Origin of the sequence: Thalassolituus pacificus (assembly GCF_025318105.1) — a bacterium.
GTDB lineage: Bacteria > Pseudomonadota > Gammaproteobacteria > Pseudomonadales > Oceanobacteraceae > Venatoribacter > Venatoribacter pacificus.
The window spans coordinates 70,532-128,202 of sequence record NZ_JAOANI010000029.1 but is presented as its reverse complement, the minus strand read 5'-3'; the positions used below and the strand labels follow the sequence as shown (position 1 = coordinate 128,202).

Annotated in this window: 51 protein-coding genes (1 of these 51 cut by a window edge); 30 read left to right on the top strand and 21 right to left on the bottom strand. The window is 53.1% G+C overall.

Features of this window, described 5'->3' with window-relative positions; all coding sequences use genetic code 11:
• The 7 genes from NYR02_RS18305 to NYR02_RS18275 all read left to right on the top strand — a co-directional run.
• A protein-coding gene (locus NYR02_RS18305; RefSeq protein ID WP_260977811.1) for an efflux RND transporter permease subunit crosses the window boundary here: on the top strand, positions 1–559 show its 3' portion. Its footprint begins 1,814 nt before the window's first position; only the last 559 of its 2,373 coding nucleotides appear in the window; its start codon lies beyond the left edge, outside the window; the stop codon is at positions 557–559.
• Complete coding sequence (locus NYR02_RS18300; RefSeq protein ID WP_260977810.1) at positions 556–1,377, top strand: outer membrane lipoprotein-sorting protein; 822 nt, start codon at positions 556–558, stop codon at positions 1,375–1,377. Before NYR02_RS18305 ends, NYR02_RS18300 begins: the two co-directional genes overlap by 4 nt.
• Before the next feature lie 18 nt (positions 1,378–1,395).
• On the top strand, positions 1,396–2,688 hold the full coding sequence (locus NYR02_RS18295) for a hypothetical protein (protein ID WP_260977809.1): 1,293 nt from the start codon (positions 1,396–1,398) through the stop codon (positions 2,686–2,688).
• A gap of 113 nt (positions 2,689–2,801) precedes the next feature.
• Positions 2,802–4,247, top strand: coding sequence for an efflux transporter outer membrane subunit (locus NYR02_RS18290; protein ID WP_260977822.1), 1,446 nt, complete (start codon positions 2,802–2,804; stop codon positions 4,245–4,247).
• Complete coding sequence (locus NYR02_RS18285) at positions 4,244–5,419, top strand: efflux RND transporter periplasmic adaptor subunit (protein ID WP_260977808.1); 1,176 nt, start codon at positions 4,244–4,246, stop codon at positions 5,417–5,419. The genes NYR02_RS18290 and NYR02_RS18285 overlap by 4 nt, the downstream gene beginning before the upstream one ends.
• Positions 5,416–8,547 (top strand): efflux RND transporter permease subunit, encoded by a 3,132-nt coding sequence (locus NYR02_RS18280; protein ID WP_260977807.1) that lies wholly within the window; start codon positions 5,416–5,418, stop codon positions 8,545–8,547. The genes NYR02_RS18285 and NYR02_RS18280 overlap by 4 nt, the downstream gene beginning before the upstream one ends.
• 152 nt (positions 8,548–8,699) lie before the next feature.
• Positions 8,700–10,277 carry a SulP family inorganic anion transporter gene (locus tag NYR02_RS18275; RefSeq protein WP_260977806.1) on the top strand — a complete coding sequence of 526 codons (1,578 nt, stop codon included), beginning with the start codon at positions 8,700–8,702 and terminating at the stop codon, positions 10,275–10,277.
• An 83-nt stretch (positions 10,278–10,360) separates the two neighbouring features.
• On the opposite strand, the gene NYR02_RS18270 is transcribed toward NYR02_RS18275, so the two are convergent.
• The 6 genes from NYR02_RS18270 to NYR02_RS18245 form a co-directional block, all read right to left on the bottom strand.
• A complete protein-coding gene (locus tag NYR02_RS18270; protein ID WP_260977805.1) occupies positions 10,361–11,953 on the bottom strand; it encodes a sensor histidine kinase in 1,593 nt (530 codons plus the stop codon).
• A gap of 167 nt (positions 11,954–12,120) precedes the next feature.
• On the bottom strand, positions 12,121–15,312 hold the full coding sequence (locus NYR02_RS18265; RefSeq protein ID WP_260977804.1) for an efflux RND transporter permease subunit: 3,192 nt from the start codon (positions 15,310–15,312) through the stop codon (positions 12,121–12,123).
• 2 nt (positions 15,313–15,314) lie between these two features.
• The gene (locus tag NYR02_RS18260; protein ID WP_260977803.1) at positions 15,315–16,403 is read right to left on the bottom strand and encodes an efflux RND transporter periplasmic adaptor subunit; all 1,089 of its coding nucleotides are present in this window, start codon (positions 16,401–16,403) and stop codon (positions 15,315–15,317) included.
• A 239-nt stretch (positions 16,404–16,642) separates the two neighbouring features.
• A complete protein-coding gene (locus NYR02_RS18255) occupies positions 16,643–17,326 on the bottom strand; it encodes a TIGR01621 family pseudouridine synthase (RefSeq protein ID WP_260977802.1) in 684 nt (227 codons plus the stop codon).
• A gap of 34 nt (positions 17,327–17,360) precedes the next feature.
• Positions 17,361–17,513, bottom strand: coding sequence for a cell developmental protein SirA (locus NYR02_RS18250; RefSeq protein ID WP_260977801.1), 153 nt, complete (start codon positions 17,511–17,513; stop codon positions 17,361–17,363).
• A gap of 11 nt (positions 17,514–17,524) precedes the next feature.
• A complete protein-coding gene (locus tag NYR02_RS18245; protein WP_260977800.1) occupies positions 17,525–18,085 on the bottom strand; it encodes a hypothetical protein in 561 nt (186 codons plus the stop codon).
• A 180-nt stretch (positions 18,086–18,265) separates the two neighbouring features.
• On the opposite strand from NYR02_RS18245, the gene NYR02_RS18240 reads away from it, so the two are divergent.
• Both NYR02_RS18240 and NYR02_RS18235 read left to right on the top strand, forming a co-directional pair.
• Positions 18,266–18,661, top strand: coding sequence for a hypothetical protein (locus NYR02_RS18240; protein ID WP_260977799.1), 396 nt, complete (start codon positions 18,266–18,268; stop codon positions 18,659–18,661).
• Between the two features lie 43 nt (positions 18,662–18,704).
• On the top strand, positions 18,705–18,974 hold the full coding sequence (locus NYR02_RS18235) for a YkgJ family cysteine cluster protein (protein WP_260977798.1): 270 nt from the start codon (positions 18,705–18,707) through the stop codon (positions 18,972–18,974).
• A gap of 65 nt (positions 18,975–19,039) precedes the next feature.
• On the opposite strand, the gene NYR02_RS18230 is transcribed toward NYR02_RS18235, so the two are convergent.
• Positions 19,040–20,650, bottom strand: coding sequence for a methyl-accepting chemotaxis protein (locus tag NYR02_RS18230; protein ID WP_260977797.1), 1,611 nt, complete (start codon positions 20,648–20,650; stop codon positions 19,040–19,042).
• Positions 20,651–20,744: 94 nt separating this feature from the next.
• Here NYR02_RS18230 and NYR02_RS18225 point away from each other — a divergent pair, with 94 nt between their 5' ends.
• Complete coding sequence (locus NYR02_RS18225) at positions 20,745–21,056, top strand: YqfO family protein (protein ID WP_260977796.1); 312 nt, start codon at positions 20,745–20,747, stop codon at positions 21,054–21,056.
• 30 nt (positions 21,057–21,086) lie between these two features.
• On the opposite strand, the gene NYR02_RS18220 is transcribed toward NYR02_RS18225, so the two are convergent.
• Positions 21,087–21,638: an NUDIX hydrolase gene (locus tag NYR02_RS18220; protein ID WP_260977795.1), complete on the bottom strand. Its 552-nt coding sequence runs from the start codon at positions 21,636–21,638 to the stop codon at positions 21,087–21,089.
• Between the two features lie 44 nt (positions 21,639–21,682).
• Positions 21,683–22,036 carry a DUF3135 domain-containing protein gene (locus tag NYR02_RS18215; RefSeq protein ID WP_260977794.1) on the bottom strand — a complete coding sequence of 118 codons (354 nt, stop codon included), beginning with the start codon at positions 22,034–22,036 and terminating at the stop codon, positions 21,683–21,685.
• Positions 22,037–22,370: 334 nt separating this feature from the next.
• Here NYR02_RS18215 and NYR02_RS18210 point away from each other — a divergent pair, with 334 nt between their 5' ends.
• The 4 genes from NYR02_RS18210 to purT are packed head-to-tail and all read left to right on the top strand — an operon-like array spanning position 22,371 to position 24,900.
• Complete coding sequence (locus NYR02_RS18210) at positions 22,371–22,943, top strand: CoA pyrophosphatase (RefSeq protein ID WP_260977793.1); 573 nt, start codon at positions 22,371–22,373, stop codon at positions 22,941–22,943.
• 8 nt (positions 22,944–22,951) lie between these two features.
• Entirely contained in the window at positions 22,952–23,476 is a 525-nt protein-coding gene (locus NYR02_RS18205) for a gamma carbonic anhydrase family protein (RefSeq protein WP_260977792.1), read from the top strand.
• Positions 23,473–23,670, top strand: a complete 198-nt coding sequence (locus NYR02_RS18200; protein WP_260977791.1) for a DUF1289 domain-containing protein — start codon at positions 23,473–23,475, stop codon at positions 23,668–23,670. Before NYR02_RS18205 ends, NYR02_RS18200 begins: the two co-directional genes overlap by 4 nt.
• 33 nt (positions 23,671–23,703) lie before the next feature.
• The gene (gene purT, locus NYR02_RS18195) at positions 23,704–24,900 is read left to right on the top strand and encodes a formate-dependent phosphoribosylglycinamide formyltransferase (protein ID WP_260977790.1); all 1,197 of its coding nucleotides are present in this window, start codon (positions 23,704–23,706) and stop codon (positions 24,898–24,900) included.
• Here purT and NYR02_RS18190 read toward each other — a convergent pair.
• Positions 24,863–26,440 carry a sensor domain-containing diguanylate cyclase gene (locus NYR02_RS18190; protein ID WP_260977789.1) on the bottom strand — a complete coding sequence of 526 codons (1,578 nt, stop codon included), beginning with the start codon at positions 26,438–26,440 and terminating at the stop codon, positions 24,863–24,865. The genes purT and NYR02_RS18190 overlap by 38 nt on opposite strands.
• A gap of 314 nt (positions 26,441–26,754) precedes the next feature.
• Here NYR02_RS18190 and NYR02_RS18185 point away from each other — a divergent pair, with 314 nt between their 5' ends.
• Positions 26,755–27,201, top strand: coding sequence for a MerR family transcriptional regulator (locus NYR02_RS18185; RefSeq protein WP_260977788.1), 447 nt, complete (start codon positions 26,755–26,757; stop codon positions 27,199–27,201).
• Between the two features lie 337 nt (positions 27,202–27,538).
• The gene (locus tag NYR02_RS18180) at positions 27,539–28,513 is read left to right on the top strand and encodes a permease (protein WP_260977787.1); all 975 of its coding nucleotides are present in this window, start codon (positions 27,539–27,541) and stop codon (positions 28,511–28,513) included.
• 70 nt (positions 28,514–28,583) lie between these two features.
• Here the strand turns inward: NYR02_RS18180 and NYR02_RS18175 are convergent, their stop codons facing one another.
• Positions 28,584–29,225 (bottom strand): class I SAM-dependent methyltransferase, encoded by a 642-nt coding sequence (locus NYR02_RS18175; protein ID WP_260977786.1) that lies wholly within the window; start codon positions 29,223–29,225, stop codon positions 28,584–28,586.
• A 139-nt stretch (positions 29,226–29,364) separates the two neighbouring features.
• On the opposite strand from NYR02_RS18175, the gene NYR02_RS18170 reads away from it, so the two are divergent.
• On the top strand, positions 29,365–29,997 hold the full coding sequence (locus NYR02_RS18170; RefSeq protein ID WP_260977785.1) for a DUF3833 domain-containing protein: 633 nt from the start codon (positions 29,365–29,367) through the stop codon (positions 29,995–29,997).
• Between the two features lie 113 nt (positions 29,998–30,110).
• Positions 30,111–32,399 (top strand): 5-methyltetrahydropteroyltriglutamate--homocysteine S-methyltransferase, encoded by a 2,289-nt coding sequence (metE, locus tag NYR02_RS18165; RefSeq protein WP_260977784.1) that lies wholly within the window; start codon positions 30,111–30,113, stop codon positions 32,397–32,399.
• A 238-nt stretch (positions 32,400–32,637) separates the two neighbouring features.
• Here metE and NYR02_RS18160 read toward each other — a convergent pair whose 3' ends face one another.
• Together NYR02_RS18160 and trhO are read right to left on the bottom strand one after the other, a co-directional pair.
• Positions 32,638–33,177 (bottom strand): hypothetical protein, encoded by a 540-nt coding sequence (locus NYR02_RS18160; protein ID WP_260977783.1) that lies wholly within the window; start codon positions 33,175–33,177, stop codon positions 32,638–32,640.
• A gap of 245 nt (positions 33,178–33,422) precedes the next feature.
• A complete protein-coding gene (gene trhO, locus NYR02_RS18155) occupies positions 33,423–34,418 on the bottom strand; it encodes an oxygen-dependent tRNA uridine(34) hydroxylase TrhO (RefSeq protein WP_260977782.1) in 996 nt (331 codons plus the stop codon).
• 311 nt (positions 34,419–34,729) lie between these two features.
• Between trhO and NYR02_RS18150 the strand changes: the two genes are divergently transcribed.
• On the top strand, positions 34,730–35,551 hold the full coding sequence (locus NYR02_RS18150; protein ID WP_260977781.1) for a hypothetical protein: 822 nt from the start codon (positions 34,730–34,732) through the stop codon (positions 35,549–35,551).
• Between the two features lie 463 nt (positions 35,552–36,014).
• Here NYR02_RS18150 and NYR02_RS18145 read toward each other — a convergent pair whose 3' ends face one another.
• The 6 genes from NYR02_RS18145 to rsxA are packed head-to-tail and all read right to left on the bottom strand — an operon-like array spanning position 36,015 to position 41,947.
• Entirely contained in the window at positions 36,015–36,728 is a 714-nt protein-coding gene (locus tag NYR02_RS18145; protein ID WP_260977780.1) for an electron transport complex subunit E, read from the bottom strand.
• A gap of 2 nt (positions 36,729–36,730) precedes the next feature.
• Complete coding sequence (gene rsxG / locus NYR02_RS18140; protein WP_260977779.1) at positions 36,731–37,399, bottom strand: electron transport complex subunit RsxG; 669 nt, start codon at positions 37,397–37,399, stop codon at positions 36,731–36,733.
• A 9-nt stretch (positions 37,400–37,408) separates the two neighbouring features.
• Positions 37,409–38,461: an electron transport complex subunit RsxD gene (gene rsxD, locus NYR02_RS18135; protein ID WP_225691896.1), complete on the bottom strand. Its 1,053-nt coding sequence runs from the start codon at positions 38,459–38,461 to the stop codon at positions 37,409–37,411.
• Positions 38,462–38,463: 2 nt separating this feature from the next.
• Positions 38,464–40,752 (bottom strand): electron transport complex subunit RsxC, encoded by a 2,289-nt coding sequence (rsxC, locus tag NYR02_RS18130; RefSeq protein ID WP_260977778.1) that lies wholly within the window; start codon positions 40,750–40,752, stop codon positions 38,464–38,466.
• Entirely contained in the window at positions 40,749–41,357 is a 609-nt protein-coding gene (rsxB, locus tag NYR02_RS18125; protein ID WP_260977777.1) for an electron transport complex subunit RsxB, read from the bottom strand. The genes rsxC and rsxB overlap by 4 nt, the downstream gene beginning before the upstream one ends.
• An 8-nt stretch (positions 41,358–41,365) precedes the next feature.
• Entirely contained in the window at positions 41,366–41,947 is a 582-nt protein-coding gene (gene rsxA, locus NYR02_RS18120; protein WP_145468997.1) for an electron transport complex subunit RsxA, read from the bottom strand.
• Positions 41,948–42,846: 899 nt separating this feature from the next.
• On the opposite strand from rsxA, the gene NYR02_RS18115 reads away from it, so the two are divergent.
• From NYR02_RS18115 to NYR02_RS18065, 11 genes are all read left to right on the top strand, one after another.
• Positions 42,847–43,194, top strand: a complete 348-nt coding sequence (locus tag NYR02_RS18115; protein WP_260977776.1) for a hypothetical protein — start codon at positions 42,847–42,849, stop codon at positions 43,192–43,194.
• A 240-nt stretch (positions 43,195–43,434) separates the two neighbouring features.
• On the top strand, positions 43,435–43,860 hold the full coding sequence (locus NYR02_RS18110) for a hypothetical protein (RefSeq protein ID WP_260977775.1): 426 nt from the start codon (positions 43,435–43,437) through the stop codon (positions 43,858–43,860).
• A 429-nt stretch (positions 43,861–44,289) separates the two neighbouring features.
• Positions 44,290–46,587: an ABC transporter substrate-binding protein gene (locus tag NYR02_RS18105; RefSeq protein WP_260977774.1), complete on the top strand. Its 2,298-nt coding sequence runs from the start codon at positions 44,290–44,292 to the stop codon at positions 46,585–46,587.
• Between the two features lies 1 nt (position 46,588).
• Positions 46,589–47,566 (top strand): ABC transporter permease, encoded by a 978-nt coding sequence (locus NYR02_RS18100; protein WP_260977773.1) that lies wholly within the window; start codon positions 46,589–46,591, stop codon positions 47,564–47,566.
• Positions 47,567–47,581: 15 nt separating this feature from the next.
• Positions 47,582–49,006 (top strand): ABC transporter permease, encoded by a 1,425-nt coding sequence (locus NYR02_RS18095; protein ID WP_260977772.1) that lies wholly within the window; start codon positions 47,582–47,584, stop codon positions 49,004–49,006.
• Between the two features lie 10 nt (positions 49,007–49,016).
• Positions 49,017–50,627 (top strand): ABC transporter ATP-binding protein, encoded by a 1,611-nt coding sequence (locus NYR02_RS18090; protein ID WP_260977771.1) that lies wholly within the window; start codon positions 49,017–49,019, stop codon positions 50,625–50,627.
• Positions 50,628–50,737: 110 nt separating this feature from the next.
• Positions 50,738–51,832, top strand: coding sequence for an iron-sulfur cluster carrier protein ApbC (gene apbC, locus NYR02_RS18085; RefSeq protein WP_260977770.1), 1,095 nt, complete (start codon positions 50,738–50,740; stop codon positions 51,830–51,832).
• Between the two features lie 427 nt (positions 51,833–52,259).
• Positions 52,260–52,640: a hypothetical protein gene (locus NYR02_RS18080; protein ID WP_260977769.1), complete on the top strand. Its 381-nt coding sequence runs from the start codon at positions 52,260–52,262 to the stop codon at positions 52,638–52,640.
• A 94-nt stretch (positions 52,641–52,734) separates the two neighbouring features.
• Positions 52,735–54,777 (top strand): NADPH-dependent 2,4-dienoyl-CoA reductase, encoded by a 2,043-nt coding sequence (locus tag NYR02_RS18075; protein WP_260977768.1) that lies wholly within the window; start codon positions 52,735–52,737, stop codon positions 54,775–54,777.
• Between the two features lie 599 nt (positions 54,778–55,376).
• Positions 55,377–55,871, top strand: coding sequence for a hypothetical protein (locus NYR02_RS18070; protein ID WP_260977767.1), 495 nt, complete (start codon positions 55,377–55,379; stop codon positions 55,869–55,871).
• 165 nt (positions 55,872–56,036) lie between these two features.
• On the top strand, positions 56,037–56,669 hold the full coding sequence (locus NYR02_RS18065) for a hypothetical protein (RefSeq protein WP_260977766.1): 633 nt from the start codon (positions 56,037–56,039) through the stop codon (positions 56,667–56,669).
• A gap of 147 nt (positions 56,670–56,816) precedes the next feature.
• Here the strand turns inward: NYR02_RS18065 and NYR02_RS18060 are convergent, their stop codons facing one another.
• Entirely contained in the window at positions 56,817–57,338 is a 522-nt protein-coding gene (locus NYR02_RS18060) for a discoidin domain-containing protein (protein WP_260977765.1), read from the bottom strand.
• A 145-nt stretch (positions 57,339–57,483) separates the two neighbouring features.
• The coding region (locus NYR02_RS18055; RefSeq protein WP_260977764.1) for a hypothetical protein at positions 57,484–57,671 on the bottom strand (188 nt) is incomplete at its 5' end.

The following is a 57,671-nucleotide window of genomic DNA, read 5'->3' as shown; positions in this document are numbered from 1 at the left end:
CATGATTGTCAGTATGATTGCGGCATTAATCTTAATTTCTGCACTGCTGGTTGTGGCATTACGTTCAGTGCGTCTGGGCGCCATCAGCCTGATTCCGAACCTTGGACCGGCGCTGGTCGGCTTTGGTATCTGGGGATTGATTTCCGGTGAGATTAATCTGGGGCTGTCGATTGTGGCATCCATGACACTGGGCATTATTGTTGATGATACCGTGCATTTTCTGGCCAAATACAAGCGCGCCCGTGATGACGGTAAAGACGCGGAAGCCGCAGTACGGTATGCCTTCTCCAGTGTTGGCCGGGCATTGCTGATCACCACGGTGGTTCTGGTGGCCGGATTCTCTATGCTGGCGTTCTCCGCGTTCCGTTTGAATTCGGATATGGGGCTGGCCACTGCGCTGATTATCTTTATTGCGCTGCTGGTGGATTTTTTCTTCCTGCCGGCCTTTTTACTGCGCCTCGACAAAAATAATCAGGCACACTGCAACACCCCACACAAACAACAAGAACTAAAAACTGAAACGCATCCTGCATCCACTCTCACAGGAGAAACATTATGAACATTTTTCTGAGCCTTATTACGGCATTGACTCTGGCCACGCCACTGGTGGCGCAGGCCGATACTGCACAACCTGCAGCAGGCAGCACAGGGCAGCAGAATGCTGCAGAAAAAGGTCTGGCCATTGCTAAAGACCGTAAGCAACGTGATCTTGGCTGGGGCAACAGTGAAGCCAGGATGACCATGACACTGCGTAACTCTCAGGGTGAAGAAAGTGTGCGAGAGATACGTCTTAAGTCACTTGAAGTCGTCGATGACGGCGATAAAGGCCTGACCATTTTCGACGAACCACGTGATGTTAAAGGCACCGCCTTTCTGAATTTCTCGCATACCGGTAAGCCGGACGAGCAGTGGTTGTATTTGCCGGCGTTGAAACGGGTTAAGCGTATTGCCTCACGTAATAAATCCGGCCCGTTTATGGGCAGTGAATTTGCCTATGAAGATATGAGTTCGTTTGAGCTGGAAAAATACAGCTTTACCTACCTGCGTGAAGAAACCCTGAACGGTGTGGTCTGTCATGTGGTTGAGCAGATACCTACGGATGAATTCTCCGGTTACACCAAACAGATCGTTTGGCTGGATACCGAACACCTGCGTGCGCAACAGGTTGAATTTTATGACCGTAAAAAAAGCCTGCTGAAAACCCTGAGTTTTTCAGACTATAAACTGTATAAAGATAAATTCTGGCGCGCCGATGTGCTGACCATGGTGAATCATCAGAACGGCAAAAGCACCGTACTGAATACGTCCGAACTGCGGTTTGATACCGGCCTGACGGATGCCGATTTCAACGACGCTACGCTTTCCCGCGTACGCTGAGCCGGAGGCCGAATCCGTATGAAACGGCTGATAACAACCACGTTGCAGTGCAGCGCCCTGATTGCGCTGAGTGTTCATTCCAACAGCAGTGCCAGTGCCGGGTTGATGCCCGACCTGGCTTTACAGGGCGCCTTTGAGGGGCGTCAGTTTTTGCAGGAAGCGCAATTCCCGCAGCAAAAAGACAGTGTGCTGTCGGTCTGGGCTGAGCCTGAACTGGTGTGGGAATGGGGGGAAACCCAGCGCCTGACCTTCAAACCTTTTTACCGTTACGACAGCGCTGACGATGAGCGCAGCCACGGCGATATCCGCGAACTGATGTGGCTGACCTACGGTTACAGCTGGGAAGTCCGCGCGGGTATTGGCAAAGTGTTCTGGGGCGTCACCGAGTCATTGCATCTGGTGGATGTGATTAACCAGACCGATCTGGTAGAAGCGCCGGATGGTGAAGAAAAACTCGGCCAGCCGATGGTGCACGCCACCTGGCTGCATGACGTCGGCACATTGGAGGCCTTTATTCTGCCAGGCTTCCGCGAACGTACGTTTGCCGGAGAAAACGGTCGTTTGCGATCCGCACTGCGGGTCAGTGCTGATGGCGAATATCAGTCAGCGGAAGAAAAAGAACACCTCGACTGGGCGTTGCGCTGGAGCCGCTCGTTTGAGTTGGGTGAATCTCCGCTGGATTTAAGTGCCGCCTGGTTTCAGGGCACCGCCCGTGATCCTTTCCTGACACCGCAGATCACGCTCACCGGCAGTGGTCCGCAGATAACCGGATTAACGCCGTATTATCCTTTGCAGCGTCAGCTCGGAATAACCGCGCAGGCAACCGTGGATGCCTGGCTGTGGAAGCTGGAAGTATTGCGCCGTGATTACGATGAACACATGGTGGATAACCTGAAAGCGCTGGGTGTTGCTGGTGTTCAGGATCACAGCGCGGCGGTCGGTGGTTTTGAATACACCCTGGTCGGCCCTTTTGCTGAGCGCTGGGACAGTGCGCTGGATGTCGGACTGTTGCTGGAATATCAGTACGATCAGCGCGGTAACGATGCGGCCATGGCTCAGAACGATGTGTTTGCTGCAACCCGTCTGGCCTTTAACGATGCCGACTCCAGTGAAATTCTGGCCGGTATTACTCAGGATCTGGATTACAGCGGCAGCCGTGGGATTATGCTCGAGGCCAGTACGCGCCTGACCGATTTCACGACACTGAAAGTCAATGGCTGGATATTTATGGCCGATGATAACGACGATGCGCTGGCTTATAGCCTGCGTCAGGATGATTATATTGAACTTAGCCTGAATATTTTTTACTGAGTCCGTACGAATGTGCCGGCGGGGCGGGTAAAGATGGGTAAACGCCATTTTCATCTTTCCCGCCGCACGCCTATTATGCGTATTTTTACTGCGGAGAAGTCTCTGTGCGCTTGATGATCAGGGTTCCGTGGCGCGGTACGGCGGCGGTGGCGGTTTTGGCACTTGCCGGCTGCGCCAGCGTGACACCGGTTGAACCTCCCGAGACAACACTGCCTCCCGTTTTTACGAACGCGAATAACGACAGCAACAGCAACAGCATTGAAGCAAACAGCAACGCTGACCGCAGCAATGCAATCAGCGCCAATCGTTGGTGGCAATCGTTTAACGACACTCAACTCGATCAGTTTATCGCGCAGGGGCTGGAGCAGAATTACAGCCTGCAGGCGGCCTGGGCACGGCTTGCTCAAAGCCGGGCTCTCTGGCGTCAGAATGCCAGTGGTCAGTACCCCGATGTTAATCTTTCCCTGAGTAAATCCCGCGCCTGGCGTGAGAACACCACCAACGATCTGTGGTCGGCGGGTGTTTCTACGGAATACGAACTTGATTTCTGGGGCCGGGTGTCCGCGCTGGATGACGCCGGACGCTTAAGCGCACTGGCGACCCACTCGGCGACGCGCACCCAGGCCAATACCGTGGCCGGACAAATTGCCCTGAACTGGTTTGGTCTGATTAAAGAAGGGCAGAACCTGGCGCTGCTGCAACAGCAACAGGCACGGGTCAGTGCGGCGCTGCAGGTTACTCAGGGTCGTTTTCAGCGTGGTCAGGCGGATGTCTCCGATGTCTGGCAGCAGCAACAGTTACTGGAATCCATTAACGCCGATCTGATCAGCGCTCAGGGGCAGCGCGACAGTTACCAGCAGCAGCTGGCGGTCTGGATGGGACGCAGTGAATGGCTGTCGGCGGCGGCGCTGGAAAACAGCGAATTACGCACTTATCAGACGCAATCGTTACCGCAGCTGGACATCACACCGTTAACCGTACCGGTCAGCGCCTTACAGCAGCGTCCGGACGTGCAGCAGGCGTTCTTTAAACTGCAAAGCGCCAATGCCAGTCTGGCGGCGGCGGCGGCGAACCGCTACCCGCGCTTTACCCTGAGCGCGTCCTATTCCGGCAGCGATGAAGACCTCAGTAAAGTATTCGATAACTGGTTGGCGAATCTGGCCGGTGGTTTGGTGCTTCCATTAATTGATGGTGGCAACCGCCGTGCCGCCGTGGCGCAACAGCGCGCCGTGGTGGATGAAAATCTGGCGGCTTATCAGCAGACGTTGCTGGATGCCGCGCAGGAAGTACAGCAGGCGCTGACCGATGAACGTCAGAGTCAGGCGCTGGTTGTCAGCCTGGAGCGGCAGCTGGCGTTGGCCAGCAAGACCGAAGCCTTCCAGAACAACCGTTACCGCAAAGGCGTGGGCGATTTTCTTGCATTGCTCAATGCCCAGCAGGATGTGATCGGTCTGGAAAAACAGTTGCTGAATGCCCGCTGGAGTCAGCTGCAAAACCGTATTCAGTTATATAAAGCCGTCAGTCATGGCGACTTCAGTGAAGAGGAAGCATCGTCATGATGGATGTACACAGTCATCGTCATTCGGTTGCAGGCAATATCCTGCTGATTGCGTTGGTTTTACTGCTGGGCGGAGGCCTGGCCTGGTATGTGTTCACCTCAGCACCGAAACCGCAGCGGATAAAACCGGAAGTGCAGGCACGGCTGGTGGAAGCGGCAGCGCTGAACAGCGAATCGTCGCGACCATTCTGGCCTGCCGGTGGCAAGGTGATGGCGGCTGACAGCGTAACCCTGACGGCACAGGTCAGTGCGCGCGTGGCACAGATCAGCAGCGCTGCCGTACCCGGTGCGCGGCTGAGCAAAGGCAGCGTGCTGGCGACGCTGGAAAAAACCGATTTTGAGTTACAGGTGCGGCAGATGCAGGCTGCGCTGACTCAGGCACAGGCCGATCTGGATATCGAGCAAGGACAGGCGGCGCTGGCGCGGGAAGAATACGCCCTGGCCGCCGCCAAGCTCAGTGACGAAGAGCGGGCGCTGGTGATGCGCGAACCGCAACTGGCCAAAGCCAAGGCGGCGCTGCGCACAGCCCGCGCCAACCTTGATCAGGCACAGCTGAATCTGGCACGTACGTCGGTGCGCATGCCATTTGCTGGTCAGATCATGGCGCGTCATGTCAGCACGGGCAGTCAGGTTGGCAGCAGCACCGTACTGTTTGATCTGGTCAGCACCGAACGCTTCTGGATTGAAGTTAAAGTGCCCCGAGCCTTTCTGGCCATGCTGGACACACAGGCTGAGGCAACGCTGAGCATGAGCGGCTGGCATGGCCAGACCCGTCGTGCCCGCATTCTTAATGTGCTGCCGGATGTCGACAGTACCGATCGTCAGGCCAAGGTCGTGCTGGAGCTGGATCAGCCCTTAGCGGAAGGGCAGCCGGTGGTTCTGGTGAATGATTTTATTGATGTGCAGTTGCCCGGAAAATTACTGGATAAAACCGTGGTGATTGATGTGCGCCACCTGAATGATGACGACACGGTGTGGGTGGTGAACAACAATGCGCTGTATCAGCGTAAGGTTGTGGTGTTGTATCGCGGACGTGAGCAAGCCTGGCTGGCGGTTAACGAGGGTGGGCAGGGCGACGGTCTGCAGAGTGGTGACCAGCTGCTGCTTAACCGTATCGACAGCGCTACCGATGGTATGCGGGTGCGTATTCAGACGGCTGGAGCACGCCCATGAGTCTGCGTTATACCGGCCCGGTGGCGTGGATGGCACGCCACGGCGTGGCTCCCAATTTATTGATGGCGTTTTTGATCATCGGCGGCTTTTTGATGTCGCTGAATATCCGTAAAGAATTTATTCCCAGCTATGAAGCCGACATGGTGATTGTGTCGGTCGGCTATGCCGGTGCGACGCCCTCGGAGATGGAGCAGGGCGTGATTCTGCCGATTGAAAATGAGCTGTCGGCGATTGATGGTCTGAAAGAAGTGGTCTCTACGGCCAGCCAGGGTTCGGCACAGATCAGCGCCGAACTGGAAAATGGCGTTGACCGCCAGCAGGCGTATCAGGATATCCAGCAGGCGGTTAACCGCATTTCAACCTTCCCGGCGCAGATGGAACGGCCGTTGGTGAGAATCGCCAGCCGCTCTATTGATGTGATCGAACTGGCGCTGTTTGGCCCGCTTGATCAGTTTGGGTTAAAGCGCCTGGGAGAGCAGATTAAAGATCAGCTGCTGGAATCTCCGGACATCACAAAAGTTGAGCTGCGCGGCATTAACGATGAAGAAATTCACGTAGAAATCAGCCAGAACGACCTACAGCGTTACGGTCTGAAACTGAGCGATGTGGCGGCCATTATCGGCAATAATGCCATTGAACAAAGTGCTGGCAGTGTGAAAACCGAAGGCGGCGATATTCTGGTAACGCTGGATGACCGCCTCTACTGGGCCGAAGAATTCCGCCAGCTGCCGCTGATCAGCGATGCCTCGGGCGTGCAATTGCGTCTGGGGGATGTGGCGAAGGTCCGCGATGGTTTCAGCGACAGTAACCGCGAAATTACCTACAACGGCAAAACGTCGATGAGTTTTAAAATTTACCGCGCCGAAAGTCAGACGCCCCTGACGGTGGTGGAAGCGGTGTATGAAAAACTCGATGAAATCCGTCCGCAATTGCCGCCGGGCATGTCGCTGATCATTACCGATGATGATGGCGAAACCTACAAACAGCGGGTGGGGCTGCTGCTGAAAAACGCGGTGGTGGGGCTGGTGCTGGTAATGGTGCTGCTCAGTCTGTTCCTCGAATATCGTTTGGCATTCTGGGTCACCATGGGCATTCCGACCGCTTTTATGGGCGCGATGCTGCTGCTGCCCGGTTGGGATATGTCGATCAATATGATCTCCATGTTCGCCTTTATCGTGGCGCTCGGTATCGTCGTTGATGATGCGATTATTGCCGGTGAAAATATCTACGAGCACATGCAGAAAGGCATGCCGTTAATGGATGCGGCGATCTTCGGCGCCAAAGAAGTCGCCATGCCGCTGGCCTTCGCCATTCTGACCAACGTGGTGGCTTTCCTGCCGTTACTGGCGCTGCCGGGCATGATGGGCAAACTCTTTATTGCCATTCCGATCGTGGTGATCAGCTGCTTTATGATTTCCTGGCTGGAAGCGTTGTTTATTTTACCGGCGCATCTGGGGCGCATGAAAAAGCGCGACATTCAGCATAATCCGAACTGGTTGGATCGCCTGCAGCAGCGTGTGGATAAAGGCCTGCATCACTTTATTCAAAAGCGCTATCTGCCGCTGCTGGACAGCAGTTTGCGCTCGCCCGGATTCACGCTGGCGGTTGCCGTAGCCATTGCCATGATTGTATTGGCCTGGCCGCTGAGTGGACGCATGGGCTTCAGTATGTTCCCGCGTCTTGAAGGCGAGTTCGCGGTGGCTAAGGTGGAAATGCCGCCGAATGCACCGCTCAGTCAGGCGCAACAGGTGCGTGATCTGCTTGAAGCCCGACTGAAAGAGGTGGTCGACCCTATAGAAGCGCAGGGCAAACCCTTGCTGGTCAGCGTGGAAGGCGATATTGAAAACGCCACCATCGAAATTCAGGCCAAGCTGGTAGACAGCGAGGTACGTCCGGTGTCGTCCAACGAAGTGGTGAAGCGCTGGCGTGAAGCGATTGGTGAAATTCCGGGCATCCGCAGCCTGACCTTTGATGCTGAGCGTGGCGGCGGCCCCTCCGGCGGTGCCGGTCTGACGGTTGAATTACGCGGCAGTAATACCGAATTACTGGCAGCCGCCAGTGCCGAGCTCGGGGACTTTATGCAGCAGCTCGGTGGCGTTAAAGATGTGGCCTCCAGTTTTACCAACGGTAAACCGCAGTGGGATATTGAACTGAATGAGCGCGGCCGCAGCCTGGGGCTGGAAGCCGATGCCGTCGCGCAGCAGATCCGGGCGGCATTGTACGGTGCCCGTGCTTTACGCCAGCAGCGTGAGCGCAACGAAGTGACGGTGTTGGTGCGTCTGCCAAAAGAAGAGCGGGCCTTCAGTGCCGATATTGAGCGGTTGATGATTCTGACGCCGCAGGGTGGATATGTGCCATTGGCAGACATCGCCATTTTGCACAAAGCATTATCGCCCTCCAGTATTTCGCGCCGCGATGGCCGCCAGGTGGTCACTGTTACCGCCGAAGTGGAGCCGCGTGAGCAGGTTCCGGCGGTGATGGGGGTGCTGCGTGAAGAGGCCTTTGCCGATTTACGCGCTAAGTACCCGACGCTGGATTTCGACTTCCGTGGCCGTCAGGCGGATACCCAGGACAGCATGAGTTCGCTGCAGTTGTATGGTTTCTTTTCCATGCTGCTGATTTACGTGTTGCTGGCCATTCCATTCCGCAGTTACAGCCAGCCATTGCTGATTATGGTGGTGATTCCCTTTGGTGCCGTGGGGGCCGTCATCGGCCATCTGCTGCTGGGCTACAGCATGTCGATTATGTCGATTATGGGCATCGTGGCGCTGGCCGGGGTGGTGGTGAACGACAGCCTGATTCTGATCGATTACGCCAACCGTCGCCGTTTAGAAGCCGGTTTGTCGGCACTGGATGCGGTACGTGAAGCCGGTATCCGCCGTTTCCGGCCGATTCTGCTGACGACACTCACCACCTTTGGCGGTCTTTCACCCATGGTGTTTGAAACGTCCCGACAGGCGCAGTTTATTACCCCAATGGCGGTGTCGCTGGGCTTCGGTATTCTGTTTACGACCTTTATTTGTCTGTTGATTCTGCCAGCGCTGTACGTTTCTCTGGATCGTATTCTGACGCTGTTGGGAATCACGCCGGCACACAGCACGGCGACTGTCTCTGCTCCTGCCGCCTGACGGTGCGGTTGTTATCTTGCCCGGTGGAATATTTGCGCCGGACAGGATAACAAGCGCGACAATTGGGCAATTACTAAGCAAAATCCTGAAAATGTCTTCTCAGGCTGGTATAGTGCGCGGCTTTCTGAACCCAGCCCGGAGAAACCCGCATTATGTTGTTGCTGCGCGAGTTTATGCAGACCTTTTCCCCCAATATCAAAAATGACACCTTATCAGGCCTGACCGTTGCTCTGGCACTGGTGCCGGAAGCGGTGGCTTTTGCTTTCGTGGCGGGTGTTCATCCTCTGACCGGTCTGTACGCAGCCTTTATGGTGGGTTTGATTACCGCATTAATCGGTGGCCGTCCGGGCATGATCTCCGGTGCTACCGGTGCATTGGCTGTGGTCATGGTATCGCTGGTGGCCGAAGCTGAACGCGATTTTGGTTCGGGCATGGGGCCGCAGTATCTGTTTGCCGCCGTGGTATTGATGGGGGCTATCCAGATGGCCGCCGGGGCGCTGAAACTGGGCAAATTTATCCGCATCGTGCCGTATCCGGTGATGCTGGGCTTTGTGAATGGTCTGGCGCTGGTGATCTTTCTGGCGCAGTTACCGCAGCTGCAATCCTTCACCCCGGAAGGTAAGTGGGGCTGGACTGAAGGGGTATGGCTGCAAGGTTCTGAGTTGTATGTGATGCTCGGACTGATTCTGGCCACCATGTTTATTACCCACTATCTGCCGAAAATGACCAAAGCCATACCGTCGGCGCTGGCCGGTATTCTGGTGGTGAGTCTGGCGGCCTGGGGCCTGCAGCTGGATACCAAAACCGTGGGTGACCTGGCCAGTATTGCCGGTGGATTACCGGAGTTTGCTGCACCGGCAGTGCCGATGACGCTGGAGACTCTGTGGTTTATTCTGCCGTACTCGATCATTTTTGCCGCCATCGGTCTGATTGAATCACTGCTGACCATCACCGTGATTGATGAAATGACCAACACCCGCGGCCGTGGCAATAAAGAATGTGTGGCGCAGGGAACCGCTAACGTGGTGACCGGTTTCTTTGGTGGGATGGGCGGTTGCGCCATGATTGGCCAAAGCATGATTAACGTCAGTTCCGGTGGCCGTGGCCGTTTATCCGGTATTGCTGCGGCGCTGTTTCTGCTCAGCTTTATTCTGTTTGCCAGCCCGTTGATTGAACAGATTCCGATTGCGGCGTTAATTGGTGTGATGTTTATGGTCGTGATCGGCACCTTCGAGTGGTCGAGCTTCCGCATTCTGCGCAAAGTGCCGAAGCACGATGCGTTCGTTTTGATTCTGGTATCGGCTGTGACGGTGGTGACCGATCTCGCCATTGCCGTGGTGGTGGGTGTGATTGTGGCTGCGCTGGTATTTGCCTGGGAACACGCCAAACACATCAGTGCCCGTACCCGCATTCAGGAAAATGGTGCCAAAGTGTACGAATTGTTTGGCCCGTTATTTTTTGGTTCTGTGGCGAATTTCAAAGAATTATTCGAGCCGGAAAATGACCCGGACGTAGTGATTATTGAATTCCGTAATTCCCGTGTAGCCGACCACTCAGCATTGGAAGCCATCGACAGTATCGCTGAACGTTATCTGGCTCTTGGCAAAGAATTGCATCTGCGTCATTTAAGCGAAGACTGCCGTGGCATGCTGAAAAAAGCCGGTAATTTATGTGACGTAAACGTGATTGAAGATCCGAATTACCGCGTAGCGGTGGATGAACTGGCCTGATATCAGGCTGGTTCAAAACCATAAAAAAGCCCGCTGATGCGGGCTTTTTTATGTCTTTTATAAGGACGTTTATACAGGAAGCTTTATATCTGCGTACTGTGCTCTTCCGTTACCTTCGGAATGACCAGCCGGAACGCTGCACCTTGCTCGCTGTCTTCAACCTGAATATCACCTTTTAAACGCTGGTTAACGATGTTGTATACCAGGTGCATACCGAGACCTGTGCCACCGTGGCCCCGTTTAGTGGTATAGAAGGGATCAAATATTTTGGTTTTGGCTTCGGCCGTCAGGCCAATACCATCGTCGCTGTAGCGGATGACAATATTACCGCGCTCTTCGGCGGCCTGAATGCGGATGTGACCGTCTTTTTTATGCTCAAAGCCATGCAGCAGGGAGTTCATAATTAAGTTGGTTAACACCTGGCTGATGGAGCCGGCATAGGTCTGCATCCACAGTTGTTCTGAACAGTCGATTTCGACCTTATGCTGATTCTGTTTGAATTTTGGTGACAGGGTTTCAAGAATTTCGTGCAGATAATCATGCAGCGAAAATTTACGGATATGCTCACCGGTCTGATCTTCAGATACTTGCTTAAAGCTTTTAATTAAGTGCGCTGCCCGCTGCAGGTTTTTATCAAGAATGGTCAGGCTTTCATCCATCATGCCAACAAATTCGACAAAATTCTGTTTGCGCATTTCGCCTTGCTCGAAGGCTTCTTTCATTTTCAGGTAATGATCTGAAATATAAGAGTGAATGGTGATGCAAAGACCGAGTGGGGTATTAATTTCGTGGGCGATGCCCGCCACCATGCCGCCAAGGGATGACAGTTTTTCGGACTCGATCAGTTTGCTCTGTGTGGTATGCAGTTCTGCCAGTGTTTGATTCAGTTCATCGACGGTGCATTGCAGGTTATTTGTCCGTTCTTTTACCCGGTCTTCGAGTTCCAGGTTAATGGTTTTCAGTTGTTGCTGTGCCTGAGTTTTTTGTTTCAGCTCATCGTTCATTTGTTCGCTTAAGGCATTAAACGCAAGAATCAGTACATCAATTTCGTCGAGGTTGTTGCCGGGGCGGGTGGATAAGGGTTCAAAGCTGTTTTTATTCAGGCGTTCGTTAACTTCTTCGGCCATCAGGCTGATGCGGCGATTGATCAGACTGTGAACCACAAAGCCCAGCAGACTGGCAAGCAGCAGCAGGCTGACCAACTGAGCGACCATGTTGGAAATCGCCGCGCGCGAGGCCTGAGCAAAAACCGCGTCACGGTCAAAGGCGATCTCAAGAAAACCAATATCTTTGCCATTGAAGGCAATGGGCAGTTTTTCGACATCGGTATGATGCGGACGGCGACCTTCTTCAATGTTCATATTCAGGTTGTCGGTTACCCGCACGTAGCTGATGGCATCCAGGTTCATAATGCCTTTCACCTGACTGCGGATCTGAATCTCATCATAAAACCACAGACTGGAGCCGAGGGATTCTGAATAACCGACGCGGATGTCTTCCAGTTTGCGCTTAAAAGCGTCGGTCTGTTGCTGGTAATTCCAGACAACGATGGCAGCCGACACGCAAATAGACAGTGCAATGGATGCAACGGCAAAGTAGAGGATGACGCGCCATAAAATAGAATGCCGACGATGCTCGGTGGTGCTTGTGATTGGTCTGATAGTGCTGGTTTCCATGCTCATTCCGAAATAAGACCTGAGTGTCTGGAGTGTCGCTGCGGTTCGGATCTTAAGAATAACGTCAGTTTAGCAGAAGGTTATACCGGCGACGGGGGGCTGCAGGCAATAAAAAAGCCTGCGCGAAGCAGGCTTTTCAGTTTCAGGGCAGCCGCAGTGCTAACGGCTTAAGGTTTGGCGCTGTAAGTTTTGCGGAACGCCGCGAAGTATAACAGCGGGATGATCACCAGAGTCAGCAGGGTGGAAACCAGTATGCCGAAGATCAGTGAGATCGCCAGACCGTTGAAGATCGGATCGTCGAGGATAAAGAAGGCGCCAATCATGGCCGCCACCGCCGTCAGGACAATCGGGCGTGAACGCACCGCAGCCGAGACGATAACCGCATCTTCAAAGCGCATACCCTCGGCGGTTTTCTGATTAATAAAGTCGACCAACAAAATCGAGTTGCGCACGATGATACCGGCCAGCGCGATCATGCCGATCATGGAGGTGGCGGTAAATTGTGCACCGAACAGCGCGTGTCCCGGCATGACGCCGATAATGGTCAGCGGAATCGGCGCCATAATAATCAGCGGCACCAGATACGAACGGAACTGACCAACGACCAGCAGGTAAATCAGGATCATGCCGACGCCGTAAGCGATGCCCATATCGCGGAAGGTTTCATAGGTGATCTGCCATTCGCCATCCCATTTTACGCTGATGTCGTCGGTCAGTGGCGGCTGCTGAATGTACATTTGCTGCCAGTTCATTCCGGCGTCAGCCATGCCAAAGGCCATGCTGAATAAACCATAGAGTGGGCTGTCGAGATCTCCGGCCATATCGGCGGTAACAAACACCACCGGCTGCAGATTTTTATGGTAAATGGTTTTTTCAGTAATGGCTTTACGTATCTGCACCAGATCAGACAGGGCGATAAAGCGGCCATCGGCTGCACGGACTTTCATCACCAGCAGCTGGTTCAGATCGACCTTATCGCCTTCACTCAGCTCCAGACGGATGGGCAGCGGGTATTTGTTTTGTTCGGTATGCAGATAGCTGACGTCTTCACCACCCAACGCAGTATTAATCGCCTGCACAATGCTGCTCTGGGCAACGCCCAGCATCGTGGCGCGCTGGCGGTCGATATCGAGCAGCCACTGCTCCTGATCGGCTTCCACCCAGTCGTCGGTGTCGACGATGTCCGGCGTGCTTTCAAACAGTACGCGCAGTTGTTTGGCCGCCGCAATCTGGCGCTCGTAATCCGGGCCGTAAACCTCCGCCACAATCGGCGCCATCACCGGCGGGCCGGGTGGGACTTCGACAATTTTGACGTTGGCGTTCAGTGTTTTGCCAATTGCTTGCAACGGTTCGCGTACTGACAGGGCAATGTCGTGGCTCTGGCGGTCGCGTTGGTGTTTATCAACCAGGTTGACCTGAATGTCGCCCTGATGCGGTAACGCGCGCAGATAATACTGACGCACCAGACCGTTGAAGTTAATGGGTGCTGCAGTACCGGCGTAGAGTTGTACATCTTTGATTTCCGGAACCGTCATCAGCTCGTCGGACAGCTCTTCCAGTACACGCAGGGTCTGCTCGACCGGCGTGCCTTCCGGCATATCGACGATGATCTGGAATTCCGACTTGTTATCAAACGGCAGCATTTTCAGCACCACCAGTTTGAACACCGGCAGTGCTACGGCGAGCATGATCAGCGCGCTGACACCGGCAAATAACAACAGACGCTTACGCCCGGCGGTGGCCCCTTCGATAAAAGGACGCATCAGGCGGTTAAAGGCATCGTACAGTTTGCCTTGCTTCGGATCGGCTTCATCATCGCCATGAGCCGCATCCGGAATATTGTTTTTCAGCAGCTTGTACGACAGCCATGGCGTAACGACAAAGGCCACGACCAGCGAGATCAGCATACCGGTGGAGGCATTGATCGGAATCGGGCTCATGTAAGGGCCCATCAGACCGGTAACAAAGGCCATCGGCATCAGGGCGGCGATCACGGTAAAGGTCGCAAGAATGGTTGGGCCACCGACTTCATCAACCGCAGCCGGAATGACTTCCAGCAGTTTTTTACCGCCCATGTGCAGATGACGGTGGATGTTTTCTACCACCACGATGGCGTCATCGACCAGAATGCCGATGGAAAAAATCAGTGCAAACAGTGATACGCGGTTCAGGGTAAAACCCCACACCCAGCTGGCAAACAGGGTAATCGCCAGGGTGATGAAAATGGCGCCACCGACAATGATGGCTTCGCGCCAGCTCATGGCAGCCAGCACCAGCACTACAACTGCGGCGGTGGCAAACAGCAACTTGGCGATCAGTTTGTCGGATTTATCTTTGGCGGTAACGCCGTAATCACGGGTGACTTCGGCTTTGATGTTGGCCGGAATCAGGCGGTTATGCAGATCGTCGAGGCGCTGTTCAATGGCCTGGGTGATATCAATAGCGTTCATGCCCGGTTGTTTGGCAATGGCCAGCGTAACCGCCGGGCGGGAAGCTTTTTGGCCGAGTTTGCGGGTAAAGACCGCCTGGTCGGGGATGTCCGGTTGCTGCTGAATATTGGCCACATCGGCCAGATACACCAGCCCGCTTTTATCTTTGCCGACAATCAGCTGGCCGAGTTCTTCGCGGGTTTTCAGGAAGCTGCCGGCCTGAATCTGGATCACCTGATTATTCTGCACCAGCGGCTGGTGATAGCCCCCGGCATTGGCACTGAGCAGCGCATTGCGTACATCATCGAAAGCCAGACCGTGGCCGTTCATGCGCGCCGGGTCGAGCTCAACTTTGACCACGCTGTTGTGACCACCCAGGGTGTAAATATCACGGGTGCCGGGAATGCGTTTTAGCTCGGTTTCCAGTGCGTGGGCCACCTGGGTCAGCTGCGCGGCGGTTACCTGATCGGATTCCGACCAGAGCGTTACGCCCATTATCGGGACGTCGTCAATGCCCATCGGTTTGATCACCGGCGGCATCACGCCCAGATTTTGCGGGAACCAGTCGTTGTTGCTGTAGACCTGGTTGTACAGGTTAAGGATGGCTTCTTCGCGCGGAATACCGACTTCAAAGGCCACGGTCAGAATGGCCTGACCCGGCTGGCTAATGGAGAATATATCGTCCACGCCTTTGATTTCAGACAGCACCTGTTCAGCCGGGATGGACACCAGCTGCTCGACTTCACGGGCGCTGGCACCGGGAAAGCCAATGAACACGTTGGCGAATGTCACATCAATCTGCGGCTCTTCTTCTTTCGGCGTCACCATAATGGCGAAGAATCCGAGCAGCAGGCCCAATAAGGCTAGCAGCGGAGTGATCGCCGAGTTCTGGAAAGCCTGAGCGGTTTTTCCGGAAATACCGAGCGCCATGGTTATTCTCCCTGTGAGCCGATTGCGGCCAGCTGGGCCAGAGCGTCGCTGACGATTTCATCACCGGCGCTCAGACCGGACAAAATTTCTACCAGGCCGTCATCACGGTTGCCGGTACGCACCTGGCGTAACTCTGGCTGGCCGTTATCGAGCACGTAGACCGACGTCAGTTCAGAGCGTTGCAGCAGGGCGCTGGCTGGAATTAAAAGTGCACTGCGTTCACCGGTTTGGACGCGGATGATGCTCCACTGGCCCGGGTACAGATCACGACCCGTGGCACTCTGACTGCCGGCCGGTAAGTTGGCACGCAGGCGCACACTGTGGTGGCTGGCATCGGCATATGGAAAGAGCACGACGTTGTCGGGGGTAATGCTTTGCTCACCAACGCGAACCTGAATCTGACTGGCGTCCTGATATTGGCTGGCGATGCGTTGCGGTGCATCGGCGACCGCGCGCAATTGCTCGAGGGATATGCCGGTCATCAGCGGCTGGCCTGGGCTGACCAGTTCGCCCATTTCTACATGACGGGCTTTTACCAGACCGGCATAAGGCGCTTTTACCTTGGTATAAGTCAGTTGTTCTTCCGCCTGTTTTAACGCGGCAGCGGCGGCTTTAACGCTTGCGGCGGCGCTTTTGGCGCGGGCATTACTGCTGTCGTACTCACCCTGAGACAGGGTGCCTTGCTTAAACAGACGGGCGTTACGGGTCAGTAATACCTGGGCATCTTCATTCTGTGCTTTGGCCTGGGCCAGATTGGCGCGGGCTTGTTCCAGTTGAGCCTGTTGCTGAGTGTCAACGATTTCCAGCAGCAGAGCGCCTTGCTCCACCCGGTCGTTTACATCGTAGTGTACGGCTTTAATGGCACCGCTGGTCTGCGCTGAAATCGTACTTTCATGGACGGCTTCCAGGGTGGCTTCCAGATCAAAAAATACCGGTACGGTTGTCGGTTGCAGGGTTTGGGTTGCCAGAGTCTGTCGGGTGGTCTGGCTCTCTGCTGCCTGGGCGTTGGTGTTCAATAAAGGTAAGGCCAGCAAAGCCAGGCTCAGGGTGCGCAGCAGCAAACGATGCGACGAAGGCTGTGTGGTCGGCATGAAAAATTCCTCTCTGAATTAGACGGCAGCAGGTAATAATCAATATTACTACATTAGAATATACTAATATTATAATTGCAACCTTGTCCTGACAGCCGGTGACGGGCTGGTCATCAGTATAGGGGATGCCGGGAAGTCTGATTTCTTTGGGTCTGTCTGAAGGCTTGAGAGGAGTGGACAGTGCGCCATTTTGCGGGAAGGGCTGTGGCGCTTCACGAATTGAGGAAGGTGCCCGAGGTTTACAGTATCTGCCAGGGCGCTTGCCAGGTTTCGGGCAGGCTGGCCCAGTGGCCATGATCCGGCAGGCAGCTCAGCACAATGTCCTGCGCGGCACAGCCGTCGCTTTCATCACGAAAGCAGAGCATAAACGCATGCAGATAGGTACGGTCAGCATTATCTCCGCCGTAGCGGCTGTCGCCATCAATGGCGGCCCCCAGGCTTTTCAGGGCAACGCGCAGCTGATGCGTACGGCCGGTCAGGGGTTTAAGTAAGAACAAACGTTTTTGCGCCTGTTCATCAAAGTGGCTGATAAAGCGGGTGATGGCCGGATTGTTGCTGCTGCGTTGCAGTAACCAGCTGCCGTTGCGGCCTTTGCTCATATCGCCTTTGACCCAGCCCTGTTTCTTTTTCGGCTTCTGCGCGCTTTGAGCCAGATAATACTTCTGGATCTTATGCTCCGCGAACAGACTGCTCAGCCGCGCTGCTGCGCTGGCATTTTTGGCCAGCAGAATAATCCCTGAGGTAACTTTATCGAGGCGGTGAACCGGCCATAACGGGTAATCAAATTGCTGTTCGGCCAGTACCACCAGACCCGCTTCGCCGTCTTCGCTGTGCATGCCAATGCCTGCTGGTTTATGGATGGCCAGCCAGTCGGCGGTTTGTCCGATAACAGCGAATGGCTGCAGGTTTTGAGGGTGAGTCATGAATGGGGAGAATCGGGTGGCAGGAAATCCGCTACTAGCGGCTTTCCTGCTCCATGATTTCCAGTAAACGACGCACCAGGGCTTCAAACAGTTGTGCCTGTTCGTTGCTGCTGTCGGCGCTGAGGCTGTACATCAGGCGTTCGATTTCGGCGCGTGACATATAGCGTACGGTAACCGGGGTGGTCATTTCTGAATTCCTTAAAAGCGATAACTGAGCAGCAAATTATGGGTCCAGACGTCACCTTTGCTGACGCCGGCCTGAAGATTTTCGCTGTTGTAATCCTTGGGGTCACGCAGGGTGGCGGCGAGGTCGAGGGTGATGGCATCAAACTGGGCGCCCACGCCAAACTGCCAGCCCCAACCGTTGAACACCCGGTAATGATCGCCGGCGGCACGCTGTACCAGCATTTTTTCATAGTGCCAGGCCGGGCCGGTGTATATACGGAAACCGGGTTCGGCCAGTCCCCAGCCCCACATTAACTGAGTCTCGCCGCCCTGAAGTTGCACGTCATCTTCACCATTAAGGCGATAAAGAATAAAGCGCGAGGCGGTATGATTGCTTTGTGGGAATTCGGCAAACAGGCTGAAGCCCTGTTGTTCGCCGTTGGGCAGATACGAAGGGGCATTACCGATATCGGCCTGGAATAGTCCGGTACCAACGCGGAAGTTGGTGGGCTCATTGCTATCGGCGGCATAGGCAGTTACTGCGCAAACAGTAAGCGCTGATATCAACAGAGAGGCGCGCAGAGCGCTATGCATCGTATTGTCCTTATTCGGTGTTCTGGGCTTGGTCTGGCGTGTTTTTGCACCACTGACGAAGCGTATGGTCAGGATGGCGCCAAGGCTATCCCAGCCCTTGGATGATGGCAAGCCGGACGGCGCAGCCGGGTTGCAACGGTCTATACTGATACTCTTTATAATTAAGGAGACGATGTTCCGATGTACTATTTACGCCTGATGTTTCGCGGTTTGTCTGGCTGTTTGCTGCTGGCCCTTTTGGCGGTATCTGCCGCGTTTGCCGGTGACGACCAGAACCTGTTGGCGTACCCGGTGCAGGATGCCCGAGATACGTTCCGCAGCGGGCAGTATGAATTTGTCGGAATTCAGTTGGCTGATGGCGTAGAATTGCCTGGTCTTAAAGACGCAGAGGCGCAAACAGTACGACGCGATTATCGTATCCGGCCGCTGAACAAGCGCTGGGAAACCTTTGCTAATGTTGAAGATGATCCGGCCAAACTGCTCAGACTGCGTCAATATGCGTTGCGTTTTAATCTGACCATGTGGCGCCTGTTACAGAAAAAAGAGTTGCAGGATGCAACCCGCTATCGCTACTGAGGCTTGATACAGCCTCTTCCCGCTAATGACGTAAGAGGTTTCTGTGGATTGCCGACTCGGTTGTGGTGCCTGTTGTATTGCCCCGTCTATTTCTTCTCCTATTCCTGGTATGCCGGCGGGCAAAGCCGCCGGTGAACGTTGCATTCAATTGGATGAGCGTAACCTTTGCCTGTTGTTTGGTGATCCGCGCCGGCCAGCGGTGTGTGGTGACTTTAAAGCGGATGAGGAGGTATGCGCTGCGGATAATCCAACGGCGCTGGAAAACCTGACCTTACTTGAGAGCTCAACGGCCATTATCGTGCGCTCGCACTGACGGGAAAAATCCTCCTAAAAAAGCAGCCGATGGCTGCTTTTTTAGGGACTGGCGTTATGCAGGGGTCAGAGACGGAATTTCTTCACCAGCGTACTGAGGTGGTTGGCCATATTGACCAGACGTTTGGCAATCTCGGTTGTTTGCTCGGCACTTTGTGAGGTGTTCAGCGAGTGCGTGCTGATGCTGTCGATGCCCTGACTGACATTGCGGCCAACCTCAACCTGCATGTGCATGCGTTTCAGTGTTTCGTCATTCAGGCTGCTCATCCGCTCAACGTGCTCGGTCATACTGTGCAGGGCTTTTGCGGCTTCATTCACCCGTTCCATCCCTTCTTCGGCGGTGCTCTGTGCTTTGTGCATGGAGTCGACGGCATGGCGGGCTTCTGATTGCAGCTGCTCGATCATGCTTTCAATTTCCTGTGTTGATTCGTGGGTGCGCTGCGACAGGGTACGCACTTCATCCGCGACAACGGCAAAGCCACGACCGGAATCACCGGCACGGGCGGCCTCAATCGCGGCGTTCAGGGCCAGCAGGTTGGTTTGTTCGGCAATGCCTTTGATCACCCCGAGAACGCCGCCAACGTTATTACTGCGCTGATCCAGAGAGGCAATGACTTCGGCGGTTGACTGAATGGCGCTGTTCATGGTGTTGATGCTGGCGGTCGCCTGATCGGTTTTAGTGACCCCGGTACGGGCGACGACTTTCGCTTCTGCGGAGGCCTGGCTGCTCTGTTCGGCGTTGGCCATCACCAGCTGAATGCTTTCGTGCAGTTCTTCGATGGCGTGCTGAATCTGGGTTGTTTCTGTTTTCTGTGACTGAGCGGCCTGTAATGATTTACTGGAAGATACATTAATGCTTTTCGCGGCATCTTCGAGTTCGCCGGAGGAATTAACCACCTGACGCAATGAATCAGAAAAACGTTCAATCATTTTGTTGAGCGCCATGGCTGTGCGGCCCATTTCGTCTTCACTGTCGACTTTCACCAGTTGCGTCAGATCTGAATTACGCTCCATCAGATCCAGTGTGCTGTGCATGCGACGCACCGGAGAAATAATCACTTTACGCAGCAGCAGGGACAGAATAATCAGGGCGGCGATAAACATCGTGGCCTGAGTCAAACCCATTTTCAGCATGTTACTGAAAATATGGCTATCCAGTTCCTCCAGGGAATAGCTGATGCGGATAGCACCGAGCACATCGCCTTCTTTGGCCTGATGGCAGCCGAGACAATTGGTACCGCGGTAATTTTCATGGGCCAGTACCGGGGTGAGAAAGGTCAGGGTGTGGCCATTTTTATCGTCGTTTTCAATTAATATTTCTTCACCGGCCAGCGCGCGGCGATCAAGATCATCCAGGGGATATTCATGCTCATACCCTTTACCATACATCGCGTCGATTTTGGGGCTGCGCAGCATACGCGCTTCAACGATATTGTTATCCGACAGCAGTTTGGTCCGCACCAGTTCACGATTGGAAATAGCACCGGATATCATCAGCATATTCATGGTGTCGAGGTAACCGGATGCCTTATCCCGCAGTTGAGAATGCACCATATCCGAACTCAATTTGCGCTCAGCGGAGACGGCAACACTGATGACAACAATCAGAACGAGCAAGAAAATACTGCCCAGGGCGAAGTACACTTTATGCTGTATGGACAGGCTATTACCCTTCATGAATTTTCCTTAGTTAGTGGCAGCATGACGGACGTTATATTCAAGCCTAGACCATTACTGAAAACTGGCTAACTTATTGAGAGGTAGAATATTTATGTACAAACTCGTGTTCTTTGTACCGCAATCGCATGTGGAAGATGTGAAAGCCGCTGTGTTTGCTGCGGGGGGCGGAAAAATGGGGGATTATCAGGAATGCTGCTGGCAGGTAGCGGGAAGCGGACAATTCCGCCCGTCAGCGGCGGCTAACCCTTTTATTGGCAGCGCCGGAGAACTGGAGCGGGTGGATGAATACCGGGTGGAAATGGTTTGTGCTGATGATCAGATCCGCGCCGCCGTAGCGGCACTCAAGGCGGCTCATCCTTATGAGGAGCCGGCTTATGATGTGTGGCGGCTGGCCGACTTTTGATGGAACGTCAATGTTGAAATGAGGATGTCTTTAATGTTCTTTGGGCAATGCCTGATGTGGCTGAATATCAAACACATGGGTGTTTTGCTGCACTGAACGATCAGCAAAATAGCGCTTGAGGGTTTGGCTGACCGTCGGGAAGGCCAACTCTTGCCAGGGAATGTCTTCTTCTTTAAACAGCGCGACTTCGAGGCTTTCCTCTCCGGCACCGAACTCGGCTTCAGGTAAAGCCGCCAGAAAGAATATATGCACCTGATCAATGTGCGGCACGGTAATCATGCTGAACAATGATTGCAGTTCGACCGTTGCCTGAGCTTCTTCCAGAGTTTCACGCAGTGCCGCCTGCTCGGTGCTTTCACCGTTTTCCATAAAGCCGGCGGGCAGCGTCCAGAAGCCACGGCGTGGTTCGATGGCGCGGCGACAGAGTAATACCTGACCGTTATGAACCGGCAGTGTGCCCGCGACGATGCGTGGATTCTGATAAAAAATGGTATTGCAGGCAGGGCAGACAAAACGCGGACGGTTATCACCGACAGGAGTTGTAAAATTCAGTTCGTTGGCGCAATGGCTGCAGTATTTCATTCCTTATCCCGGCGGCTGAAAAAGAGTCGCCGAGTATAACCGACTCAGGAACCGAGCCGGAACGGGAAAGGAATAACATTATTGCCGGGTACATGGACGGGCATGGCAGTATGGTCGGCGAGTGGGATGGCTTCTGTACTGTCTGCAAGGTTCAGACTCTCAACCATGCTGTGCAGACGCTCATGCATCATGCGCGACATGCGCAGACAGGCTGACAGTGGATTGCTGGCGCGCTGGCGCTCCATATCAATCTGAAACTGCAGGCCACGCAGACGGCGGCGGAAGTCTTCGTTGGCGTTGTTGATGGTTTTTTCAATCAGGCGCTGACGCAGCGCTTCCAGCGCATCCGGGTCATGATCGGCCAGGTTTTTCAGTTCATCAAAAGGCGGCAGTTGCACAACAGACTCTCCCCGCAGGTGTTAATTTGCATTTTTCTGGATTTAGTCTACCGAATTACAAGATGTGACAAAATCCCCCGTGAGGGTTGGTGATGCTGCCTAACTGACTGAATTACTTGATAAAAATTACCATCCTGGCGGTCTGCTTGAAGTCAAATTCGTTTAAAAACAGGATGTTAACTGAACAAGGTAAAGGTTGTTACGAGGCCAGGTAACAGATAATTGATGCGATCGTATGACTTTTTAATGACGAAAAAATATAACAGCAGTCTTATTGATGACCTGACCCAGAGTGGCACTGGCCCGCTTTTACTCCACAGATTACAATGACAACATGACTTCATCTCCGCTCTTCGATTATCTGCAACTGCGGTTGCAGCAACACCAGCCACGTAAAGTGCAGCAACCCGATCTGGCCGAAGCCGGTGTTCTGGTCGCTTTGACTGACGAAGAGCGGCCGCAGGTGGTATTAACCCGCCGCGCGGTGCACCTGTCTACCCACAAGGGTGAGGTGGCATTTCCCGGTGGTAAACGCGATCCGGATGATCAGAGCATCATCGTCACGGCATTGCGCGAGGCCGAGGAAGAAGTGGCTCTGGCGCGCAGCCGGGTAAGAGTGTTGGGCGAACTGGATCAGGTTGTGTCACGCTTTGGTTATCTGGTAACGCCGGTGCTGGGGTTGATTCCGGCACAGGAGCCACTGATCGCCAATCCCGGCGAGCTGGATGCGGTATTCAAAGTGCCACTCAGTCATTTTCAGTTACCTCCCAGCCGCTATTTTGAAAGCGGCCATATCCGTATTCCCAGTTACGATTTTGACGGCTTCCACATTTGGGGGCTGACCGCCATGATGATTGCAGAGATGATGAACCACCTCTGGGATTGCGATATTCCGTATAAAGTTTAGGAGCCATTATGTTTTATCAGCTGGGCGAGCGTCGTCCGACCCGTGGACAGGATGTGTTTGTTGCCGATGGCGCGAGAGTGATCGGCAGTGTGGCTCTGGGCGACAACAGCAGCATCTGGTTTGGTGTGGTTATCCGCGGTGATAACGATCTGATCTCCATTGGTGAGCATTCCAATGTGCAGGACAATGCAGTATTGCATACCGACTCCGGTATCCCGCTGACGCTGGGCAAGGGGGTAACTGTGGGTCATAACGCCATGCTGCATGGCTGTACGGTGGGCGATTATTCGCTGATCGGTATTAATGCGGTCGTGCTGAACGGCGCTAAAATCGGCAAGCACTGCATCATCGGGGCGAATGCTCTGGTGCCGGAAAATATGGAAATCCCGGATGGCTCGCTGGTGGTTGGCTCACCGGCCGTCATCAAGCGTCAGTTGAGTGAAATGCAATGCAAAATGCTGGAAGGCAGTGCCGCTCATTACGTGCACAACGCTAAACGATACCGCGAACAACTGCAGGAGATTGAGCTGTGAGTACTCCGGTTCGTTCCCCGTGTGTGAATATCTGTGCTTTGGATGATAACGACCTGTGCGTTGGCTGTTATCGCAGCGGTGAAGAAATTACCCGCTGGGGCCGTTACAGTGACAATGAGCGTCGGGTCGTGCTGCAAAAAGTGGCCGAGCGTGAGCGCAATGCAATGAATTATACCCCTGTACAGGCCGACTGACCGGCTACCTCTTTCTTTCTGATGGACAATACCATGACAACACTGGGAACCCCTTTTTCTCCGACGGCCACCCGCGTGCTGCTGTGCGGCGCCGGCGAGCTGGGCAAAGAAGTTGCGATTGAATTACAGCGTCTGGGCTGCGAAGTAATTGCCGCCGACCGTTACGCCAATGCCCCCGCCATGCAAGTGGCCGATCGCAGCCACGTACTGAATATGCTGGATGGGGCGGCGCTGCGTGCGGTCATCGAACAGGAAAAACCGCATCTGGTGGTGCCTGAAATTGAAGCCATTGCCACCGCAACTCTGGCCGAGCTGGAGCAGGAAGGTGTGCAGATTATTCCCACCGCCCGTGCGACCCAGCTGACCATGAACCGTGAAGGTATCCGTCGTCTGGCGGCGGAAACACTCAAAGTGCCGACGTCCAGTTATCAGTTTGCCGATAACGAAACGGATTTCCTTAAAGCGGTGGAAATCATTGGTCTGCCGTGTCTGGTGAAGCCGATCATGAGCTCTTCCGGCAAAGGCCAGAGCTTTGTTCGTGAGCCAGAGCAGCTGGCTCGTGCCTGGGCTTATGCGCAGGAAGGCGGCCGTGCCGGAAAGGGCAAGGTGATTGTTGAAGGTTTTGTCGATTTTGATTTTGAAATCACTTTGCTGACCATTCGTCATAAAGACGCGTCAGGCAATACCGTTACCAGTTTCTGCGAACCGATTGGTCATCGTCAGGAAGACGGTGATTATCAGGAATCCTGGCAGCCACAGGCCATGACCGCAGCGGCACTGGTCAAAGCACAGCAGATTGCTAAAGTCGTCACTGACGATCTGGGCGGGCTGGGATTGTTTGGCGTAGAGCTGTTTGTGAAGGGGGATGAGGTTATCTTCAGTGAAGTCTCACCGCGTCCGCACGATACCGGACTGGTGACGTTGATTTCACAGGATCTGTCCGAGTTTGCACTGCACGCACGGGCGATTCTGGGGCTGCCGATTCCGAATATTCAGCAGCACGGCCCATCGGCATCTTCTGTATTACTGGTGGCGGGGGAGTCGTCTTCGATGCAGTATTCCGGCCTCGATAAAGCGCTGGCCGAAATACATACTCAGCTGCGTTTGTTTGGTAAACCGGAGGTTTCCGGTAAGCGTCGCCTGGGCGTGGCTCTTGCCCGAGGTGAGAGTATTGATGCCGCCAAAGATAAAGCTAATCGTGTAATTGCTGCCATACAGGTGACTCTGTAAAAGGAATATCCGGGCTGATCATCTGCAGCATATTGCAGTTGCGCCCGGATGCTTTGGCTTCATACAGGGCGGAATCTGCCGCCCTCAGCCATTCCTCTTTCGTCATATTTTCCAGCCACGGGCCAGACTCGCGGATCCAGGCAATACCAAAACTGATGGTCAGCTGTTTGCTGACGGATGAATGGTTGTGATGGATATCCAGCGCACGGATACTTTCGCTGATTCTGTGCCTGACAGCATCCAGATTGTTGGCATCATCAATATATAAAATCAGTGCAAACTCTTCGCCGCCAAAACGTGCAGCCATTTCATCGGTACGTTTGGCACAGCCTTTTAAAGCCTGAGCAACCCGATGCAATGCATCATCACCGGCCTGATGGCCGTAGTGATCGTTAAAGCGCTTAAAGTAATCGATATCCACCAGAATTAAGGCCGCGGATTGGGTGTGACGTTGCAGGCGCCGCCAGGTGCTTTCCAGCGCCTCATCAAAGGCGCGGCGGTTAGGAATATTGGTCAGACGGTCAGTGTTCGACAGCTGCTCCAGCCGCGCCTGTTGCTGGCGAGCGGTATGCACCAGCTGATTGTATGTGTCGCGCAACTGCCGCAGCTCGCGGATGCGGATCGGTGTGGTAAACAGTACCGGCCGCAGCATGCCGTCCCTGTTATTCAGTTGTAAAAGCTCGGTCGCCTTGCGGATGGGGGTGATCAGCAAATGCACCAGAATGAGAAAAATACCGGTTGGAATTAACGCAATCAGCAGGAATGTTGTCAGCACGGTACTGGTCAGAAAATTCGGAATCGCTTGTTGATGATAAATGCGGAAGCAGAATACCGGTTGTTCGTCGGGGGATATCAGGCAACGGTCATTGCTGGGACTGACCTGCAGAGGAGGGGTCAGCAAGTTGATGGGATCAGACGGGACATCAATCTGTAGCAGTGGAATACGGGTAATCCGGCTCCAGGTTTCAAGTAAATCATCGTCCAGATGCTGGAAGAAAATCAGCCAGCCCTGCTGTGGACCACTGCTATCCGAGTGCATAATCGGGCTTAATGCTAATAAATGAGGCTGGTCATTAATCCTTTGAAACAATGTTGCCGGATGATTTTGCAGATATTCATTATGACCGTTTTTCAGCCAGCGCAGTAAATGGCCGCTGTCGGCTTTAACCAGAGATTTCTGATCGTTGTATTCCAGATTAAACAGCGGCTCACGCTGTGCATTGAGCATCAGCACCCCGGATAATTTCAGTGACGTAAAGGTGGTATCGGTGAAATTGGTATCTGTGAATTTGCTGTCGGGGACCTGGCTGTAATTCCAGGTGTCATCCCAATAGGCATAATCCACGGCAAACGCTTCCAGATTTTCTCTCTGCAAATTGAGCACGCTGTTCAGGCTCAGGATTTCGTTCCTTTGCGTCTTAAGGGCGACATCCAACTCTGCCGGATAAAACCAAAACCAACGCACCAGCAGTAACCCAACAAACAGCAGGGCAATGAAGATGACTGAAAGGAAAAGAAACAACTGACGGATTGAAAGCATAGGTTCTCTGTCTGGTTGTCCGTTCAGCGCGCTATCGCCCGGACAGTATCTTTTTCGGCATGCAAAAAGCTCAAAAGGTTGGTCTGTGGTAAACAGAACCATGGCCTTGGCTTTCTGGGTTTTCCTTATCTCAAAGCATAGCCGAAGCTGATGTATAAAAAGCGTAAATCGGCGTTTTTCCGCGCGTATTCTGATCTGTATGCGGTTATGGGGGGACAAATACCGGAAAGCGGCTGAAAACAGGACTTGACCTGCGAGTAACTCGAAGGTTTAAGCTGCGCTTATTGAGTCATACGCTGTGATCAGGAGGGGATATGCGGGTTCTGGAACTGGCCAGGCGCGAGCAGGTGAATGCCAATACCATTCGCCATTACGTACGGATTGGCCTACTCAATCCGGTGAAGGATGACAGTGGCTACCATCGTTTTACCGCGGCAGAACACAAGCGTCTGCGCTTTATTCTGCAGGCGCGGGATCTGGGGTTTACCCTCGATGATATCCACACCATGCTGCAGGCGGCAGAGCAGGGGGAATCGCCTTGTCCTACGGTGCGTCAGCTGATTGAGCCCCGCCTGTCAGAGGCAAGAGCCAAACTGGCGGCCATGCAGGCACTGGTAGAACGGATGGAGCGGGCGGTTGAGCAGTGGGCAGAGCAACCTGATTGTGTTCCCTGCGGAGAGCACATCTGCCATTTGATTGAAGGTGCCGATGTGCACCTGAGTGAACGTTGTGGAAGTCGGGGAGAATTTCAGCATGACTGATACAGAACGCAAGAGCTGCTGCGGCAGTGAGAAAGAATCAAAGCAAGTTGAACAGGGCTCTTGCTGTGCAACTGAGACGAAAGAAACTGAAACGAAAGCAGCTGAGAGTTCGTGCTGCGGCAGTGCGAAAACATCCGCAGCGGCAAAGCCTGCCTCATGTTGTGCTCCTGAAATAAAAGACGCTGCAGAGAAAGTAACTGAGGGGTCGTGTTGCGGCACTACGAAAACATCCGCTGTAGCGACTTCCTGTGGCACAGAAAGCGGTGAACCAGGTGGCTGTTGTCCGCCGGCAGAAAAAGGCCGCATCGACTGGATTTTATGGGGCTGCGGCAGTTTTGTGGTACTGGGTTATATCGGCTTTTTATTGCTGGGTCATCAGCCGGACAGCAGCCTGCCCTGGCTGGGTGTGATGCTGCATACCTCCTATGAAATGGTTAACGCCATGTGGTGGGGGATTCTTACCGCGTCGTTCTTTGTCGGATTACTGGGACGGATTCCGCGCGAGCTGGTGATGTCGGTGCTGGGCAAAGGCGGCACCAAACGGGGTTTATTCCGCGCAACGCTGGCCGGTTTAATGCTCGACCTGTGTAACCACGGCATCTTAATGGTGGCGATGAAGCTGTATGAACGTGGTGCCAGTATTGGTCAGGTGATGGCTTTCCTGATTGCCAGCCCGTGGAATTCATTAACTCTGACGTTAATTCTGGTCGGCCTGATCGGTCTGAAATGGACGCTGCTGTTTATCGTGGCATCGTTATTGATTGCCTGGGTCAGCGGCTGGATTTTTGATCGACTGGTTGAGCGCGGCACTTTGCCAGCCAACCCGAATCAGGGCGAATTTCAGCAGGTGGCTTTTATGCCAACGCTGAAAAGTACCTGGAAAGAGAATGACTGGTCAGTACCGTCATTATTAAGAATGTTCTGGCAGGGCTTTAAAGAATCCAAAATGGTGTTGCGCTGGGTATTTTTTGGCGTGGTATTAATTGCCCTGGTGCGTGCCTTTGTGCCGGAAGACAGTTTCGGCATCTGGTTTGGTGCCAGCTTTACCGGTCTGCTGATGACGTTACTGGTTACCACCATTATTGAAGTCTGCTCTGAAGGTTCCAGTCCGATTGCCGCCGATTTATTTAACCGCGCGGCGGCACCGGGTAATGCGTTTACTTTTCTGATGGCCGGAGCCGCCACCGATTACACTGAAATAATGGCGCTGCAGAACACTACCAGAAGCTGGAAGATCGCGCTGTTTTTACCGCTGATTACCGTGCCGCAGGTACTGCTGATTGGCTGGCTGATGAATACGGTCGGAGTGTAGTGAGTTCGCTGTAAATAAAAACGCCGCACTAACATTGTTAGTGCGGCGTTTTTTATGCCTTGCATGGTGCTTACAGTTTGGTGAAATCCAGAATCATCAACCGGCCTTCAAAACGGTTCGGCTCAAGGGCAAACCAGTGCTCGTAGGTAAAAGCCGCAGGCCAGAGTTTTTCGCAGCTACTGCTTAATTCATCGAAGGTCGAGCGTCCCGGATCGGCCAGAATAATCTGCTTAACCCCGGCTTTTTTAGCCCGTTTAAACAAGCGCAGTAAGTCTCCGACCATTTCATCCCAGAAGCAGATATCCGCACCGATAATACAATCGAATTTCGCCAGATTCTGACCTTTCATATCGTTAAAGGATGCATGCAACGGGCGTACTTTGGCGTCGTTTGCCGCAGCGACCATATCCAGGTATGGAAACACGCTGTCGTCCACGTCCAGACCGGTCACTTTGGCCTGTTGCTGGCTGGCACAGTAGACCGCCGCCGGTCCCCAGCCACAGCCAAGCTCCAGCACCCGGCTGTTTTTCGCCAGCGGATTACTGCTCAGCCAGTCCATCAGCAGAAAACTGGACGACCAGGTTTTATGGCCATGGACGCTTGGCTTAGCCACTTTTTTCAGTTTGCGGACCAGAGGGTGTTTCGCGGTAAAAAGGTAAATGCCGTAGGCATACTGCATATGATCTTCGGCGAAGATTTCGAGGCGGGGCATGATAGAAAGCGCTTTGACAGACTATGTTGAGCGCCAGTCTACTGGGTTTTTTATCAGCCGCAACAGAATTGAGCTATTGCTACCTATACCACTTTGTATAATTCTGTACAATAATTTGTATAGGTTTTCAGGAGGCTTTATGAATTTAACGACTTTTCGCCCCGTTGCGGCCGCTCGTGGGTTGTTTTCTGTCAGTCTGTTGCTGGCCGCCAGTGCTCTGTTAACAGGCTGCGCCAGTGTGCAGGTTGAGGAATACGCCGGGCGTGCTCCGGCGCTGGATCCGCGCACCTTTTTTGACGGCACCATCTGTGCCGACGGGGTGGTGCGTGACCGTTCCGGTAAGCAGATCCGCCAGTTTAATGCCCGTATTCTTGCCAGCTGGGAAGATCAGGGTAACGGCTCTGAAACCGGCACCCTTGATGAAGTTTTTTACTTCTATGATGAGCCCGGCGCGGAAGCCGTTGAGGAAACCCGCGTCTGGACACTGACGCCCAACGGCAGCGGCGGTTATCACGCCAGCGCCACGGATGTCCCGCAGCCGACCACCATGAAGCATGCCGGTAACAGCATTCAGATGGCCTATACCCTGCGTTATGGCAAGCCCGGCGATACCCTTGATCTGGATATGGACGACTGGATGTTTCAGGTCGCCGATGGCGTGGTGATTAACGAAACCCGCATGAGCAAATGGGGGATTCATGTCGGCCAGGTGCTGCTGGTGATGCGCAAAGTACCCGCCGGTTATGAGTGTTTGCCTGCACGGAAGGGATGACACTGATTAATTTATCTATTAGATAAATTCAACTTTGTATTAGAAATCATCGTTTTATCTCATGATTGAATTTGGCCAGAATGTGAAAATCATTCAATCATTGAGATATTACGATGACACTTTTTCATACTCTTGGCTTTCCGCGTGTCGGTCAGCAACGCGAACTCAAATGGGCGCTGGAATCGTTCTGGGCCGGTAACAGCACACAGCAGGAACTGCTGGATGTGGCACATAGCCAGCGTCTGGCTAACTGGCAACGTCAGCTGCAGGCGGGTGCCGATTTTATTACCGCCGGTGACTTTGCCCTTTACGACCATGTGCTCAATACCAGCTATCTGTTTGGCCACCTGCCAGAGCGCGCGCGTCATGGCGACGATGCGCTGAACCAGCTGTTTCTGGCGGCCCGTGGCCGTACCCCTTGTGGCTGTACCAGCCATGCCAGCGAAATGACCAAGTGGTTCGATACCAATTATCACTATCTGGTGCCGGAGTGCCGGGCAGAGGATGAATTCCGCCTGCAGCCGGAATTACTGCTGGAAGAAATCCGCGCGGCGCGGGCGGTGTATCCGAAAGTAAAAGCGGTGGTACTGGGGCCTCTGAGTTATCTGTATCTGGGCAAAAGTCTGGATAACAGCAATCGTCTGAATCTGCTGCCTAAATTATTGCCGCTGTATTCCGAATTATTTGCACTGTTAAAAGCCGAAGGCGTCGACTGGCTGCAATTGGATGAGCCGATTTTAGCCCTCGATTTACCGTCGGACTGGGCGCAGGCGTTTGAACCGGCGTATCACACCCTGCGTAATAATGGCCTGAATCTGCTGCTCACCACCTATTTTAACGGTCTGGAAGATAACCTCAGCCTGGCGCTGAATCTGCCGGTGCAGGGCGTGCATCTGGATCTGGTCAGTGCACCGGAACAGCTGACCCCGGCGCTTGATCGTATCGGGCCGTATAAAGTGCTGTCGGTCGGTGTTATTGATGGACGCAATATCTGGCGCTCCGATTTAAACGCCATCCGTGAATCCCTGCTGGAAGCAAAGCAGCAACTGGGCGAGCGTTTGTGGCTGGGCACCTCCTGTTCATTGCTGCATGTGCCCTACGATGCAGCCAGCGAAAGTCAGTTGCCGGATGGTGTTGGCCAGTGGCTGGCGTTTGCTCAGCAAAAACTGGAAGAGGGCGTCTTACTGCGAGATGCGTTAAATAACAGTGACGTGCTCAGTTCTGCGACCTGGCAGGCACAGGCGAATGCCATTCAGGCGCGCCGCACCTCAACGGCGGTGCATAAAGCCGCGGTGAAGCAACGGGCTGCCGATGCCGCCGCGTTCGACTGGCAGCGGGATTTGCCTTTTAGCGAGCGCGCTGTCCTGCAACAGCAATTATTAAAATTACCGCTGTTCCCAACCACCACCATTGGCTCTTTTCCGCAGACCAGCGGTATTCGCCAGTTACGTCGTCGTTTTAAACAGGGCGAGCTGACGCTGGCAGAATACGAAGACGGTTTAAAAGCCGAAATCGTTCATGCCATCCGCGTGCAGGAACAGATAGGTCTGGATGTGCTGGTGCACGGTGAAGCCGAGCGTAATGACATGGTGGAATATTTTGGCGAGCAACTGGAGGGCGTTGCGGTATCGGCCAATGGCTGGGTACAGAGTTACGGCTCGCGTTGCGTTAAACCGCCGATTATTTATGGCGATATTGAGCGTCCGCAGCCAATGACCGTGCGCTGGAGCGAATTTGCCCAGAGCCAGACCGATAAACGTATGAAAGGCATGCTTACCGGGCCGGTCACCATTTTAAAATGGGCGTTTGTGCGCGATGACCAACCCTGGTCGGCCACGGCGTATCAGCTGGCGGCCGTGCTGCGTGATGAAGTGCAGGATCTGGAGCGTGCCGGTATCCGCATAATTCAGGTGGATGAACCGGCGTTGCGTGAAGGTCTGCCACTGCGTAAAGCGGCGCATCAGCAGTATCTGCAATGGGCGGTGAACAGTTTCCGCTTCAGCGTAACCGGCGTCGCCGCCGATACGCAGATTCATACCCATATGTGTTACGCCGACTTCGACGATATTCTGCCGGCGATTCAGGGCATGGACGCTGATGTAATTACGCTGGAAACCGCGCGCTCGGCCAGTAAATTACTCGCAACACTGCAAAGCTCACCGTACAACAATGGTATTGGCCCGGGGGTTTACGATATTCACAGTCCGAATATTCCGGCGGCTGAAGCAATGCTCGCTATTTTGCGTGACTCGCTGGCGGTGGTTGCGCCAGAAAATCTTTGGGTAAACCCGGATTGCGGTCTGAAAACCCGCCGCTGGGAAGAAGTGATTCCGGCGCTGGAAGCGATGGTGGCGGTTGCACTGGAATTGCGCGAAGAGGTAAAGGTGACGGAGCAGGCCTGAATGAACAGGCGGGCCCCTAGCAGGCTGTTGATTTTCTATCTGCGTTGCCACTGCAGTGTTAAAAACCGACTCAAAATGCTCATTTACGACCTGTAAACTGCGCTTTTTCGCCGGTTTTTGCCTTGCATTGACTGCCTCGAAGACGAAAATCAACGGCCTGCTAGAGGCCGCAGTCAGTAAGAAGCTTTCAGGCAGGCATGGTTAATTCCATTCCTGCCTCTTTTTTTGGCTCACGCTTTCAGTGTGCGTAATGATCAACCGCAAAACTGAACACGACCTTAATCATAAAAAACACACTGCACAGCAGAAACCATTGTGGCATGGGCAGGAGGATTAGCAGAAAAAGACCAAAACACATAAAGGCCGCGCCGGAAAATTTCTGTAAGGGATGGTTTTTCAGCTGATTAATGACCAGGGCTGAGGCGATGGTAAACGCCCAGGTCAGCAGAGCGTATTCAAAAGGGGCGTTTAACAGCCAGGCGATGGCTAATATATGGACATGAATCAGGATAAAAATAAGCCTGCCTTTGGGGCGTTCGGCATAAAAACGATTGGTTCCGTGCGTAAAGTTTGCAATGCAACCGGCAAACACATCCGCAACCAGTATGAGGCCCAATATTGTCTTCCAATTGAAATCTGGATTGGCTGGCTGATAGAGAAAGAAGTACATCACAGCGCTGCCCGTCAGGGCAAAGGCCAGAGTCGCCATGATTTCGGCTATTGATTGCTGTTCGCCGAATACTTCGTGCAGTGCTTGCGGCATTGTTATTATTTTCATTATGCATTCCTGGAAGCGGAGTCAGATCAGGGTGAGCGATGCATGCTGTTCCTGAATTCAGGAAATTAACCGGGTTTCCGGACGGGCTCAATGGCTTGCCGGAGGAACAGAGTAATCCGCCGGAAATACAAATCGTTTGCTGTTTTGTGCAGGAATGCCGGGCAATAGCAGGCAGTCGTTGAAATAGGGGCGGAGTCTGTCGTCAGAGCCTGTTTAACGGTATTAAACAGGCTCTGTAAGAGAGGTTAGCTGCGTTTACGCTGCTGTTCTTTTAAGGCCAGTTTTTCCTGACGGCGCTTTTCAATGACGGACGCCAGGTCATTGCCGAGGTGGTCTTCACCACGCTGTTTGGCCAGTTGCATCTGCAGTTCACGCTGACGGAAACGTTCGCGCTGAGCGTCGTCGAACTCGTCATGGCAGTGGTGGCAGCTGACACCGGGCACATAATGCTCGTGTTCTTTATCGGCTTCGGTAATTGGCCGGCGACAGGCGTGACATTGGTCGTAATCGCCTTTTTCCAGCTGATGATTCACCGTGACGCGGTTGTCGAACACAAAGCATTCGCCTTCCCACAGGGATTCTTCCTGCGGAATTTCTTCCAGATATTTCAGGATGCCGCCTTCGAGGTGATACACCTCTTCAAAACCCTGCTCTTTTAAATACGCAGTGGATTTTTCGCAGCGGATACCGCCGGTACAGAACATCGCAACCTTTTTGTTTTTCTCCGGGTCGAGATTTTCTTTCACGTATTGCGGAAATTCGCGGAAGGTTTTGGTGCGCGGATCGAGGGCGCCCTTAAAAGTTCCGATTTCCACTTCGTAGTCGTTACGGGTATCAACCAGCACCACGTCCGGATCAGAAATCAGGGCGTTCCAGTCGGCTGGTTTTACGTAAGTGCCCACCACGCGTTTCGGGTCGATGCCTTCTACGCCAAGCGTTACGATTTCTTTTTTCAGTTTTACCTTGGTGCGGTAAAACGGCATGTCATCGTCGTAGGATTCTTTATGGTCGATGTCTTTCAGGCGTTCATCGCGGCGCAGGTAATCGAGCAGGGCGTCGATACCTTCACGCGAACCGGCTACGGTACCGTTAATGCCTTCGGCGGCCAGTAACAGAGTGCCTTTTACATCCAGACGCAGCATTTCATCCAGCAGTGGCTGGCGCAGGTCTTCGAAGTTATCCAGGGTCACGAATTTATACATCGCACAAACGACGTAAGGGCTTGTAGCAGGAGTGTTCATAATGTCCTCGGCTGGCCGGAACGTAAATCCGGTGCAGGGGTGAAAAGTACGGTCGAATATCAAAGCCTGTTGCCGTGAGTGGCAATAAGCGGGCGGCATTATACCGGAATCGTGCCGCCTGCCCAGTGCGGCGGGCTTTGCTCTGGCTGTCTGATGGTGCGTTGCTGTCAGACCGTCATTGGGCGGTCATTAAGCCAGCCATTAAGGGCGGGCTTAGGAATTTTGGTTGAAATTAATCGCAGCTGATAGCGGCCATCGTGTTGGCACGCTAAGTTCGGCAACAGTGCTTCGTACCGGCAAAGGAGTGACCTGTGCGATTGTTTAGCCTGCGATATTACCGTTCGGCCTGTCTTGGCTGCCTGTTTTTACTGCTGAGTGTCAGTGTTCTTGCGAGCGCTGTCAGTTCTTCTGTTGCCGGACATGAGGACGCCGTGACCATTGAATTGTCCTGGCAGGGCAGTACCGCTTCCGAGTTGTGGCTGATGGCACCTTCCGGCGAAATTATCCGCCCGACGCATCCCTTTGGAGAAACCCTTCCTGTCTGGCTGGAGCAGACTGACGACACTGAGCACTCCGCGGTACGTCAGCGGTTGCATATCGACCATCAGCTGGCGCCGGGTGATTACCGTATTGCGTTGCAGCTTGTTGCCGAAGCGGCAGCAGAGGCTGTTGATGCTACTGGTGTCCGTTTTCAGCTGACGATACGCCAGTACGGCCGGGTTATACGCCAGTTGAACGGGCGGTTGCGCAACAATTCTGAGCGGCAGAATTCACCAGAGGTTATCTGGCGCCTGAATGCGGCCGAGCACTGGAACAGTAACCTGCCGCTGGCACTCCTGCGCGAGCAGTTTCAGGGCGCCTGGCAGCTACAGAGTGCTGAACAGACCTGGGTTTATATAAGGCTTCAGGGCCAGAGCATGGATCTGCAGGTTTATGAAGACGGCGAATGCCAGTGGCTGGCGTTGCAGGATGCCGTTACCTTGCCCGGTGGTTTGCGCTGGCAGCAGGAGCAGTTGTGGCTGCATAGCGCGTTTTTCAGTGATCTGTTGTATGGAGCAGTGGGTGAGGATGAATTCTTACCCATGCAGCAGGCTTCCTGGCCGGAAGGTGAGTGTGAGGGGATGTCGTTTTAAACAACATTGCTGTGCAGAGTATTTCACCTGGCTCCCACGCTCAGCGTGGTAGCCCTTGCTGGAACAGTTGCGTTCCCACGCAGAGCGTAGGAACGAGAAACTGCTGTGCAGAGTATCACCTGGCTCTCACGCTCTGCGTGGTAGCCCCTTGCTGGCACAGTTGCGTTCCCACGCAGAGCGTAGGAACGAGAATACTGCTGCGCAGAGCATTTCACCTGGCTCCCACGCTCAGCGTGGTAGCCCTTGCTGGCACAGTTGCGTTCCCACGCAGAGCGTAGGAACGAGAAGAAACAATACTGCTGTGCAGAGCATTTCACCTGGCTCCCACGCTCTGCGTGGTAGCCCTTGCTGGCACAGTTGCATTCCTTCGCAGAGCGTAGGGAGGAGAAAGGAACGAGAAAGCATAAAAAAACACCGCCATTGCGGTGTTTTTATGTGTGCGTTACTTTGCAGGCTTTCAGCCTCAGCTGATTTTTCCGGTCACCCGCACCCGCTTACTGCCGGTTTCAACCGGTGCTTTCTGCGCTTCGGCTTTTTCTTTCAGCTTATCGTCGATGATATTTTTCAGCGCAATTAACAGCCCCATCGCCATAAAAGCACCGGGTGGCAGAATGGCGAATAAAAAGTCGGGGTAGTCTTTTACCAGTTCAATTTTCCAGCTGGCGGCGGCCGGTCCGAACAGTAACTGCATATCGGAGAAAATCACGCCCTGACCGAGAATTTCGCGCATCGCGCCGAGAATAATCAGCACAATGGTAAAGCCCAGCGCCATGGTAAAACCGTCAACCACCGACGGAATAATCGGGTTTTTACAGGCAAAGGCATCGGCACGGCCAAGAATCGCGCAGTTGGTAACGATCAGCGGAATAAAGATACCCAGCACTTCGTACAGCTCGTAAGTGAATGCCTGCATTACCAGCTCTGCGACCGTGGTAAAGGAGGCAATAATCATCACAAAGGCGGGCAGACGCACGGCATCGGGCACGTGGTTGCGGATTAATGACACGGAAAAATTCGAGCCTACCAGCACCATCATGGTCGCCAGACCCAGACCGAGGGCGTTCACCACCGAGCCGGTTACCGCCAGCAGCGGGCACAGGCCTAAAAGCTGCACCAGAGCGGGGTTGTTATGCCATAAGCCATCGAGGGTGATGTCGCGCAGGGATTTCGTTGCCATCATTATTCTCCGCTGCCTGAATGCTGGGGTTCGGTCAGGCGTTGTCCCAGCAGTTCGTTTTTATGTAATTCAAAAAATTTCAGCGCCAGCTTTACCGCTTTAACAACCGCTCTCGGGGTAATGGTCGCACCGGTAAACTGGTCAAAATCGCCACCGTCTTTTTTTACTGCCCAGCGTTCTGCTTTCGGGTTATTCAGGCTTTTATCGTTAAAGCCCAGTACCCAGTCGGATTTTTTACGGTCGATTTTATCGCCCAGTCCTGGTGTTTCTTTATGCTCAATGACGCGCACACCGGCAATGCTGCCGTCGGCATGTACGCCAACCAGTACAGCAATCTGGGTGGTGTAACCATCCGGAGCAACCACTGGCAAAATCACGGTGTTAACCTGGCCGTTGGTGCGCGCCAGATGAATCTGGGCATCGTCCGGCAGGGGGCCAAGCAACTGCTGGTTAAAGCGTTTATCAACGGCGATGACATCGGTCAGCAGGTCGTTGTCGTAGCTGCCGGCCGGCACAATTTCATTCAGGGCTTTGGCCTGAGCCATACGGATATTGTGCTCGATACGCTCTTTGGTGCCGACCTGAGCCACCGCGATGGCACCGGCGGTGACCATGGCAAACAGGCCAAGGCCAATGGCATTGCGACGGATAGATTGCAGTAAATCGTTCATGGCCGCTCCTCAGCGTTGTTTTGGCGGCAGGCCGCGTTTGGCTTTGGCGTGACCATAGGTCCGCGGCTGGGTGTAGGCATCAATAAAGGGTGCAGCAAAGTTCATCAGCAGCACGGCAAAGGCTACGGCATCCGGATAAGCACCCCAGGTGCGGATTACGTACAGCAGAATACCGATGCCGGCACCGTAAATCAGTTTGCCACGTGGTGTTGTAGAGGCTGATACCGGGTCGGTGGCAATAAAAAAGGCCCCGAGCATGGTGGCACCGCTGAGCAGATGCAACGACAGCGGGGTATACATATCTTCATCCCAGCCCAGCATCAGCGAGCACAGGCTGAGCGATACCAGCATCGCCAGCGGAATATGCCAGCTGATAATGCGGCGCCAGATCAGCACCAGACCACCGGCGAGAAACGCCAGGTTGACCCATTCCCAGCCGCCGTTCAGCCAGCCGTTAAAGGTGGCTTCGGCCAGTACGCTGTCGGCGGTGCCTTTGGCAATCAGGTGTTTGTAAGCATCCAGCGGCGTAGCGCCACTGAAGCCATCGGCCAGACTGGCGGAACCGGCAAAAATCACCTGCAGGGTGTCGGCAAAGCCCAGTGTCGCCTGACCGGACATCTGCGTTGACAGCGCCCAGCTGGTGGTCATCTGTACCGGGAACGACACCAGCACCAACGCATAACCGACCATCGCCGGATTAAACGGATTATTGCCCATACCGCCATACAGCTGCTTGGCAAAGACGATGGCAAAAGCCGTGGCAACCAGCGTAATCCAGAAGGGGGCAAAAGGCGGCAGGGCCAGACCAATCAGCACACCGGTTAACAGTGCGGTGTTGTCTTTCAGGAAAAACGCCAGCGGACGCTTACGGATACTGAGAATGGCCGCTTCGCTCGCAACCGCGGTGGCACTTGCGAGCAATACATTAATAAAGGTGCCCCAGCCAAACAGGGCGGTAATCACTGCCAGACCCGGCAGGGTGGCAAGAATCACCGTCGCCATCACCTTGCTGGTGCTGTTCGGGCCGTGGGTGTGGGGTGAAGATAAGGTCAGCAAACCCATGGTCAGGACGCCTCGTTCGATGTTGTGCCGGCCGGCGCAAGGGCGGCCAGCTCCTGTTGCAGTTGCAATAGTTTATCCTGCTGTTTCTGTACGCCGAGCGTCAGGGCATCCACGGTGTCCAGCCCTTCGGCTTTGGCCATATCCAGACGCTCCTGCATTTTTGCCACCCGGTCTTGCTGGGCAAGGATCTTCTTGTTCAGCGCGTCGATATTGGCGGCGTGATCGGCGGCGTTATTATCAGCAGTCGGAGCGCCTGTTGCCTGAGAAGCAGTGCTGCCACCGACAGTCACACCGGCCGCAGTGCCATCAGCGACAGACGCATCGTAAGCCGCTTTGGCTTCATTCACCCGTTCCTGCTGTTTGTCGACACCGGTCTGCAGCGCATCAACGGTATCCAGCCCCTGTTCTTTGGCTTCGGCCAGACGCTTGAGTGCGGTATCCAGACGTGCCTGGGCGGTTTCCCATTTACGCTTTAAGCGCTCCGGCGAATTCGGATCGCCTTTGTCGGTGTCGGTCGCAGCAGCTGCGGGTGCGGCTTTGGCGGCTTTTTTCGCAGCTGCAAACTGTTTGGCCAGATCTTTGATTTTGTCCTGGGTCTTGTTCAGCGCGCTTTCAAATAACGGCACCTTGTCGGCCATGCTTTCATCGGCACGGGCGGCTTCGAGTTTTTCTTTGGTTTTTGCCAGTGCGCTTTGCGCGGCATCGAACTGCTTCTGCAGTTTTTCCAGCTCGGCGTTGCCGTCAGCTGTATTTGTAGCGGCCGCGCTGTTTGGAGCTGCTGCGCTGTCTGCGGCAACGGCAGGCTTGGCGGCCTGAGCTTTAGCCGCTGCTTCGGCACGGGCTTTACGCTTGGCTTCTTTTTCGGCGACTTCGCGTTCCTGACGGGCCAGACGGTCTTCAAAGCGCTGACGCGCGCGTTCGGCCTTGGCCTGGGCTGCGCGCTCTTCGCGAATGGCGCCTTTGGCGTAACGGTAATACTGCACCAACGGAATATGGCTCGGGCACACGTAAGAGCAGGCGCCGCACTCGATGCAGTCAAAAATATTGTGCTGTTCGGCTTTATCGAACTCCTGACTCTTACTGAACCAGTACAGCTGCTGAGGCAGAAGCTCCGCCGGACAGGCATCGGCGCACATGCCACAGCGGATACAGGCCATGGCGATATCGTTAGGCGGTAATTCTTTTTCGGTCGGTGCCAGCAGACAGTTGCTGGTTTTGGTGATCGGCAGATCCAGACCGGGCAGGGCAAAGCCCATCATCGGCCCACCCATAATCACGCGTTCGCGCTTTTGTGGCTGGTAGCCGGCCAGTTGCAGCAGGTGGCTGACCGGGGTGCCAATTAAGACTTCCCAGTTGCCGGGCTGCTGCATCGCATCGCCGGTTAAGGTGGTGATGCGCGAAATCAGTGGCTCGCCAAAGGCGACGGCGCGGTAAATGGCGGCCGCGGTGCCGACGTTCTGACACACCAGACCGAGGTCGGCAGGAATGCCACCTGCCGGGACTTCTTCGCCGGTTAAAATTTTGATCAGCTGTTTTTCACCACCGGACGGGTATTTGGTGGGAATGGTCACCACGTCGATATGGTGTTCTTCGCCCAGCTCAATCAGCGCGCTGTTCAGGGCGGCAATGGCTTGAGGTTTGTTGTCTTCAACGCCAATCATGCAGCCTTTGGCGCCAAGAATATGCAGCAGAATCTGTGCGCCCTGAATGACTTCAGCCGCGCGTTCGCGCATCAGCATGTCATCGGCGGTGATGTAAGGCTCACACTCGGCGCCGTTCAGAATCAGGGTGTGAATCTCGCGCTGGCCGGTGCTCAGTTTAACCGCGGTGGGGAAACCGGCGCCGCCCATACCGGCAATACCGCACTGGCGGATATGCTCGGTCAGCTGGCGCGGGCTGATATCGCTCAGATGCTCAAGGCCCAGTTGCTGATACAGGCTCTGGTGTTCAATCCAGCGCTCGGCACCATCGGGAATAATCACAATGCAGTCTTCCTGCAGGCCGGAAGCATGCGGCACGGCGCGCGGTTCAACGGCGGCGACGGTTCCGGAGGTTGGCGCGTGCAGCGGCACCGAGACAAAACCATCGGCGGCGGCAATCAGCTGGCCTTTTAATATCTGGTCACCGGCTTTCACAAGTGGCTTGGCGGCGGCACCAATATGCTGGTGCAGCGGCAGTACCAGCTCGGCTGGCAGGCTGGCCTGCTGTACCGGCGTGGCGGTGGACTGGGCTTTGTTTTCTGCCGGATGAATACCGCCATCAAAATTGTGCAGGCGAATCAGGTTGGTCATGCGGCGTCTCCGGCCAGGTGGTGATGACGGTCGGTGGCAATAAGTTCAACGCCTGAGGTCGGGGCCTGCCAGTACCAGTTGGATTTATCGACGCTGACCGGAATCATATCGATACAGTCGACCGGGCAGGGCTCCACACACAGGTCACAGCCGGTGCATTCATCGGCGATGACGGTATGCATCTGCTTGGCGGCACCGAGAATGGCATCGACCGGGCAGGCCTGAATGCACTTGGTGCAGCCAATGCACTCGTCTTCACGGATAAAGGCAACGGTGGGTACGGCTTTTTCGGCGCCGTGCTCGGCGTCCAGCGGCTCAGGTTCTACGCCGAGCAGATCGGCCAGAGTTTGGATGGTGCCTTCGCCGCCGGGCGGACATTTGTTGATTTTTTCACCGCCGGCAATGGCTTCGGCGTAGGGCTTACAACCCGGATAGCCACACTGACCACACTGGGTCTGCGGCAGCAGGTTGTTGATCTGATCGACAATCGGGTTGCCTTCTACTTTAAAGCGGATGGCGGCAAAACCCAGAACGGCACCAAAAATAACCGCCAGAACGGCCAGCAGGCCGACCGCAATAACAATGGTCCAGAGTGCAGCTGACATGAAAACTCCTAAATACTGACCAGACCGGTAAAGCCTAAGAACGCCAGCGACATTAATCCGGCAGTGAGCATAGCGATGGCCGAGCCCTGAAAAGGCTTGGGAACGTCGGCGACGGCCACACGTTCACGCAGGGCGGCGAACAGTACCATCACCAGCGAGAAACCCACGGCGGCACCAAAGCCATAAAGAATGGATTCGACCAGACTGTTGTCGCGTTTGATATTCAGCAGGGCCACACCCAGTACCGCGCAGTTGGTGGTAATCAGCGGTAAGAAGATACCCAGCACGCGGTACAGCAGCGGGCTGGTTTTGCGGATGGCCATCTCGGTAAAGCCCACCACCACGGCAATCACCATGATAAAACTGATGGTTTTCAGGTAGGCCAGATCCAGCGGAATCAGCAGGTAGGTGTACACCAGATAGCTGCACACCGACGCCAGCGTCAGCACGAAGGTGGTTGCCGCGCCCATGCCGATGGCGGTTTCCAGCTTGTTGGATACACCCATAAAAGGGCAGAGACCGAGGAACTGCACCAGCACGAAATTGTTGACCAGAATGGTGCTTACCAGAATCAGCAGATAGTCAGTCATCAATGGCTCCGCAGCACATGTGTACCGTCGATATTAAAAAATGGGCGCGCATTATCCCAAAACTGTGTTATTTCGGACAAGAAGGTTTTTTTCGGTTCTAAGCACCGTTTGGAATAAGCTTAGTGGTTGTTACGTCTATGGCTTGTAACGGCCGCCTTATTGGCATGCCAGCAGGGGATGATAGCGGGCTGCTGGGGGAAGGTACTGATGCGGGTCAAGGATATAACCGGATGGTTATTTTGAGGCGAAAGGCAGAAGCGGAACTTGTCCGCGACAAAATCAGAAGATTCAACTTACCCGGCAAGCACAGTATGGGAGCGGCTTGCAGCTGCGAGATCTGCAATGGATGTTGTATTCGACTATCCGCGACCCCGCACATTAAATCAGGTGACGTTTGCAGGAGCGGATCTTATCTGCGACAAAATCAGAAGATTCAAGTTACCCGGCAAGCACATGGTGGGAGCGGCTTTCAGTCGCGATAGCTGCAATGGATGTTGCATTCGACTATCCGCGACCCAGCATACTAAATCAGATGTTCATGGAGAGATACAAGGAGCGGATCTTATCCGCGACAAAATCAGAAGACTCATCTCACCTGGCAAGCGCAGTGTGGGAGCGGCTTTCAGCCGCGATATTTGCACGCTTTGCATTCGTGCTTGCCCGTTTTGCCAGAGGGTAGTAACGTAAATGCCAAATGAATCAATAGCTTGCAACCTCAGTTTACAAATTTATATGCGCAAAGGCATTGAATTAACAGGCATGCGCGTTTTTCTGGAAGGGATTTGAGTTATGGACGATTTCTCAGTTTGGTCAACGAGTTATGTGGGGTTTCTCGAAAGAGTCGCCCGGAATAAATGCGCACGCACACTAATAAGATGTTATGCACCCAAGGATTAATCATGGTCTTCGATAATTATTTTATGGTGATACCAGTCTATCGGTTGTCTGAAGATAAGTATTATTCGCAAATGAATGAAGACTTCGAAAAGCTTATCTCGAGATCATGGGATATCAACTTTCGGCGAAACAACCCGGACATGGTAGAGAGCTGGAGAATAAGTCATCGTTCATCCTATGGTGGCGACTGGGAATTTAATGAGGTTGTTGGGCACATAAAGCTTTTCTTTATGGGTAGCCAAATTCGAGGTGAGTATTGGGGTACTGAGCCACAAAGAAAGGTAAGGACAAGAAAGAAGAAATTCGAATTCAAGGCACACAAATTAGTTGCTGAAGGTGCAATATGGTAAAAAACGAGCGATGGCGTATTGGCTGCTATCGAAGAGTATTTGTCTCGTTGCAAAGAAGAATTGAAAGGGCGCTATATTGATTTGCGAGAATTTGAAGCACTAAAAAATTACGTCAATTGGTTTGACGTCCATAAAACTACAAATGTATTTGCATGACAAGGCGCTACTGCCGGACAAATTTTCCGCTGCGCTCCAAATTTTCTGCAGAGCGCGGCGTTATACACCCAGGAAGTCGACATCATGAACTTTGAAGAAAAGCTTAAGAAGAAAACTGGTGGAAGGGCATTCTTCTATTCTTTTCAAAATGTACCTTGGGCCACAAGATATGAGGGATTAAGAGAGGCTGGCTTTATTAATTCCGATATTCTTACACTTTCAGAAGTGAAATTTAAAGATGCGGAAAAATTACTTATAGATGTTCTATCGACCGATCTTTGTTACGAAAATGAAGTCATGAGTAAGCTTAGTGCCAGAGAGTTGGCAAAAGAATTTATGGCGTTTCAAGATAAGCAGGCTCGGTTTTTCACTAATAGTAATGTTCCATATTCTAATGGCGAGAATGCATGGTCTTTCACACCTATCACGGGTGCAACGATTGATACGGGTTTGATGGTTAAAGTTGGTAAGCAGCTAGATTCCATGCTTTGGGTTGCGGATATAGATTAATGCATAACAAGTCAATCAATTACGCGCTTACGGTACGGAACACAGCAAAGCTGCGCCGGTTATTGAGGCGTTATAGTTCTTAGAGTGGACAAGGGCGCCTGTGCTGATAACGCGCCCGATCTCCGTTATGCGGTCAGCAACAGAGCCTGCAACGGCAGCCTGGCTGTCCCTTCTGTATAAAATATAACCACCAGAGCGTCCGACACAGCGGACACTGACATATCCTGAATGAGGAAAGCTTGCACCGGCGGGAAATGTTGGCACACTCTGCTGTCATATCCGTCTGCCCCTGAGGTGGTTGGGCAGGCAAACACAATAATAAATCTCTGCATCGGACTGGCGTTGTGCCAGCTGCTCTCAGGTTGCCTTCGCTGTAAGAGGGAGCCGCAGTGAGGGGCTGACTGCCGGAGTTGTAATGGATAGCTGCTGATGAACACTGTTGTTTTGGGGAAGATGCGCCGCTGCGGCGGGTTTACTGGTCGTCTGCAGGCTGGTTTGCAAAAGTCTGGCTGGCTGAAAGCTGTAAGCGCAGGTCTATGGCTGGCAGGTGCAGTGTTGCTGGCGGGGTGCAGTGATCAGGCCTGGAATAATCCTCATCCGGAGTCCGAAGCCAGCGCCAATATTCTCTATTCCAGTTTTTCTGAACGTCCCAAATTCCTTGATCCGGCCCGCTCTTACAGTTCGGATGAATCGCGCTTTATTGATCAGATTTACGAGCCGCCTCTGGCTTATGACTACCTTAAACGTCCTTACGAGCTGATTCCCAATACCCTGACGGCGATGCCGGACATCCATTACAGCGATGCCGATGGTAATGAAGTGGATGCCGACAGCGAAAACATTGCCTTTTCTACCTACCATTTTCAGTTGCAACCCGGTATCCGCTATCAGCCGCATCCGGCCTTTGCCCTGAACGAAAAGGGTGAATCACGTTATCTGTTTGCTTCGGCCGCCGAATCAGAGCAATACCGCAGTCTCGACGATTTTACTGAGCAGGGCAGTCGTGAACTGGTGGCTGAAGATTATGTGTATCAGGTTAAACGCCTGGCCGACCCTAAATTGTTGTCGCCGGTACGCGCACTGCTCAGCGATTATATTGTCGGCATGACGGAATTCAGTCAGATTGCGAGTGATACGCGTAAAGTGCTGGAAGAAAAAGCAGGCAAACAGGCCTGGCTGGATTTACGCCAACTCAGTATGGCCGGTGTTGAAGCCCAGAGCCGTTACGATTTTACCATCCGCTTAAAAGGCAAATATCCGCAATTTAAATACTGGCTGGCCTTCCACTTTTTTGCGCCCATCCCCTGGGAGGTCGATCGTTTTTACCATCAGCCTGGACTGGCCGACCGTAATATTGTGCTGAACTGGCACCCGGTGGGCACCGGCCCTTTTATGATGACGCGCAATAACCCCAACGAAGTCATCATTCTGGAAAAGAACCCGAACTACCGCGCCGATTATTATCCTGCTGAAGGTTCGCCTGAGGATGTTGCGGCCGGTTTACTGGATGACGCCGGAAAGCAATTGCCATTACTGGATAAAGTGGTTTACCGGCTGGAAAAAGAAGCCATCCCGCTGTGGACCAAGTTTATGCAGGGCTATTACGACCGCTCTGGTATTGCCAGTGACAGCTTTGATCAGGCGATCCGCGTCAGCAGTGATGGCATTGGCCTGAGCCCGGAAATGACAGCCAAAGGCGTAACGCTGGAAAAAGAAGTGGTGCTGGGCAGTTATTATCTTGCCTTTAATATGCTCGACCCGGTGGTCGGCGATAAAGGGGATGCCAAAAGCCGCGAACGTGCACGCAAGCTGCGCCAGGCGATCGCCATTGTTTACGATCAGCAGGAAATGATTTCAATCTTTGCCAACGGCCGTGGCGAAGTGGCCATGAGCCCGATACCGCCGGGTATTTTCGGTTATCAGAGTGGCGAAGAGGGCATTAACCCTTATGTATTTGACTGGGTGGATGGCAAACCACAGCGCAAATCGCTGGAAGAGGCCAAACGGTTATTGGCCGAAGCCGGTTACCCGGGCGGCCGCCATGCCAAAACCGGTGAGCCTCTGGTGCTGAATCTGGATACCCCGACCGGTGGCAGTGGCGGCAGTGCGATGCAGAACTGGATGATCAAACAATTTAAAAAGCTGAATATTCAGCTCAATATCCGTGGTACCGATTACAACCGCTTTAAAGAAAAAATGCAGACCGGTAATGCTCAGTTATTCCAGTGGGGCTGGCTGGCCGATTATCCGGATGCCGAAAACTTCCTGTTTTTACAGTACGGCAATAACGGTCAGGTGATCAGCGGTGGCAGTGGGGTAAATTCCACCAATTACAATAATCCCGAATACAACCGTTTATTCGACCAGATGCAGCTGATGGAAGATTCGCCGCAGCGCATGGAGATTATCCGCCGTATGATTGCCATTCTGCAGCGCGATGCGGTGTGGGCATCTGGCTGGCATCCGCATTCTTATGTGCTGAATAATCATTGGGTTCGTAATGTTAAGGCCCATGGCATCAGCAAGAGTGTACTTAAATATTTTGCCGTTGATGTTGAACAGCGCAGTCAGGCGCAGGCGGCCTGGAATGCTCCGGTGTTATGGCCCATTTTTGTCGTCGTTGGAATTCTGCTGGTTGCGTTGCTGCCGGGGTACCGTGCCTTCCGTCGTCGCCAGCAGCGCCGTATCGGCAGCGAGACAACCACTTCAGCAGAGCAGGAGGGCTGATATGCTGGCTTATATTATCCGTCGTTTAGCCTACGCCCTGCCGATTCTTCTCGGTGTAAACCTGCTGACCTTTGCCCTGTTTTTTATGGTGAATACACCGGATCAGATGGCACGGGTGCAGCTGGGTGATAAACATGTCTCAGAAGAAGCCATAGAACAATGGAAAGCGCAGCGTGGTTATGACAAGCCCTTATTTATCAACGCTGCTGAAAACAGCGAAGGGTTGCTGACCGATACCATCTTTTTTGAAAAGTCAGCGCGGCTGTTCGTATTTGATTTTGGCAAATCGGATGAAGGCCGGGTCATTGGTGCCGATATCAGTGAAAGGATGTGGCCGAGTCTGGCGGTTGCCTTGCCAACCTTTATTATCGGCATCAGCGTCAATATTGTATTCGCGCTGTTTGTGGTGATGTTCCGCGCCAGTGCGTTTGATACCGCTGCGATGGTGCTGTGCGTGGTGCTGTTGTCGATATCCGGGGTGTTTTATATTCTGGGCGGGCAGTATTTCTTTGCCAAACTCTGGCATCTGGTGCCGATTTCCGGCTATCTGGCCGGCACCGATGCCATCCGTTTTCTGATATTGCCGGTGATTATCGGCGTGGTCGCCGGTATCGGTGGTGGTACGCGGTTGTACCGCACGTTATTTCTGGAAGAAGCCAATAAAGATTATGTGCGCACTGCGCGCGCCAAAGGGGTATCGGAAACCGCGGTATTGTTCCGTCATATTCTGCCTAACGGCCTGATTCCGATTCTCACCAGTGTGGTGGTGGTGATCCCGTCGTTATTTATGGGCAGCCTGCTGATTGAATCTTTCTTTGGCATTCCCGGCCTTGGCAGTTACACCCTGGACGCCATTCAGGCACAGGATTTTGCCATCGTGCGCAGCATGGTGTTTCTTGGTTCCGTACTCTATATCCTCGGTCTGATTCTGACGGATATTTCTTACACCCTGGTCGATCCACGGGTAAGGCTGTCCTGATATGAGTGACCTGATATGAATGAATTGACGTCTGTTATGAATGAATTACTGAGCATTAAGCCTGTCGTGTTGTGGAGCGATGTGCTTATTTATATTCTGGTGGCCAGTCTCGGACTGTTTTTTTACCAGTTAAGTAAAAACCCGCTGGCGCGTCAGCGCTGGCGTACGGTGTTTCACTCCCGTGCCGGTGTCGCATCTTTTATTGTTATTCTGTTTTATCTGTTGATTGCCTTGCTGGATTCCCTGCATTACCGCGCACCTCTGGAAAAAACCGAAGGCAGCGAGGAAGTACATTACAGTCAGGAAGTGCACAGCGTTCTGGATGTCGTGCTGACTGAGCTGCGCAATAAAGACGAAAAAACCTATTCGGCACCGTTCGCGATTTATTCTTTCGCCAAAGAAAACATGCAAACCGACGATGGTGTTGTGTATCGCGATTTTCCGCGCTTAGCGAATGCCGGGCAGCATCTTGCCGATGAGGCTGATCATGGCAAGGATATTTTTGTCCGCTCTATGAAGGCATTGCTGATGGCGGCCTTTATCAGTGCGGTGATTATCGGTTTGCATATCGTTTGGCGTCAGCGTCAACAGCGTCAATCCTATAGTAGGGGGCTGACCACTCAGCAGACGTTGCCCTGGGGAACCATTTATCTGACGCTGTCTTTATTGGTGCTGGCCTGTTGCTGGGTGCTGGAGCTGAGTAAGGTGTATCACATTCTGGGTACCGATAAAGTCGGGCAGGATGTTCTCTACTGGAGTATTAAAGCCATCCGCACCGGGGTGTTAATCGGTACCCTGGCAACCCTGCTGACGCTGCCGCTGGCGATTGTGCTGGGTATCAGTGCCGGTTATTTCAAAGGCTGGGTTGATGACGTGGTGCAGTATATTTACACCACATTAAGTTCTATTCCGGGCATTCTGTTAATTGCGGCATCGGTGCTGTTGATTGATGTGTATATCGAAACCCATCCGGAGCAGTTTAATCTGGTAGCTGTGCGGGCCGATTTTAAATTCCTGGCGCTGTGTTTTATTTTGGGTATGACCAGCTGGACAGGCCTGTGCCGCTTATTGCGCGCGGAGACGTTAAAAGTCAGCCAGCTCGATTATGTGCAGGCGGCTCATGCTTTTGGTGTTGGCCATAACCGTATTATTTACCGCCATATTCTGCCCAATATTACCCATATTATTCTGATTGCTCTGGTGCTGGATTTCAGCGTCTTTGTACTGGCCGAGGCGGTGTTGTCTTATATCGGCGTCGGCGTTGATCCGTCGATGGCCAGTTGGGGCAATATGATTAACGAAGCACGGTCTGAGTTATCCCGTGATCCGGTGGTGTGGTGGTCGGTTGCGGCGGCCTTTGTGCTGATGTTTGTGCTGGTGCTGGCGGCGAATTTATTCTCCGACCGCGTCCGTGATGCCTTCGATCCACGGTCGGCCTGAGGAAAACGTGATGGAATTATTACAGGTCGAAAACCTCAGTATTGAATTATTACCGGGCAAATATCAGCAGGCGGGACGCTTGCTGGTTAAACCGGTGAGTTTCAGTATTCGCGCCGGAGAAATTCTGGCTCTGGTAGGCGAAAGTGGTTCGGGTAAGTCGCTGACGTCACTGGCGTTAATGCGCCTGCTGCCGGAGGCGCTGGCCATCCGCAGTGGCCGGGTGCAACTGGCCGGAACCGATGTGTTTAATCTGACCGAAGCGCAGATGAACTCGGTGCGCGGACGCATGGCGGCGATGGTATTTCAGGAACCGCAAAGCTCGTTGAATCCGGTGCAGACTATTGAACAGCAGATTGGCGAAGTGCTGCGTCTGCATAAAGGGTTAAGCGGTGCCGCGCTGCGCGAAAAAATCATCAGTCTGCTGCACGAGGTGGGCATTAACGATGCTGAGCAGCGTTTAGGCTGGTATCCGCATCAGCTCTCCGGCGGGCAGAAGCAGCGGGTGGTGATCGCCATTGCACTGGCCTGCGAGCCGCAGCTGTTAATTGCCGATGAGCCGACCACCGCACTGGATGTCACCATCCAGAAACAGATTCTGGAATTACTTAACGAATTACGCCGCAAACGCCAGCTGGCGGTGCTGTTAATTACCCACGATATGGGCGTGGTGGCACAGATGGCCGATCGTGTGGCGGTGATGCGCTATGGCGAAATTGTTGAGCAGGCCGTTGCCCGCGAATTTTTTGCCGCGCCAAAACATGAATACAGTCGTGCGCTGATTCACTCATTACCCGATCGCCGCCATTTTTTGTCTGCTCCGGCGCAAAGCGAGCCTTTGCTGCAGTTAAAGGATGTGCGTGTCTGGTTTGCCCAGCGTAAAGGTATTCTGCAGCGGGTGGTTGGCCACACCAAAGCGGTGGATGGCATCAGCCTGAGTATTGGCCGTGGTGAAACGCTGGCTTTGGTGGGTGAGAGTGGTTCGGGTAAATCGACCGCCGGACGCGCTATTTTGAGTCTGGAACCGCTGGCCGGTGGTGAGCTGTATTTTGCCGGTGAGCGTATTGATCAGCTCAGCCAGCGCCAGTTTCTGCCGTTGCGCAAACGCATTCAGGTAATTTTTCAGGACCCGTTTTCGTCGATGAATCCGCGTATGAATGTGCGCGATATTCTGGCCGAAGGCATGATCGCTTTAAAGGTTGAGCCGGATGCGGAAAAACGCGAACAACGCCTGCAGGCATTGCTGCAGCGGGTCGGGCTGGAAGTCGCGCACCTTGATCGTTTTCCCCATGAGTTTTCTGGCGGTCAGCGCCAGCGTCTGGCCATTGCCCGTGCCATTGCGGTGGAACCTGAGCTGATTATCTGTGATGAACCAACCAGCGCGCTGGATGTGTCTATCCGTGGTCAGGTGTTGCAGCTGTTGCAGGAATTGCAGCAGGAAATGGGCTTGTCGTATCTGTTTATTACCCACGATCTGTCGATTATTCCGCATCTGGCGCACCGCGTGGCGGTGATGAAAGACGGCGTCATCGTTGAGCAGGGCAATACCGAGCAGATAATGACCGCACCGCAGCACGATTACACCCGCAGCCTGCTGGCTTCGGTACCAGTCAGCCCGGTTTAGTGGTGCCAACGCAGTATTGAATAACCTGACACTCTGGCGGTGGTAATTCTGCCGCCGGGGCGTAAAATCCTGCCATTCTTTGTTGTCGCCCTTTTGTGCAGGAGTGTCTTGTGTCACAGATTTCCCGTTCTCAGGTTGAGGCCGCTCTGGCCGGTTATACCGATCCTTATCTGGAATCCGATCTGCTCAGCGCCGGTTGCGTGCGTGATATCCGTATCGATGGCGGCCGGGTTGAGGTGGATATTCATCTTGATTACCCGTCTGAATTTCTCAAAGGCGGCATCGCGCAGATGCTGCAAACGGCGCTGGAAAATATCGATGGCTGCAGCGCTGCGGCGGTGAACATCGGCTGGTCGGTGGCGGAAAACAAAAGCCAGAACAGCGTTGAAGCCATTACTCAGGTAAAAAATATTGTTGCGGTGGCGTCCGGTAAAGGCGGTGTGGGTAAATCCACTACCGCGGTTAACCTGGCCATTGCGCTGGCCAAAGACGGCGCCAAAGTCGGCCTGCTGGATGCTGATATTTACGGCCCGAGTCAGGGCATTATGCTGGGGGTCGAAGACGGCACCCGCCCGGAAACCATCGACAACAAATGGTTCGTGCCTGTTGAAGCTCATGGCCTGAAAAGTATGTCGATGGCGTATCTGGTCACCGAAAGCACGCCGATGGTCTGGCGTGGGCCGATGGTCGCCGGAGCGCTGATGCAGATTCTGACCCAGACCCAGTGGGGCGAGCTGGATTATCTGATTATTGATATGCCGCCGGGCACCGGTGATATTCAGCTGACCCTGAGCCAGAAATTCCCGGTATCCGGTGCAGTGATTGTGACCACGCCGCAGGATATTGCCCTGGCTGACGCCAAAAAAGGCGTGGAAATGTTCCGCAAAGTGAATATTCCGGTGCTGGGCATGATTGAAAATATGAGCATGCATATCTGTTCGCAGTGTGGCCATGCGGAACATATTTTTGGTGAAGACGGTGCCGAGCGTCTGGCGGAAACCTACAACACCACGGTACTGGGTTCGCTGCCGTTATCCAAGTACATCCGTGAGCAGTCCGATGCCGGTACGCCGGTGGTGGCCGCGGATGATTGCTCGGAAGTCTCTATGATGTACCGCCATGCTTCACGCCGTCTGGCGGTGGCACTGGCGCGTCAGGCCGCTGCGGCGCAGGCGATGCCATCTATTGAGATTGCTGACGAGTGATGGCAGGCGGGTAGCTTGCCGAAAAAGACCGGGCTTAGGGAGCACTGTTCTCCCACAGTTTGGAGTGACATTGTGTCACTCCAAACTGCAGCATTCATCGACGACTGTTTTTCAGTCTAAAACGCCTTTCCGGGGCAAGCCCCTGGCCCCCAGCAAGGAGAGGTATCTCCTTACGATCCTCTCTTTTCGGCGCGTCCGGCTTCATCCAGCCAACTGCAATGATTATGCGGCACGCAAAACAATTCGCCCCGGAACGACACTTTAAAACACAAATAATTTGTATCGTTCCGGGGCAGGGTTTTGCTCTGAAGGCCGCAGAATCATCTGGTTGACTGGCGCCGCACGATCGCCGGTTTTAGTAATCCGCTCAGCCATATTTCAACGGAAACCGTGTTTGCGACATGATATTTAAAAGAATGCGTTTGATTTGAAAAACGACATCGCGGTGACGGTTTTCTGCGCCTCTGGGGCCGCCGCAGAAACCGCTGATATGTCTGGTCTGTCTGCAGGGATGCGGACAAGTGGCTCCGGCCATGGATGGCCGATGAGGCACGCGGCCAGTAAATATCAAGGTTTCAAGGGTGACGGCCCAGAAAGCGCGCAGCTGGGGTCGGCCCGCCGGCAAGGGGATAAGTTCCCCTGGGAGGCAACAGGCCTTGATGTTGAAACAATGTTTTTGCTACTTATGGTGCGATTAAAAACTGTGGGACAGCAGTGGGGCTTAGGGAGTCTGCTTTCAGAAACTGATGTTAATAATGATCATTCATATGCTATGTTTGGTCATTTACCTGTCAGTAAAGCCGGGTAAACTGGTTCGCCATAAAGCAATACAGGATGCCGGCTTGTCCGGCAGCCGATGATAATAACCTGTGCCAACACAACCGATTTGTGAGAAAGCAACCATGAGCAAGTACTCCCATATTCTGCAGCCACTGGATCTTGGCTTCACCACTCTGAAAAACCGCGTGATGATGGGCTCCATGCACACCGGCCTGGAAGATCGTCCATGGCACTTTGGTGAGCTGGCAGAATACTTTGCCGAGCGTGCCCGTGGTGGTGTTGGCCTGCTGGTAACCGGTGGTTTCTCACCGAACCGTGCCGGTGACCTGTTGCCGTTTGGCTCCAAAATGATGAGCAGCTGGCAGGTGCCTTTCCACAAAAAAGTTACCAATGCCGTACATGAAAACGGTTCCAAAATTCTGCTGCAGATTCTGCACGCCGGCCGTTACGGTTACACCCCGCTGAACGTTGCACCTTCTGCGATTAAATCGCCGATTACACCGTTCAAACCAAAAGAGCTGACCAGCAAACAGATTTATAAAACCATCGACCAGTATGCCCGTGCCGCCAAGCTGGCACAGAAAGCCGGTTACGATGGTGTTGAGGTGATGGGGTCTGAAGGTTATTTCATCACCCAGATGATCAACAAACGCACCAACCAGCGCAGCGATGAGTGGGGCGGTTCTTACGAAAACCGTATCCGTTTCCCGCTGGAAGTCATCCGCAAAATGCGCGCGACTGTCGGCGAAGAATTCATCATTATGTTCCGTCTGTCGATGCTGGATCTGGTGGAAGAAGCGTCCGATATGGAAGAAGTTATCCATCTGGCGAAAGAACTGGAAAAAGCCGGTGTCACCATTATTAACACTGGTATCGGCTGGCACGAAGCCCGTGTTCCGACCATCGTAACCTCTGTTCCGCGTGCGGCGTTCGCCGATGTGACTGCCAAGGTAAAAGCGCAGGTGAATATTCCGGTGGTGGCTTCTAACCGTATTAATATGCCGGAAACCGCAGAAGATATTATCGCCAACGGCAAAGCCGATATGGTGTCGATGGCGCGTCCGTTACTGGCCGACCCGTACTGGGTGAAAAAGGTTGAAGAAGACCGCGCTGACGAAATCAACACCTGTATCGCCTGTAACCAGGCGTGTCTGGATCACACGTTCGAAAACAAGCGTGCATCCTGCTTAGTCAATCCGCGTGCCTGTAACGAAACCAGACTGGTGTACATCCCGGTTAAACAGGCGAAAAAAGTAGCCGTTGTCGGTGCTGGTCCTGCGGGTCTGGCCTGTGCCGTTACGGCCGCTGAGCGTGGCCATGCAGTCACTCTGTTTGAAGGCCGTGGCGAAATCGGTGGTCAGTTCAACTACGCCTCGAAAATTCCGGGCAAAGAAGAATTTAAAGAAACCATCCGTTACTTCACCACCATGATCAAAAAATACAATATTGATCTGAAGCTGAACCACATCGTAACGGCCGATGAATTAAAAGCCGGTGGTTTTGACGAAGTGGTGATCGCCTCTGGTGTGGCACCGCGTATGCCGAATATTCCGGGTATCGACAACCCGAAAGTGGTGTCTTACCAGGAAGTGCTGGATAAAGAACTGCAACTGGGTAAAAGCGTTGCCGTTATGGGTGCCGGTGGTATCGGTTTCGATATCAGCGAATACCTGACCCACGAAGGTGAATCCACCACGCTGAATAAAGACGCCTGGATGAAAGAGTGGGGCGTGGACGAAAGCAACAGCACCCGCGGTGGTCTGAAAAAAGCTGAAATTCATCCATCACCACGCAAGGTGTACATGATGCAGCGTAAAGCTTCGTCACTGGGTAACGGCCTGAACAAAACCACCGGTTGGGTACACCGTGCCGTGATGAAAATGAAAGGCGTGGAAATGATTGGCGGTGTGTCTTACGACAAGATCGACGAGCAGGGCCTGCACATCACCATCACCAAAGGTGAAGAAAGCAGCCAGCGCGTACTCGACGTTGATCACATCGTCATCTGTGCCGGTCAGGTATCGGTTAACGAACTGCACGAAACCCTGAAAGCCGACGAAAGCCAAGGCTTTGGTCTGCATCTGGTGGGTGGCGCTGAGTTTGCCGGTGAGCTGGATGCCAAGCGCGCCATCAAACTGGCCAGCGAACTGGCGGCCAGTCTGTAATATCGGGTTGGTTTGCAGTAAATATCAGGTACTGCATATAAGAGCACTCTTATGTCAAATCAAAAACCCGCATCGGAAGATACGGGTTTTTTTATGTCTGCTGAGTGTGAAAGGTTGCGCTTGATAATGTAGGGATTTATGTTGTGATTATATGAATAGTTTCCGGATATTTTGCTAGGTGTTGCTCTGACGGCTGATTCTTTATCCTCAAAATAGATGATGTAAGGGAGTGGGTGCATAAGGGAGAGTTAAGAAAATAATCTGTTGGATGTAATTATCAAATGAATAACCATATTCGGCTCGTTCGTTTCTGCATGTCACCTGAGTTTGTTATGTGGGTAGTGTGGTTTTGTAGCTTGATGCGCATTGGCAATCGATAGTTTTTATCCGAGTGGGGCTGGAAGGGGTTGTCTCTGTATGGTCTGGTGGTGTTCTGTCAGCTAAGTCTGAATTGATTGCTATCAGAATTTTTGCTGTAAATCTTATCGCAGCATTTGTTGTATATGTACATGGATTTCTGTATATCTTTCCTCTTCTTCAACTTTTTATCTGGCTTTCTTTGGTGTCGATGACTCTCGATAGGTTGGGTGGGGATAGCTATGGTTTATAAGATAACGATCAAGACTATTTTGATTCAGCTTGTTGGTGTCGGTGTGATGCTGGTTGCGACAATGCTGGGTGTCGGTTATCTGGTTGTTTTTAAAGATGCAGATGTTGGTGGTTCTCTCTTTTTTATGGGGTGTTTGGCTATTGTTTTTTCTGTTGATTCGATAGTTCTTTTTGTTCGGTATTATCTGATAAATAAAGATAGCGTTGTTGAATTTTTAAGTTCTGATTGGATGAGGTGGAGTCAGGGAGGTGTAGAAACTTACATATCTCCTGATGATGTTGAGAGTATTGACCTGAATCTGACCTATCCTGTATTTGACGAACGAATTGGTTGGGGTGGAGGCGATAACTTTATTTACGCTAAGTTTAATCTGAAGGATGGACGTTCTTTTGTTTTAACAAGCCTGATGTCTCCGAAGCTTGATCTTCCTCAAGGTTTCTATCAGAAAGCGGTTGGGGTGCGAAATTTTCGCTGCTGGTTGTAGAAGAATATGTCGTTGATGGTTTAAGGTTGACTGTTCTGTAGTAAATATCAGGTTGGATTGATAAATTTTGTCATTCTATCGATTGGTCTAATGGTATTTTTCATACTTGGCTTTTCGGTTTTTTATTTTAATCGGTCGTAATAATGATCTTTTAGAGGAATGGAGATGCTTAAGGAGACTCTTGTTAATCAGGTCCTGAAGTCTTTGTCTTCTGATTGCCCTGATGCGGTAGTTTTTGGGCAGGTCTTAATTTTCTCAGCTGATGATCATGTGCTCAAGTCTATTTCGCTGAATTTTAAATCACGGGCCTGTGATGTTCATCTTTGTGCTATTCCTGTTATATGTACGTGGCATTGGGAAAGCTTGGGGTACTCTTGCTCGGCTGTAAGAGGGGTGCGCTTTGAGAATGTTGGGTTTGACGATTTTTTAACAAAACTGAAAGTTTCTGTGCAGTCTTTTGTTTCTTCTTTGGCCAGTCTGTCGGGAGGGTGGAAGCTTTTGGAACAAGCGGATGGGTGGCGAAAGGAAGGGAGGTTAGCAACTCGCTCGGGGGTTGATTATGCTTATTTAGCTGTTTTGCTGAAAGAGTATGGTCTCGCAGGGGATTTTATCTCTTACGTGGAATCAAGCGACCTTCCATTGGATGATGATATGGCAATACGCTTTGAATCGCTGCGGGAACAGCTGGAAACGAGTGAGGAAGCTGCGTATGAATATGTATCTCAAATGGAATTGAAATCGAAAGAGAGGTTTTTATCTTTGGTGGAAATGCGCTCGGCTAGCCACAATGGCGTTTAAAGGTATTGCTACTTTTGGATCTTTGAATAAAAAACGCCGCTTAATGCGGCGTTTTTTTATGGTTGCGGTTTATCAGCGCAGCTATAAGCACATGGCCGGATAATGCTGATTTACCCTGGCGATATTACTCTGCTTTTATTCTGATTTTTATTTGGTGGCTAAAGCTTCCAACTCTATAAAATCATAAGCTTTGCCATTCTGCGAAGTAATACGGATATAGCGGGTATCACGCTCGGCCATGGTGCAGCTCATGGTTGTAATGCTTGTGGTTAGATTGGTGCAGGCAATGCCGCCGGTTACAACACTGAGGTTGGAGGCGGTGTAGTTGCTGCCATTGGTGGACAGCTCAATCAGAATATCCGGATTACTGCCAATGGCAGCACTTGCTGCCTGACGGGTCAGTTTAATGCTTTTAATTTTTTCTACGCTGCCAAAATCGACCACGATTTTCTGACCCGATGCACTGGTCCAATAGGTGTTGTTGTTATCATCAATCAGGTTGTTGGCATCGCTGCTGTTATGGCTGCTGCTGGCGCTGGCTCCGCGCGAGAGCAGGGCAACATTGGTATCGGACTTCAGTCCCGGAATACTGCTGCTGTCGCTGCTGCTTCCACCACAGGCGCTGAGAACAAATGCCAATGCAGCGATAAGGGATAGTGCTGGTTTCATAATACTGCCTGTCGTGAAAATAATGGTTGCTGATTATAAAGTTCTGCTGATTTTATGATCAATAATTAAAAAGGTGTCTGATGCAGAAAGGCGGGGATTGTCTATAAAAAAACCGGGTTTTTGCCCCACTACTGTCCCACAGTTTTTAATCAACACCATAGCTGACAAAAACAGCATTTTTTAACATCAAGGCCTGCTGCCTCCCAGGGGAACTTATCCCCTTGCCGGCGGGCCGACCCCAGCTTCGCGCTTTCTGGGCCGTGAGACTCCGGGCGTCCTGCCCTTCGCCCTTCGGGCCAGCCTGCGGCTGTTCATTTTGCTCCTGCAAAATAG

What these genes read in the sequence shown, in the direction of transcription:
- NYR02_RS18110 (WP_260977775.1), top strand. Translation starts at nt 43,435, where the DNA reads ATGAACTTTGAAGAAAAGCTTAAGAAGAAAACTGGTGGAAGGGCATTC.
- NYR02_RS18070 (WP_260977767.1), top strand. Translation starts at nt 55,377, where the DNA reads ATGGTTTATAAGATAACGATCAAGACTATTTTGATTCAGCTTGTTGGT.
- NYR02_RS18265 (WP_260977804.1), bottom strand. Translation starts at nt 15,312, where the DNA reads ATGGCGCTCGGTATTTCCGGAAAAACCGCTCAGGCTTTCCAGAACTCG.
- rsxB (WP_260977777.1), bottom strand. Translation starts at nt 41,357, where the DNA reads ATGTCAGCTGCACTCTGGACCATTGTTATTGCGGTCGGCCTGCTGGCC.
- NYR02_RS18095 (WP_260977772.1), top strand. Translation starts at nt 47,582, where the DNA reads ATGAATGAATTGACGTCTGTTATGAATGAATTACTGAGCATTAAGCCT.
- rsxA (WP_145468997.1), bottom strand. Translation starts at nt 41,947, where the DNA reads ATGACTGACTATCTGCTGATTCTGGTAAGCACCATTCTGGTCAACAAT.
- NYR02_RS18280 (WP_260977807.1), top strand. Translation starts at nt 5,416, where the DNA reads ATGAGTCTGCGTTATACCGGCCCGGTGGCGTGGATGGCACGCCACGGC.
- NYR02_RS18065 (WP_260977766.1), top strand. Translation starts at nt 56,037, where the DNA reads ATGCTTAAGGAGACTCTTGTTAATCAGGTCCTGAAGTCTTTGTCTTCT.
- NYR02_RS18225 (WP_260977796.1), top strand. Translation starts at nt 20,745, where the DNA reads ATGTACAAACTCGTGTTCTTTGTACCGCAATCGCATGTGGAAGATGTG.
- trhO (WP_260977782.1), bottom strand. Translation starts at nt 34,418, where the DNA reads ATGAACACTCCTGCTACAAGCCCTTACGTCGTTTGTGCGATGTATAAA.
- NYR02_RS18090 (WP_260977771.1), top strand. Translation starts at nt 49,017, where the DNA reads ATGGAATTATTACAGGTCGAAAACCTCAGTATTGAATTATTACCGGGC.
- NYR02_RS18105 (WP_260977774.1), top strand. Translation starts at nt 44,290, where the DNA reads ATGAACACTGTTGTTTTGGGGAAGATGCGCCGCTGCGGCGGGTTTACT.
- NYR02_RS18240 (WP_260977799.1), top strand. Translation starts at nt 18,266, where the DNA reads ATGTACTATTTACGCCTGATGTTTCGCGGTTTGTCTGGCTGTTTGCTG.
- NYR02_RS18255 (WP_260977802.1), bottom strand. Translation starts at nt 17,326, where the DNA reads ATGACTCACCCTCAAAACCTGCAGCCATTCGCTGTTATCGGACAAACC.
- NYR02_RS18060 (WP_260977765.1), bottom strand. Translation starts at nt 57,338, where the DNA reads ATGAAACCAGCACTATCCCTTATCGCTGCATTGGCATTTGTTCTCAGC.
- NYR02_RS18185 (WP_260977788.1), top strand. Translation starts at nt 26,755, where the DNA reads ATGCGGGTTCTGGAACTGGCCAGGCGCGAGCAGGTGAATGCCAATACC.
- metE (WP_260977784.1), top strand. Translation starts at nt 30,111, where the DNA reads ATGACACTTTTTCATACTCTTGGCTTTCCGCGTGTCGGTCAGCAACGC.
- NYR02_RS18205 (WP_260977792.1), top strand. Translation starts at nt 22,952, where the DNA reads ATGTTTTATCAGCTGGGCGAGCGTCGTCCGACCCGTGGACAGGATGTG.
- rsxG (WP_260977779.1), bottom strand. Translation starts at nt 37,399, where the DNA reads ATGAACGATTTACTGCAATCTATCCGTCGCAATGCCATTGGCCTTGGC.
- rsxC (WP_260977778.1), bottom strand. Translation starts at nt 40,752, where the DNA reads ATGACCAACCTGATTCGCCTGCACAATTTTGATGGCGGTATTCATCCG.
- NYR02_RS18115 (WP_260977776.1), top strand. Translation starts at nt 42,847, where the DNA reads ATGGTCTTCGATAATTATTTTATGGTGATACCAGTCTATCGGTTGTCT.
- NYR02_RS18075 (WP_260977768.1), top strand. Translation starts at nt 52,735, where the DNA reads ATGAGCAAGTACTCCCATATTCTGCAGCCACTGGATCTTGGCTTCACC.
- NYR02_RS18190 (WP_260977789.1), bottom strand. Translation starts at nt 26,440, where the DNA reads ATGCTTTCAATCCGTCAGTTGTTTCTTTTCCTTTCAGTCATCTTCATT.
- NYR02_RS18260 (WP_260977803.1), bottom strand. Translation starts at nt 16,403, where the DNA reads ATGCCGACCACACAGCCTTCGTCGCATCGTTTGCTGCTGCGCACCCTG.
- NYR02_RS18100 (WP_260977773.1), top strand. Translation starts at nt 46,589, where the DNA reads ATGCTGGCTTATATTATCCGTCGTTTAGCCTACGCCCTGCCGATTCTT.
- NYR02_RS18160 (WP_260977783.1), bottom strand. Translation starts at nt 33,177, where the DNA reads ATGAAAATAATAACAATGCCGCAAGCACTGCACGAAGTATTCGGCGAA.
- NYR02_RS18285 (WP_260977808.1), top strand. Translation starts at nt 4,244, where the DNA reads ATGATGGATGTACACAGTCATCGTCATTCGGTTGCAGGCAATATCCTG.
- NYR02_RS18220 (WP_260977795.1), bottom strand. Translation starts at nt 21,638, where the DNA reads ATGAAATACTGCAGCCATTGCGCCAACGAACTGAATTTTACAACTCCT.
- NYR02_RS18170 (WP_260977785.1), top strand. Translation starts at nt 29,365, where the DNA reads ATGAATTTAACGACTTTTCGCCCCGTTGCGGCCGCTCGTGGGTTGTTT.
- NYR02_RS18295 (WP_260977809.1), top strand. Translation starts at nt 1,396, where the DNA reads ATGAAACGGCTGATAACAACCACGTTGCAGTGCAGCGCCCTGATTGCG.
- NYR02_RS18270 (WP_260977805.1), bottom strand. Translation starts at nt 11,953, where the DNA reads ATGGAAACCAGCACTATCAGACCAATCACAAGCACCACCGAGCATCGT.
- NYR02_RS18210 (WP_260977793.1), top strand. Translation starts at nt 22,371, where the DNA reads ATGACTTCATCTCCGCTCTTCGATTATCTGCAACTGCGGTTGCAGCAA.
- NYR02_RS18290 (WP_260977822.1), top strand. Translation starts at nt 2,802, where the DNA reads ATGATCAGGGTTCCGTGGCGCGGTACGGCGGCGGTGGCGGTTTTGGCA.
- NYR02_RS18245 (WP_260977800.1), bottom strand. Translation starts at nt 18,085, where the DNA reads ATGCATAGCGCTCTGCGCGCCTCTCTGTTGATATCAGCGCTTACTGTT.
- NYR02_RS18250 (WP_260977801.1), bottom strand. Translation starts at nt 17,513, where the DNA reads ATGACCACCCCGGTTACCGTACGCTATATGTCACGCGCCGAAATCGAA.
- purT (WP_260977790.1), top strand. Translation starts at nt 23,704, where the DNA reads ATGACAACACTGGGAACCCCTTTTTCTCCGACGGCCACCCGCGTGCTG.
- NYR02_RS18275 (WP_260977806.1), top strand. Translation starts at nt 8,700, where the DNA reads ATGTTGTTGCTGCGCGAGTTTATGCAGACCTTTTCCCCCAATATCAAA.
- rsxD (WP_225691896.1), bottom strand. Translation starts at nt 38,461, where the DNA reads ATGGGTTTGCTGACCTTATCTTCACCCCACACCCACGGCCCGAACAGC.
- NYR02_RS18230 (WP_260977797.1), bottom strand. Translation starts at nt 20,650, where the DNA reads ATGAAGGGTAATAGCCTGTCCATACAGCATAAAGTGTACTTCGCCCTG.
- NYR02_RS18300 (WP_260977810.1), top strand. Translation starts at nt 556, where the DNA reads ATGAACATTTTTCTGAGCCTTATTACGGCATTGACTCTGGCCACGCCA.
- NYR02_RS18145 (WP_260977780.1), bottom strand. Translation starts at nt 36,728, where the DNA reads ATGGCAACGAAATCCCTGCGCGACATCACCCTCGATGGCTTATGGCAT.
- NYR02_RS18175 (WP_260977786.1), bottom strand. Translation starts at nt 29,225, where the DNA reads ATGCCCCGCCTCGAAATCTTCGCCGAAGATCATATGCAGTATGCCTAC.